Origin of the sequence: Streptomyces sp. NPDC006259 (assembly GCF_042870975.1) — a bacterium.
Lineage (GTDB): Bacteria > Actinomycetota > Actinomycetes > Streptomycetales > Streptomycetaceae > Streptomyces.
Window position 1 is genome coordinate 394,113 of sequence record NZ_JBIAHY010000002.1, and the last position, 43,420, is coordinate 437,532.

Here is a 43,420-nt window from a genome sequence, read left to right on the forward strand (position 1 = left end):
GGCGAGGCGGTGCTGGCCAGGGCGGTCGTCGGCGCCGACGGCAGCGCCAGCCGCATAGGGGCCCATGTCGGCGTCAAGCTCGACCAGGTGGACCTCGGCCTGGAGGCGGAGATTCCGGTGCCCGAGACGGTCGCCGAGGACTGGAAGGGCCGGGTCCTCATCGACTGGGGCCCGATGCCCGGCAGTTACGGCTGGGTGTTTCCCAAGGGGGACACGCTGACGGTCGGGGTGATCTCCGCGCGCGGGGAGGGCGCCGCCACCAAGCGGTACCTGGAGGACTTCATCGGCCGGCTCGGCCTCGCCGGCTTCGAACCGAGCATCTCCTCGGGCCACCTGACCCGCTGCCGCGCCGACGACTCGCCGCTCTCGCGCGGCCGGGTGCTGGTGTGCGGGGACGCGGCGGGGCTCCTGGAGCCGTGGACGCGGGAGGGGATCTCCTTCGCGCTGCGCTCGGGCCGGCTGGCCGGCGAGTGGGCGGTCCGCATCGCGGAGGCGCACGACGCGGTGGACGCCCGCCGTCAGGCCCTCAACTACGCCTTCGCGATCAAGGCGGGCCTCGGTGTGGAGATGAGCGTGGGCAAGCGGATGCTGGCCCTCTTCGAACGGCGTCCAGGCCTGTTCCACGCGGCCCTCACCGGTGTGCGCCCTGCCTGGCGGGCGTTCACGGACATCACCCGCGGCCGGACGACCCTCGGCGAACTCGTGCGCTCGCACCCCCTCGCCCAGCGCGCCCTGAACGCGGTGGACCGCAGGCAGGCGGCCGCGGGCACGGGCGGGGCCGACGAGGCAGGTTCCTGAGACGCCGTCCGGCGCCCGGGTGACCGGTGGGGCCGGGCCGGAGGGGCCGGGTCCCGTGGTGTCCGTCCCCATCCTGACCGGGGCCGAGGGTCACCGGCCGCGGGTCACCCCGCGGGCCGGGCCGGAGGAGCCGGGTTGTGCGGTGTCCGGCGCCGTGGTGACCGAGGCCGACGGCCGGCCCCGGGTCACCCCGCGGGCGCGGTCGGCAGAACCGGGTCCCGCGGTGTCCGGCCCCGTCGTGACCGGTGCCCGACGGGTCACCGGCTCTGGGTCACCGTGATCCGGAACACCGGGTGGTCCGGCGCGACACGACGCAGGTCGGCGGCGGGGGACTCGGGCCCGACGCCGTCGAAGAAGACCTCGACCTCCGCTCGTACTCCAGGGGGAGTACGACCGGTCACCTCGTCCGGCCGACGTCCGTCCCGGCCGGAGGCGTCTAGCGTGGCGGGCATGGACGACCAGTGGGTGCGCGAGCGTGGCGGGCCGGTGCGGTGGTGGCGGCACGGGCCGCCGTGGCCGGGACACCGCGAGGGCGGGGAACCGGGCGGACGGTGGCCCTGGCGGTCCACGGCCCTGCTCACCGCGTTCGTGCTCATCGGCTCGGACTTCGCCGCCCACGAACAACAGGGGGAACGTGCGGCGCTCGATCCGTTCGCGCGCGTGCTGCTGGCCGTGGCCGGGGGCCTGCTGCTGTGGCGGCACCGGCATCCCGTGCCCGTTGTGTTCGGCACGGCCGCCGTCACCGCCGTCTACCTGGGCGCCGGCTACCCCTACGGGCCGATCCTCCTGACCGTCGCCGTGGCCTGCTTCGCCGCCGTCGTCGCGGGCCACCGCCGGGCCGCCGGGACGGCGCTGGGTGTGCTCTGGGGCGTACACCTGCTGGTCGCGCACTGGCTGTACCGGTGGCTGCCCCCGGCCGGGGACCGGCCCGCCTCCTTCGCGCAGGAGGTGGTCGTCGCCACCTGGGTCGCGGTCATCGTCGCCGTCTCGGAGCTGGCCAGGGCCCGGCGCGAGCAGTGGGCCAGGGAGCGGGCCGAGCGGGCCCAGGCCGCCCGTCGGCGGGCCGACGAGGAGCGGCTGCGCATCGCCCGTGAGCTGCACGACGTCCTCGCCCACAGCCTCTCCGTCATCAACGTGCAGGCGGGCGTCGGCCTCGCGCTCCTCGACTCCGACCCGGAGCAGGCGCGCACCGCGCTGACCGCGATCAAGTCGGCCAGCAAGGAGGCGCTCGGCGACGTGCGCCAGGTGCTGAGCACCCTGCGCGCCCCCGGCGACGCCCCGCGGGCCCCCGCACCCGGCCTGGACCGGCTGCCCGAACTGGTGGAACAGGCGGCACGCGCGGGCCTCACCGTCGAGGTCGGGGGAGAAGCACCCCGGCTGCCGCCCGGCACGGACCTCGCCGCGTTCCGCATCGTCCAGGAGGCTCTCACCAACGTCGTACGGCACTCGGGTTCCCGGCACGCGCGCGTACACCTCGATCAGGCGGGCGGAGGGCTGCGGCTGACGATCGACGACGACGGGCCGGCGGCCGACGCGGAAGCGGGCGGCAGCGGCAACGGTCTGGCCGGGATGCGGGAGCGGGCCGCGGCGCTGGGTGGCAGCATCGAGGCAGGCCCCAGGGACGACGGCGGCTTCCGGGTGCTCGCCGTCCTGCCGTGCACGTCCGGAACCGAACGATGAGCCGCCCGTCGCGGTCCCGCACCCGAACCGAGGAGGTCCGGTGATCCGCGTACTGCTGGCCGACGACCAGGCACTGGTCCGGGCCGGGTTCCGCGCCCTGCTCGACGCCCAGCCGGACATCGAGGTGGCCGGGGAGGCCGCCGACGGCGAGGAGGCGGTGCGACTGGTGCGCGAACTCCGGCCGGACGTCGTCCTGATGGACATCCGCATGCCGCGCCTGGACGGACTGGCCGCGACCCGCCGGATCACCGAGGACACCGCGCTCGACGACGTCAAGGTGGTCATGCTCACCACCTTCGAACTCGACGAGTACGTCTTCGCGGCGATCCGCTCCGGCGCCTCCGGGTTCCTCGTCAAGGACACCGAGCCGGAGGAACTCCTGCGTGCCGTGCGGGCGGTGGTGGCGGGGGACGCCCTGTTGTCGCCGGGGGTGACGCGACGGCTCATCGCCGAGTTCGCCGCCCGTTCCAAGGAGCCCGCGACCGCCGTCGAGCTGGCCCGGCTCACCGAGCGGGAACGGGAGGTGATGGCGCTCGTCGGCATCGGTCTGACCAACGAGGAGATCGCCCGCCGCCTGGTGGTCAGCCCGCTCACCGCGAAGACCCACGTCAGTCGCACGATGGTGAAGCTGGGCGCCCGCGACCGGGCTCAACTGGTGGTGCTGGCCTACGAGTCGGGGCTGGTCAGGCCGGGCTGGCTGGGCTGAGCGCCGAGGGGGCCGGCCTCGCGGTCGGCGTGCCCGGACGGGGTGTCGGCGTGCCCGGCCGTGGCGTCGCCGTCCCCTGCTGTGGCGTCGGCGTGTCCGGACGGGGTGTCGGTGCGGCCGCCGGTGACTCCCGCACGGAACCGGAGGAGCACGCTCACCACCCGCGCCACGAACACCACGGGCGTGACCGTGAGTCCCACCCGCAGGAGCACCTTCTCGACGGTTTCCGGGAGTGCGAACAGCAGCGCCGGTCCGGCGACCACCCCGAACAGCAGGGCCGCGGCGAGGGCCGCGCTGAACAGCGCGTACCCGATCTCGACGGTGATCGCGTCCCGCTCCGCCTGTGTGCGGCGTCCCCCGTGGCCGGTCATGCCGGCAAGTCTCACAGGAGGGCGCCCGGCGAGGCAACAGCCCGCCGGGCGCCCTCAGGGAGGCGTCCCCCTAGTCGCGGACCGGAACCCGTTCCGCGCTCGCCTCCTCCACGGTGGACATGGCGACCACGACCGAGCCGCGGGCGCGGCGGGTGCGCAGGCCGGGCAGGGTGATCAGGAGGCCGAGGGCGGCGACACCCGTCACCACCATCAGGCCGGGACGGTAACTGTCCAGCACTGCCTGGGGAGTGGGGTCGGCCGGGGAGCCCGCGGTCACCACGGCCGTGACCACGGCCAGGAAGATCGCGCCGCCCACCTGGACCGAGGTGTTCAGCAGGCCGGAGACCATGCCCTGCTCGTGGTCCGCGACGCCGTTGGTGGCCTGGATGTTGAGCGAGGGGAAGACCAGCGCGCACGCCGCGCCGATCAGCAGCATGCTGGGCAGGATGACCGCCGCGTAGACCGGGTCGAGATCGACGCGCAGGAACAGGGCGTAGCCGACGAACATCAGGGCGAAGCCGGTCACGATCAGCCGTGGGGTGCCGAACCGGTCCACGACCGAGCCGACCTTCGTCGAGGACAGTGCCACCAGCGCACCCGCCGGCAGGAAGGCCAGCGCGGTGTGCAGCGCCGACCAGCCCAGCAGGGTCTGCATGTACAGCGTCGCCAGGAACTGGAAGCCCACGTACGAGCCGAAGAAGGCCATCGCCCCGAGCTGGGCGCGGATCTGGCTGCCCGAGCGCAGCACGCCGAGCCGGATCAGCGGGCCGGGCGAGCGGCGTTCGACCCGGACGAAGACGGTCAGCAGGGCGGCGACGGCGATGAAGGACACCAGCGTACGGACCGAGGTCCAGCCGGCCTCGGGTGCCTGCACGACGGTGAAGACCAGCAGCAGCATCGAGGCGGTGCCGAGAACGGCGCCGGGGACGTCGTACCCGCTGTGGTTCTTCTCCCGTTCGCTGCGCGGCAGCAGCTTCATGCCGATGACGAGGGCGACCAGGGCTATCGGCGCGGGGAGCAGCATGGTGAGGCGCCAACTGGCCTCGGTGAGCAGGCCGGAGAGGACCAGGCCCATGGAGAAACCGGTCGCGGCGCAGGTGGTGTAGATGGAGAGCGCGCGGTTGCGCAGCGGGCCCTCCGGGAACGTCGTGGTGATGATCGACAGGCCCGCCGGGGCGGTGAAGGCCGCGCTCAGTCCCTTGATGAACCGGCTGGCGATCAGCAGCGGACCGGAGTCGACCATGCCGCCGAGCACGGAGGCGACGGCGAAGACGCCGAGGGCGACGAGGAAGACCTGGCGGCGGCCGAGCAGGTCGGCGGTGCGGCCGCCCAGGAGCAGCAGGCCGCCGTAGCCCAGGATGTAGCCGCTGACGATCCATTGCAGGGTCGAGGTGGTCAGTCCGAGGTCGGAACCGATGGACGGCAGGGCGACGCCGACCATCGACACGTCGAGCGCGTCCAGGAACATCGCGGCGCAGAGCACCAGCAGGGTGCCCCACAGTCGAGGGGTCCAGCGGACCGCCGGGGACGGGTCCGCGGCGGAGGGGAGCGGAGAGGTCATGCCCGAGAGACTACATGCGCGTGCATGCGATGCAAGAGCATTTAATTCCGATGCAATAAAATCCGTTCTCTGCTACGGTGCCGCCATGGCGGCGGACAAGGTCGAACAGGCGCTCGTGCGACAGTGGCGGGAGATGCTCGCGCTGCACGCCCGCACCCAGTGCGAACTCGACCGCGCTCTGCACGGACACGGCCTGTGCGGCAGCGACTTCGAGGTGCTCGACGTCCTCACCGCGACCGCGTCGGACGACGCCTGCGCCTTCCGTGTCCAGGAGATCGCCGAGCGGGTCCATCTGAGTCAGAGCGCGCTGTCACGGCTGATCGCCCGGCTGGAGAAGGACGGTCTCGTCGAGCGCGCGATGTGCCCCGAGGACCGCCGGGGCGTCCGGGTCGCGCTCACCGAGAAGGGGCGCGCGTTGCACGGCGAGGTGCTCCCCGTGCAACGCTCGGTGCTCACCCGCATGCTGACGGACTGACCGCGGTCAGTTCCAGGTGACGGCCGACCTCTCCCGCCACAGCCGGGCCAGCGAGGCGTCCCCGCTGACGGTCGGGTAGGGCAGCCGGTTCCACAGCGACAGATAGAGCAGCGCCGCGGGTCCGGCCACCTCGCAGTCCGCGTCCCCCTCGCCGCCGCGCTCCGTCACCGGCGGCTCCGCGGACAGGCGTACGGTCCACACCGCGTCGTCCGCGTCCGTCGCCCGCACCCGCAGGACACGGGGCTCCTCGGTGCGCACCCTGCTCGTGGGGCGTGCGTGGAAGGCACGCAGCAACTCGTCGATGCCGTCCGCCGCGAAGGCGGGAGGAAGTTCGGCGGCGATCGCCTCGGGTGCGGTGCCGCGCGCCGCCTCCGCGTCCACGCGGTGCACGGCCGTCTCGTGCGCCTGTCGCCTGGCCCAGAACGTCAGTGGCGAGGCCGCGGGAAGGAAGTGCCAGCAGTCCAGGTCGGCGGGTGCGGAGGCGAGCGTGTCGACCAGTCGGCGGTGGCCTGTGCGGAACCAGTCCAGCAGTTCGCCGCCGTCGAGGTCCGGGAGGCCGTCTCCCTGGTGCGGCGCGGTGTGGCCCTCGGCGACGTACGACGTCGCCCACCGGTGCACCGTGCCCGTGTGCCGCAGCAGGTCCCGTACCTGCCAGGCCGGGCAGGTCGGAACCTTGGCGTCGGGCCCCGCCCCGCTCGCCGCGGCGGCGAGGGACTGGCCTTCCTGATCGAGGATGCGGATGAACTCGGCGATCTCCATACGGGTGAGTGTGCCCGACGGGGTGCGGTCGAGGGGAAGGGGCCGGGGCGCCGGTCCGTCTCGGGGCGTCGCGGCGGAGCGGGCGCCGCACCGGCTGTCCACCCGAACGGTCCCCGGGCGCCCGCTGAACCGGGCCGACTCGGGCGAGTTCGCGCCACCGTCCCTCAACCGCCCTCCGCCCGCGGCACGGTGAGCCCGATCAGGGCCGCGATCGCCGCGAGTGCCGCCACGCTGGTGAGGGCGGTGGGAAGGGAGAACCAGTCGGCCATGAAACCGATGGCGGGTGGGCCGAGGAGCATGCCGCTGTAGCCGAGCGTGGAGGCGACGGCCACGCCGGTGGGGCCGGCCAGGGCGCCGGCGCGTTCGACCGCCACCGGGAAGAGGTTGGCCAGACCGAGCCCGGCCACGGTGTAGCCGGCGAGCGCGGCCCACGGGGCCGGGGCGAGGGAGCCGAGCAGCATGCCGACGGCCGCGACGGTGCCGCCGGCGACCACCGTGCGGGTGCGGCCCAGTCGTTCCAGGAGGGTCGTGCCGGTGAGCCGGCCGACGGTCATCGCGAGGGCGAAGCAGGAGTAGCCGGCGGCGGCGAGGCCGGGGGAGGTGTCGAGGTCCTGCTGGAGGTGGAGGGCGCCCCAGTCGGCGAGCGCGCCTTCGCCGTAGGCCGTGCACAGGGCGATCAGGCCGAAGACGACGACCAGGCGGCGGGTGCGGGCGGTCAGGTGGGCGGGCTTCGGCGGCCGTGACTCCTCGCCGGGACGCGGGACCGCGCCGGCGGGTGCCTGACGCAGCAGCGCGGGTCCCGCCAGTGCCGTCACGAGCAGGCCGATGAGGCCGAGGCCCAGGAGATGGCGCGCGGGGGAGACGGACCCCGCGATCAGCCCGCCGAGCCCGGCGCCGATCATGCCGCCCAGGCTGAACGCCGCGTGGAAGGTGGGCATGATCGGCCTGCGCAGGGCCGCGACCAGGTCGACGGCGGCACTGTTGAAGGCGACGTTGATGCCGCCGTAGGCCGCGCCGAAGAGGAGCAGTACGGCGCCCAGCGCGACCGCGGAGTGGGTCAGCGGGGGCAGGGTGACGCTGAGGGAGAGCAGTACCGCGCAGACCACGGTGACCCGATGGCTGCCGTACCGCCGGCACAGACGGCCGGTGATCAGCATCGTCACCACGGCCCCGGCGGAGACGCCGAGGAGGGCGAGGCCGAGGCCGCTGGCGGAGGCGCCGGTCTGTTCCTTGATGGCGGGGATGCGTACGACCCAGCCGGCGAAGACGAAGCCGTCGAGGGCGAAGAAGACGGTGAGCAGGAGTCGGAGCCGGCTGAGGGAGTGGCCCCGCACGACGCTGTGCGAACGGGCTTTGTTTATGAGCGGCACAAAATCAGGCTAAGCGGAACGCCGTACCCGGGCAACGTGGTTGAACAGTCCATGCTCCCGGAACCCGCACGGGCGGGCGCGGGCCACCTCCTCCGGGGTGTGGACCCGGAGGGCTCCGACGGCGTATCCCTGTCGTGGACGCACCATCACCGTCGGGAAGGTGGCACATGACCCATGTCGAGGACGAGCTGACCGCCCAACCGGAGTGCTGGACCCGCGCCGCGGCCGAAGTCCCCCGATTCCGGACCCGGTTGCCGATCACGGGCGAGCGCGTCGCGTTCGTCGGGTGCGGCACCTCCTACTTCATGGCGAAGTCCGCCGCCGCCCTGCGCGAGGGCGCGGGCCACGGGGAGACCGACGCCCACCCCGCCTCCGAGTTCCCTCACCACCGGGCCTACGACCGGGTCGTCGCCCTCACCCGCTCCGGCACCACCACCGAGATCGTCGACCTGCTCGCCCGGCTCCGCGGACGCACCCGCACCACCGTCATCACCGCCGACCCCGAGACGCCCGTCATGACCGCGGCCGACCACACCGTGGTCCTCCCCTACGCCGACGAACGCTCGGTCGTGCAGACCCGGTTCGCCACCACCGCGCTCACCCTGCTCCGCGCCCACCTCGGCCTGCACAGCGAGGACGTCGTCGCCGACGCCCGCACCGCCCTGGCCGAGCCGCTCCCCGAAGGACTCGCGGAGTGCGGGCAGTTCACCTTCCTCGGGCGCGGCTGGACCGTCGGGCTGGCCGACGAGGCCGCCCTGAAGATGCGCGAGGCGGCCCTGGCCTGGAGCGAGGCGTACCCCGCGATGGAGTACCGCCACGGCCCCATCAGCGTCACCACCGCGTCCACCGCGACCTGGATGCTCGGCACGGCGCCCGACGGGCTCGCCGAACAGGTCCGCGCCACCGGCGCGTTGTGGGTGCGAGGCGCCCTGGACCCCCTCGCCGAACTCGTGCGCGCCCAACGCCTCGCCGTGGCCGTCGCCCAGGCCCGCGGCCTCGACCCCGACCGGCCGCGCCACCTCACCCGGTCGGTGATCCTGGCCCCCTGAGGGGCTCCGCAAGCGTCCCCGCACGCGCCGCCCGGCCGGACGAGGAGATTCCGTGCCCCTCACCACCACCGGTGACCTGGTCACCCGGGCCCGCGCGGCCCGCACCGCCGTCGCCGCCTTCAACATCATCACCCTCGAACACATCGAGGCCGTCATCACCGGCGCCGAGAGCGCCGGCGTACCGGTCGTCCTCCAGGTCAGCGAGAACGCCGTCAGGTTCCGGCAGGGACGCCTCCTCCCGCTCGCCCGCGCGGCCGTCGCGGCAGCCGAACGGGCCGCCGTACCGGTCGCGTTGCACCTCGACCACGTGCGGACCGACGCCCTGCTCCGGGAAGCGGCGGACGCCGGATTCAGCTCCGTGATGTACGACGCCTCCCACCTCCGCTACGCCGACAACCTCGCGGCGACCCGCGCCGCCGCCGACCGGGCGCACGCCCAGGGCCTCTGGATCGAGGCGGAGTTGGGGGAGATCGGCGGCAAGGACGGACGACCCCCGCGCGACGCCCACGCGCCCGGAGCCCGCACCGATCCCAGCGAGGCCCGTGCCTTCGTGACCGACGCGGGGGTGGACGCCCTGGCCGTCGCCGTCGGCAACGTCCACGCGATGACCACCCGCACCGCCACCCTCGACCACGGACTCCTCCGACGACTTCGGACCTGTGTGGACGTGCCGCTCGTCCTGCACGGCTCCTCCGGCGTGCCCGACGACGAACTGACGGCGGCCGTCGCGGGCGGCATCACCAAGGTCAACGTCGGCACCGCCCTCAACCAGGCCATGACCGGCGCGATCCGGGACTACCTCGCCACGCATCCCGACGCGGTCGACTCGCGCGGCTACCTCGCCGTCGGACGGGAGGCGATGGCGTGCGCCGTCCAGCGGATCAGCCGCCGGCTCAGCCCCGCTTGACGGCCTTCAGCACCACGAACCTGGGGTCACCGGCCACCAGCCGGCTGTTGCCGAACAGGCGCCGCAACTTCACGTGGTACCCGAGGTGCCGGTTGCCCACCACCCACAGTTCGCCGCCCGGCCGCAGCACGCGCCGCGCCCCGGTGAACATCCGCCAGGCCGTCGCGTCCGTCGTGGCCTGGTGGGAGTGGAAGGGCGGGTTGTTCAGCACGAGGTCCACGCTCTCGTCCGCCACCCCCGCGAGTCCGTCCCCGACCCGGAACTCCCCGTGTCCCGGCTGCCCGTTGGCCCGGTACGTCGCCTCGGCGGAGGCCACCGCCTGGAACGACTCGTCCGTGAACAGCACCTCGGCCCGCGGGTTGGCCAGCGCCACCGCCGTCCCCACCACGCCGTTGCCGCAGCCCAGGTCGACGACCCGCTGGACGCCCCGCGTCGACGGCAGATGGGCGAGGAGGAACCGGGTGCCGATGTCGAGCCGGTCGGCGCAGAACACCCCCGCGTGGTTGACGACCGGACGCCCGGACACCGGGCCGACGTCGGCGGGAAGGTCGTAGCCGTACGGCCACGGGTTGCCGGGACGTTTCAGCGCGGGGTCGGGAGCACAGAGGATCAGCCGGGCCTTCTGCCGGGCGAGGGAGGTGCGGGTGGGACCGAGGATCCGCTCGAACAGCCGCAGGGTCGAGGTGTGGATCTCCTTGACCATGCCGGTGCCGACCACGACCGTCCCCGCGTGCACCGAGGGCGCCAGCCGCAGCAACTGGTCCTCCAGCAGCGCCAGGCTCTTCGGCACCCGCACCAACAGCACGTCGACGCGCTCGGGCGGCGGGTCCTGGGTGGTCAGCAGCCGGACGGAGCCGGGCTCGACGCCGTTGCGGGCGAGGTTCGCCCGGGTCGCCTCCTGCCCCAGCCAGGAGTCGGTGATCTGCGTCGGCCGGTGCGCGGCCAGTGCCGTCACCAGCGCGCCCCAGCGGTCACCGAGCACGACGACCGCGCCGGACAGCGCGACGTCCTGCTCGGCGAGGTGGCGGAGCAGATACGCGTCGGAGGCGTCCCAGGCGCGCAGCGCGTCACGCGGGTCCTCGGGGTGGCGGGCCAGTGCGACCTCGCCCCACGGCGTCGTCATACGGTCGTTCATCGTGGGTCAAGGCTAGCCCAGCCGCAGATCGGACCACGTGGGGCAGGATGGTGCCATGGACTCCGAGCTGTTCGCCCGGGAACGCGCGGAGGTCGCGCCGGGCGCCGCGCACCTGCCGGACTGGCTGGACACCGGCGCTCAGCGGGAACTGCTGGCGGCCTGCCGGGAGTGGGCCCGACCGCCCGCCGGACTGCGCACCGTCCGCACGCCCGGCGGCGCCACCATGAGCGCCCGCCAGGTCTGCCTCGGCCGGCACTGGTACCCGTACGGCTACGCCCGCACGGTCGTCGACGGCGACGGCTCCCCCGTGAAGCCCTTCCCGTCGTGGCTGGGCGACCTGGGCCGGCGGGCGGTGACCGACGCGCTCGGCCCGGAGGCCGCCGAGCAGGCGGCGTACGACATCGCGCTGATCAACTTCTACGACGGCGACGCCCGCATGGGCATGCACCGCGACGCCGACGAGCGGTCGGACGCGCCCGTGGTGTCCCTCAGCCTCGGCGACACCTGCGTGTTCCGCTTCGGCAACACCGAGACCCGTACCCGCCCCTACACCGACGTCGAGCTGCGCGGCGGCGACCTGTTCGTGTTCGGAGGGCCCTCCCGGCTCGCGTACCACGGCGTGCCGCGGGTGCGTCCCGGTACGGCTCCCGCGGGGCTGGGGCTGACCGGCAGGCTGAACGTGACGCTGCGCGTCAGCGGCTTCCCCGCCACCGCCTGACGCACCCGGCTCCGGGCCGGGCCGATCCGAGGGGGACGGCCCGGCGGATCATGGGAGACTCGCCCTCATGAGCGGCAAGGCGGACCCCCGGCCGGCGGGGGCAGGGACCACCTCGAGGGCGCGGCTGGACCGGGGGCGCGGTGCGCTCGGTCCCGCGTTGGAGCTGGTGCACACCGGGCGGGCGCCGACCCGTGCGGTGCTCACCGCGGAACTCGGCGTCACCCGTGCCACGGCCGGCGCGGTCGCCTCGGAACTCGAGGCGCTGGGACTGATCCGGGTCGACGCGCGGCCCGGCGCCGCCGCCGGTTCGCAGGGCCGCCCCTCCCACCGGCTGGAGGTCGCCGCGGACGGCCCCGTCGTCCTGGCCGCCCAGGTGCACGCCGACGGCTTCCGGGCCGCGCTGGTCGGCCTCGGCGGGCGGATCGTCGCCACGACGCCCAGCTGCGAGGCCGTCGACGCCGACCCGGCCAAGGTGCTCGGTGCCGCCGTGGAAGCCGGAGCCGACCTGCTGCGCCGGACCGGCCGGCGCTGCGTGGGCGCCGGACTCGCCGTGCCGTCCGCGGTGACCGCGCCCGAGGGCCTGGCGCTGAACCCGCTGCACCTCGCCTGGCCGGTGGGGGCGCCGGTACGGGAGATCTTCGCCGAACGGGTCCGCGCCGCCGGCGTCGAAGGCCCGGCGTTCGCCGCCAACGACGTGAACGCCGCCGCCCTCGCCGAGCACCGGCACGGCGCCGGCCGCGGCGCCCGCGACCTGTTGTGCGTGGCCACCGGGCACCGCGGGGTCGGTGGCGCGCTGGTTCTCGACGGCCGCCTGCACACGGGCAGTTCGGGCCTGGCCCTCGAAGTCGGGCACCTCACCGTCAGTCCCGAGGGCCGCCCCTGTCACTGCGGCAGCCGTGGCTGCCTCGACGTCGAGGCCGACCCGCTGGCCCTGCTCATCACCGCCGGCCGCGAGCCGGGCCCCGAGGGCTCCCTGCTCCAGCAGGCCAACGAACTGATCCGCGAGGAGTACGCCGACCCGGTCGTCCGCGCGGCCGCGGAGACCCTGATCGACCGCCTCGGCCTGGGCCTGGCCGGTCTGGTGAACATCCTCAACCCCGACCGCATCATCCTGGGCGGCCTGCACCGCACCCTCCTGGACACCGACCCCCACCGGCTCCGCGCGGTCGTCGCCGACCGCAGCCTGTGGGGTCGCAGCGGCGGTGTCCCCATCCTCGCGTGCTCCCTCGACCACAACAGCCTGGTCGGAGCGGCGGAGCTGGCCTGGCAGCCGGTCCTGGACGACCCGCTGGCGGCGCTGAGCGGCAGATAGCGCAGGACGGGATCGCCAGGGCCTCGGAGGACAGGGTCGGCAGGGCCTCACATCCGGGGTTCCGCCGGGCGGCGGACCAGCGCTTCGATCACCAGCACTCCGCCCCCGCGATCCGCGGCCGGTCGCGCACCCGAACCCGTGCCCACGTCCGGATCGGCGTCGGCTACGGGCGCCGGACGACGAAGCGGGGTTGAGCGGCGCTCCCACGGTCACCAGGTAGAGACGGACGGGCCGGTGCGTGCCGCGTCGAGGTGACGTCCTACCGTCACGTACCGTCCGAAGTACCCCCGCTCGATGGATCAGGAAGTTGACGTCATGACCGACAAGCTGACCGTGGGTGTGCTGGGCACCGGCATCATGGGTGCCGCGATGGCCCGCAACCTCGCCCGCGCCGGACACACCGTCCGCGCCTGGAACCGCACACGTGCCAGGGCCGAGCCGCTGGCCGCCGACGGTGTCGCCGTCGCCGACAGCCCGGCCGAGGCCGTCCGTGACGCCGATGTCGTCCTGACCATGGTCCACGACGGCCCGGCGGCCCTGGAGGCCATGCGCGCGGCGGCTCCCGGACTGCGGGCCGACGCCGCCTGGGTGCAGTCGACGACCGTGGGTGTCGACTCGGTCGAGGACCTGGCCGCCTTCGCCCGCGAGCAGGGCCTAATCTTCTTCGACGCGCCCGTACTGGGCACCCGCCAGCCCGCCGAGGCCGGTCAGCTGACCGTGCTGGCGGCGGGACCGGAGGCCCACCGCGCCGCCGTCCGTCCCGTCCTGGACGCGGTGGGCGCCCGCACGGTGTGGACCGGCGAGGACGGTACGGGCGGCAGCGCCACCCGCCTGAAGCTGGTCGCCAACAGCTGGGTGCTGGCGGTCACCGCCGCGACCGGTGAGGTCCTGGCCCTGTCCAAGGCCCTCGAGGTCGATCCGCACGACTTCTTCGAGCTGATCGCCGGCGGGCCGCTGGACATGGGCTACCTCCGGGCCAAGGCCGCCCTGGTCCTCGAAGACCGCTTGACGCCCCCGCAGTTCGGCGTGGTGACGGCTGTCAAGGACGCCCGTCTGATCGTCGAGGCCGGAGCCCGGCGCGGTGTCCGCCTGGACGTGGCCGCCGCGAGCGCCGACCGCCTGGAACGCGCCGTCACACAGGGCCACGCCGACGAGGACATGGCCGCCGCCTACTTCGCCAGCTTCGACGAGCAGCAGCCCGCCTGACCGTCGCGCAGGGGCACTCGCGTGCGCCTGCTTGTCCTGTGGCCGGTGGCGGGCCGCGTATGTGCGTGTGCCCGTCCCTGATCGTGGCGGGCCGCGTACGCGCGCGTGCCCGCCCCCGACCTGTGACAGGCCGCGTACCCGTGCGTGCCCGGACATGATCCGTGACGGACAACGTACGCGCGTGTGCCTGCCCCCGACCGGTGACCCATCGCGTCGCCGCGCGTGATGGGGCCCGACCAGCGGGTACGTCGTACACACCTGCGGCAACACCGCCCCAGCCAGCCACACCCGCCCCAGCTCACCGAGGAGGAACCCGATGTCCAAGCCGCCGCTGCCGCCCGAGGCCGTCGACCTGCTGAGCCGCCCCAATCCCTGCGTGATGGCGACCCTGCGCGCCGACGGCACTCCGGTGTCCACGCCCACCTGGTACGTGTGGGACGACGGCCGGGTCCTGATCAGTCTCGACGAGGGCCGGGTCCGGTTGAAGCACCTGCGCCGAGACCCCCGCGTCACCCTGACCGTCCTGGACGGCGAGAGCTGGTACACCCACGTCACCCTCATCGGCCGAGTCACCGAACTGCGCGACGACGAGGGCCTGGCCGACATCGACCGCATCTCCTCGCACTACACCGGCGACGCCTACCCGGACCGCGTCCGGCCCCGCGTCAGCGCGTGGATCGAGGTCGACCGCTGGCACGGCTGGGGTGCGATGAAGGACAGCGACCAGCCGTCCACCTGACACCGGCCCGGCGGTATCCGTGACACCGGTCCGATCGCGCCGTCACGCCGGTACGGCGCGGCGCGGCCGGGCCGCCAGCTCGCCCCCGCAGGTGGGGCAGACACCGCTCATGGCCTCCGCGCACGGCACGCAGAAGGTGCACTCGTGGGAACAGATCCGGGCGGGTGCGTCGTACGGCAGCGCGGCCGTCGTACAGCGCTCGCAGTGGTCGCGCATCTCCAGGGCCATGGCGGGGTCCTCCTCGTGGTCGGTGTCCGTGGTCATGGCCATCCTCGGCCGACCCGCCTTCCACGGCAGCCGCACGGCGGGCCGGAGACCGACACGATCGGGCCACGACCGCGTCCGTCGTGCCACGACCGCAACAGCGGTCAGGTCCACGACACCCCGAAGGCCCGCCCGGCATTCTCCGTCAGTATCCGCCGCACGGCCTCCTCGCCCACGGCCACCGCCAGCCGCGGAGCCACCCGTCGCAGCAGGTACGGCATCCCGGGGCCACCCTCGACGGAGCGGGCGGCGGCGGTCGTGGTGTCGCCGCCCAGCAGCAGCCGGTCGCCGAACCCGGCCTCGACGAGCGCGCGAACGGCCTCCGGCATCCGCCAGTCGGTGGCGTGATGGGCACGGGACGGACCGTCGAAGGCCAGGTAGCAGCCCGAGGCGGCGGCCTGGCGGTGCACCACGCCGTCGGGGCAGCGGTTGAGGTGCCCGAGGATCACCCGGTGCGGCGGCACGCCCGACTCCCCGCACAGCAGGTCGATCACGTCCAGCGCGCCGGTGCCCGCTTCCAGATGGACGGCGATCGGCGCGCCCGTCGCGTGGTGCGCCTCGGCCGCCGCGGCCATGGTCCGCCGGGCGTGGGCGTCCAGACCGTGGAACCCGCCCGCGACCTTGACGAACCCGGCCCGTACGCCCGACGTGCCGATGCCCTCCGTCAGTTCGGCCACGAACACCTCGGCCGGCCGTCCCCGCAGCCCCGCGCGCGTGGCGTCGTCGTAGTGGGCGTCCTGGTGCAGCCCCGTCGCGGCCACGATGTGTACGCCCGTCTCCCGTGACAGCGGCGGCAGATCGGCCGCGCGCCGCCCGAGCCCGTACGGCGTCCACTGCACCACCGCGCCACCGCCCTCGGCGCGGAACGCCGCCAGTTCGGCACGGGCGGCCGGTACGCTCCGCAACTCCTGGCCGGGCAGCAGCGGACTGCCGAGGAAGAGGTGGTCGTGCGCGTCGCACACGCCCAGCCGCTCCGGCGCCACGTCCCCGAGGACGGTACGGACGGAGGTCACCACTGGCGGCCACCGGACAGGGCGGAGCGTCCCGGCGCCGACAGGTGGAGCACCTGGAACAGGTCCCCGTCGGCCTTCGGCGTCCAGTGCTCCCACAGCGAGAGGTGCACGATCTCCCACCGGCTGGTGTCGACGGCCGCCGCCGCGAGGACCGCCCCGTCCTGACGCGCCAGCCGCGCGGTCTCCGCCGCGGCCTCCACCGCCACCTCGGCGTGCACCGCCCCGTCCGGCACCGGAGTACGGCGTCGTACGGCGAACCGGGCCGGCGCGCCGGCGGCCCCCTCCTCGTACGCCAGGCCCGTCCACTGCCGGACCGCCGGGCGCCCGAAGTCGTCGCTCAGGCCCTGGAAGGGGCCACCCCATAGGAAGGCGTTCATGCCCTCCGTCGTGTGCCACAGGTAGAACGGCGCGTACTGGTTGACCGGGGAGCCGTGCGCGCCGCGCTCACGCAGCAGGTAGGCCTTGATCGCCAGGCCCTCCCAGTCGTCGAGGAGGTGTCCGACGCGCGCCACGCGCGCGCGGACGATCCCCGTGTCGTAGTCGGCGGGCAGGGTCAGCTCGTACTGCATGGCGTGCATCCGGGCTCCTCAGACGGTGGGGCGGTCGTGCGGGCACAGGACGGAGAGCAGGCCGCGCACGCCCGCGTCGAAGGCGGCCGGCGAGCCGGAGGCGCGCGCGAGGACGTACCCGCCCTGCACGGTCGCGAGGACGGCCGCCGCGATCTCCTCGCCGTCCAGCGCCGGCCCGAACTGACCCTGTTCCTTGCCCTCCTCGACGATCTGCGCGATGCGCTCGCGGATCGCGTCGAGGGTCTCGTCGACGGGTGCGCGCAGTTCGTCGCTCGCCATCACGTCCGGGTCCATCGTCAGCCGGCCGACCGGGCAGCCGCGCAGCACGTCCCGCTCGCGGCGCAGATAGGCCTCGATGCGCTCGTACGGGCTCCCGGGCCCGTCGAGCACTCCCTCGGCGGTGGCCCGCAGCTCCTGCGCCGTCCGCCGGATCGCCGCCAGGGCGAGATCCGGCTTCCCCTTGAAGTGGTGGTACATGCTGCCCTGTCCGGCGCCGGCCCGCTCCAGGATCGCCTTGGGGCTGGTGCCCACGTACCCGCGCTCCCAGAGCAGCTCCCGGGTGGACTCGATCAGTCGCTCCGCTGTGCTCACGGCTCCACTGTACATACTAGTAGTTACAGAAGTCGGGCGTGCGGTCGACCAGGTGGGGAGCAGCCCGTACGGAGGCGCGTACTCCCCGGGAGGTAGCCGTACTGCCGCTGTCCGTACGACGACCGGGCCCCCCTGCCGGCGGCAGTCTCGAAACACCACCGGAAGACCTACCTGGGAGATGACCCGAGATGCACGAGATGCAGACCCTGGCGAACGGGGACGGCGGCCCCGGCCCGTGGATCCTGTTCTTCCCGCTGATCTGGGCCGTCGTCGTGATCGGCGTCGTGAACCTCCTGCGCCGCACGGTGTGGCGCGGCCGCCGCGGCCCCTGGGCCGATGCCCCCCGCCCCACCGGCGACTCACCGCTCGCGGTCCTCGGCCGCCGTTTCGCCTCCGGCGAGATCGACGAGGACGAGTACTGGCGCCGACTGTCCGTCCTGGACGAGCAGTTCGGACGCAAGGGTGGTACGTGACGACGGCGGCCGTCGCCGCCCTGGCCGGGGTGAGCGACAGCGGGTTCGCGTCACGCGCTCCCACCCACGCGGCTCGCCGTGGGGGCCTGGCGGCCGGGGTGTGGGCCTCGCCGCAGACGCCCGGCCGGACGCGCGGCACGCCTGGGCGTGCTGCGGCAATCGCGGTATGGAACACCGCCCTGTGCGGCCTGTATGGCGGGGGCTCGGTGGCGAAGGTGCCACCGAGCGCCGAGCGCCGAGCGCCGAGCGCCGAGCGCCGAGCGCCGAGCGCCGAGCGCCGGGTGTGAGCGCCGAGCGCCCGCGCCGCGTGCGCGACCCGCGCCGCGTGCGCGACCCCGCCGTACGTGCGGATCACCACCGGGTGACTCCGCCGTACGGCGAAGGGATCACCGCCCGGTCAGCCGGCGACGGCCGACCGGGCGGGAGCGTGTGCGGGGCTGAGGTCGTCGACCGTGACCACCTCCGGGAACAGCCGGTCGGTGACCAGCCGGTCGGTGACCAGCCGGCGCGAAGGCCGCGCCGACCGCTCGGGCGCCGCGACCGGCGCGGGAAGCGTGAACCAGACGACCTTCCCGGACTCGCCGTCCGACCGGGCGCCCCAGTCCTCGCTGACCGCGGCCACCATGGCGAGTCCACGTCCGCAGGTGGCGAACGAGTCGACCGCCTCGATGTGGTCGACCACCGGAAGCCGGGGGTCGTGGTCGCGCACGGAGACCGTGAGCCGGTCGAGCAGCAGCTCCATCTCCACCCTGCACGTCTTGTCCGGCTGGGCGTGCAGATGGACGTTGGTCAACAGCTCGGTCACGCCGAGCGCCGCGCGGTCTATGAGGGGATCGAGATGCCAGTAGCGCAGTTGCGCCGATACGATTCTGCGGACCTGGCCGATCCGCGACGGCAGAGCCTGGAGCTCTACCGTGCAGTGCCTGCTTGGGTTGCTGATCACGGCTGCGACTCCCCGACGTGAGGTCCGGAAGAACACGGAGTTCGGATCGATCGGAGCAGTGCGTCTGCGCTAGGGCGGCCGCCTGCTGTCGTGGCCGGCGGGCTGGTTCGCAGCGTTATCGCCGGTAAACCCAGAGTGACGTGAGACCAGCGTGGCCCAGGGGGCGGGAGAGCGCAACTCGCCGTGGCCGTCCGGCCACCCGCGGTTCGCTCGACCGCTGGGTCCCGGGGCGTTCAACCCCTGCGTCCCGCCGCCCTGCGAACGGCCTCGATGAACCGGCGCGCCGCGGGCGGCCCCGGCTCACCGGGTGCCGGATCGTGGCCCCGCAGGGTCAGCAGGTACCGGTTGCCGTTGAGGTCGGCCAGCGCCCGGTCCGCGGCGGCGAACCAGGGCCGGGAGGCGCGGACCGCCTGCACCGGCGCGCTGTCGATCTCGCTGCCGTAGCTGGTGAGCAACTCCAGCCTGCCGTCGTTGATCCGGACCTGTCCGGCCCGGGTGAGCGAGCGCAGTCGCCTCCCGATCCGTACGCCCGTCGCCGTGAACTCCGGCTCAGCCATCCCCGCCCCCTTGCGCGTGGGTGTGCCGGCCCGTGCTTCCGAGTGGGCCGGAAACCTGCTCCTGTCGTGTCCAGTGTGCGTCCCCGTACGGGACCTCCGCCCCGCCGGGTGCAGTCTGCCCGCGCGGGGCGTCGAGCACCAGTGCGCACGGCGCGCGGTCCGGGGGCGCCCGAAGCACTCACGCGAATGCGCCCCCGTCGGCCGACCCGCCGTCCCCAGGGTCGCCTTTGAGGTCCTCAAAGAAGCGTTTATGCAGGTGAGGGGCGTGTGCAGAGTGTCTATGATCGAGGCGTCGGCCGCGTGGGCGCGGTCGGCGCCCCGCACGAAGGAGCCCGCCGTGACCACCCACCAGCAGACCCGGACCGGCGCGACTCTCGACGTCGACCGCAGCGACACCGCCTACCGCCGCTGGCTGAAAGAGGCCGTCCGCAAGGTCCAGGCCGACGCCAACCGCTCCGCCGACACCCACCTGCTGCGCTTCCCGCTGCCGGAGCGGTGGGGCATCGACCTCTACCTGAAGGACGAGTCGACCCACCCCACCGGCAGCCTCAAGCACCGGCTCGCCCGTTCCCTCTTCCTCTACGCCCTGTGCAATGGCTGGATCAGACCGGGCCACCCCGTGATCGAGGCGTCCAGCGGTTCGACGGCCGTCTCCGAGGCCTACTTCGCGAAGCTGATCGGCGTGCCCTTCGTCGCCGTCATGCCCCGCACGACCAGCGCCGAGAAGATCCGCCTGATCCAGTTCCACGGCGGGCAGTGCCATTTCGTGGACGACTCTCGGAAGATGTACGAGGAGTCCGCCCGCCTGGCGGCCGACACCGGCGGCCACTACATGGACCAGTTCACCTACGCCGAGCGGGCCACGGACTGGCGGGGCAACAACAACATCGCCGAATCCATCTTCCGCCAACTGGAGTTGGAGCGGTTCCCCGAACCGGCGTGGATCGTCGCCACGGCCGGCACCGGCGGCACCTCCGCGACCCTCGCCCGGTACGTCCACTACACCCAGCACGACACGCGCATCTGCGTCGCGGACCCCGAGAACTCCTGTTTCTTCGAGGGCTGGACCACCGGAGATCCGGACGTCACCTGCGACTGCGGCTCACGCATCGAGGGCATCGGGCGGCCCCGCATGGAGCCGAGCTTCGTGCCCGGCGCCGTCGACCGGATGATGAAGGTCCCCGATGCCGCCAGCGTCGCCGCCGTGCGCGCCCTGGAGCGCGCCATCGGCCGCAAGGCGGGCGGCTCGACGGGCACCGGCCTGTGGAGCGCGCTGAAGATCGTCGCCGAGATGGTGGCCGAGGGCCGGCAGGGGAGTGTGGTCACCCTGTTGTGCGATCCGGGCGACCGCTACCTCGACAAGTACTACTCCGACGCGTGGCTCGCCGAGCAGGGGCTGGACATCGGCCCGTACAGCGCCGCGATCGACTCCCTGCTGGCGACCGGCGTGTGGCGGGACTGAGAGACCCGTCCGCCGTCCGCCGTCCGCCGTCCGCCGCCCGCCGTCCGCCGCCCGTCGACCGGACGACGAAGGTTCCGGACGCCGCCCGTCCGCCGCTCACGCCCGCGCGGCGATCCGCCGGTCCAGCCGGGTCACCGCGCCCCGGAAGCTCCGGCCCATGCCCGGCCGGGCCAGCCGCAGCGCAGCCCGGAGGACCGCCGTCCCGTCCGCGGCGAACGTCCATCGCACCCGCGTCCCCGTACCGGCCGGCGCCAGCCGCCACTCCTCGACCAGGGCCCGTGTCCCCGGCACGTTGGTGACGTCGACCCGGTAGGCGTACACCTCGGGTTCCCGCGCCACGAGGACGGTCTCGCGGAACCGGGTCCCGCCCCTGAGCCGTACGTCGCGTCCCGCGCCGCCGTCGACCGGCCGCGCGGACGTCACCGCGGGGAACCAGGCGGCCCACCCGGCCACGTCCTCGGCCAGCGCGTGGAAGACCTGCTCCGGCGTCGCGGCGACCTCCTCGGCGAACACCAGCCGTACCGGCGCGGTCGCGAGGAAGCCGGGTTCTTCGGGACGCAGACGGTGAGCCATGCGGGCAACTCCTCAGCACCGAGGAACGGGGCGCCACCCTAACCGGCGCTCCGTCAGATGTCTGCCCTCTCGGCCGCCTCACCGGCGACCACCAGCCGCCGCAGATGCTCGGCGATCTCCGAGCGGGCCGGGCCCGGCAGCCCGGCGTCCGTCACCAGCGTGTCGACCTGCTCCAGCGCCGCGAAGGAACTCAGGCCGACCACACCCCACTTGGTGTGGTCGGCGACCACCACGACCCGGCGCGCCGACTGCACCAGGCGCCGGTTGGTCTCGGCCTCCGCCAGGTTCGGCGTCGACAGGCCCGCCTCGGCCGATATCCCGTGCACGCCGAGGAACAGCACGTCGAAGTGGAGCGCCGCGATGGCCTGGTCGGCGACCGGCCCCACCAGCGAGTCGGAGGGGGTGCGCACACCGCCGGTCAGCACGACGGTGGCCGCGCCCTGCCGGGGGCCCGAGGTGCGCTGCGCCATGTGGAAGACGTCGGCCACCCGCACCGAGTTGGTCACCACGGTCAGATCCGCCACGTCGATCAGCTGATGGGCGAGCGCGTACGTCGTCGTACCGCCGGACAGGGCGATCGCGCTGCCCGGCGCGACCAGCTCCGCGGCGGCCCGCGCGATGTCCTCCTTGGCGCTCAGCTCCAGGCCCGACTTGGCCTCGAAACCGGGCTCGTGCGTGCTCGCCTCCACGATCGGCACCGCACCGCCGTGCACCTTCTCCAGGACACCCTGACGCGACAGCGCGTCGAGGTCGCGGCGCACCGTCATGTCCGACACGCCGAGCTTGCGGGTCAGCTCGTTGACCCGGACACCACCCCGGCGCCGGACCTCGTCCAGGATCAGTGCGCGCCGCTGCTCCGCGAGGAGGTTCTGATTCTCACTCACGTACGCTCCGGTCCTCTCGACTCAAGCCGGTCCACTCCGTCCGACACGTCCCCCCCACCTGCCACGACAAGGACATTCTGCCGGTCGGCGGCGCGCGGGCGTCCCATCCTCGCACGGGCGGGTACCGGCCCTGCCACCACCCACCCGTCGCGCACATGTCACGTCGGCTCCACCGGACCGTCCCGTTCCCCACACGGAACGGGGGAGATTCGGTGACAACGGGTGTGCACACGTCACTCAGCGGCCATCCTTGTGCCGCACGCACACGGAGCGACATCGCGTCACGGGGGAAGTGCGAGAACAGTGGAACGCGCGCAGGAACGAGCCGCGACCGACCCGGCGGCCGCGGCCGCCCTGGAACTCCTGGTCCACGGGGTGGGCGGAGCCACGCCCGAGAAGATGCTCAACGATCCGCGCACGGTGCGGATCACCGGCGACGACACGGCCGCCGTGTACCGGCGCGTGGACGACGTGGACGCCGAGACCGCGGCGACCGGCGGACCGCGGGACCGGCCGGTCCCCGAGGCCTACGTGTGGTGCAACCTCACCTCCGGCAACGGCACCCGCGCCCTGTGGCTCCTGCTGCTGCCGTTCATGGTCGTCAACCTCGCCCACTGGATGCGCCCCGCCGCCCGGGAACGCACCCGCGCCGTCCGCCTGTACGGACTGCTGGTGCGGCTCATCGGTCTGACCCTGACGGTCCTGCTCGTCGCCGCCGCCTGCGAGGTCGCCCTGGATCTGACGGCCTGGCAGTGCGCGGGCACCCGCGCGTGCGCCGAACGGCACTCCTGGCTGGGCTTCCTGTCACCGGCGGTCTCCGACGGCGGCTGGTGGAGCCTGCCCGGCCGTCGCCTCGCCCTCGCGGCGGTCGTCCCCACCGCCCTCACCGTCCTGCTCTGGTATCTGTCCCACCGCAGCTGGCGGGCGTACGAGTCCCAGGAACCGCCGAACGACAGGACGGAGTCGGAGGACGCGCTCGGCCACACCGCCCTCGGCCGACCCGGTTTCTGGTACGGGCGGCGCCTGGTCGCCCGGCTGCGCGCGGCCCACACCGCGGCGGGCCTGCTCACGGTGGCCGCCGCCGTCGGCACCGCCGCCGCCCGCCAGGACCGCGCGCCCGGCGGTCCCGTCCTGCTCGACGCCCTCGGCCGGGTCCTGGAGGCCGCCCTGGCGGCCGGCACGCTCGCCACGGTCTGGGTGGTGTGCCGCCGGGGCCGCAGCGAGCACCGCCTGGACCGCCGCGTCGACGCCCACCTCGTACGGCGCCTGCCGCTGACCGCCCTCGCCCTGCTCCTCGTCACCCTCGTCTACGCCGGATGGGAGCGCCCGGACCGGCGGTCGGCCGGCCGGCTCCCGGGCGACGTGACCTTCGGCGGGATCGCCCTCCTACAGGGCGCGCTGGTGATCGCCCTCACCGTCGTCGCCGCGATCCTCTACCGCGGCTCCGGGAGCGATCCGCAACGGCGCGCCGCCCTGCGCGGTCTGGGCGGCCCCGCCGTCGCCATGCTCGCCTGCGCCCTCGGCGGGGTGATGTCCGGCGGAGTGTCCCAGCGCGTCTCGGACTGGCTGGACGGCACCGGCACCTCCCTCGCCGGACCGCCGGTGCTGCTGACCTGGCAGGCGTCGGTGATCCCCGCCCTGCTGATCGTGCTGCTCCTGCTGTGCGGTCTGCTCGCCCGGCAAGCCCTGCGGCTGGCCCGCGCGGAGCGGGTCGCGGTGGCCCGTGAGTACGGCGTCGACCCCGGCGACCAGGCCCGCACCCAGCGCATCGCCCGCGCCCGCGCCATGGCCACGCTCACCGACCGGGCCCCGCTCCTCGTCGCCGTCACCTCCGCGGCGACCCTGCTGCTCGGCGCCGGCGCGCTCGTCGGCGCCTTCGCCACCGGCAGCACCCCCGCCCGGGCCGCCGAGGACGCCCACCCCTTCGTCCACGGCGCGGCCCAGACCGGTCAGGCACTCGGCTCCTGGCTGATCGGGCTCGGCTTCATACTCTTCGTCACCTGGGGTCGGCGCGCCTACAAGGACGCCTCGGCGCGGCGCACCATCGGCATCCTCTGGGACGTCGGCACCTTCTGGCCGCGCGCCGCGCACCCCTTCTCCCCGCCCTGCTACGCCGAGCGCGCGGTGCCCGACCTGACCTGGCGCATGGCCACCTGGACGCGCGCCACCGGCGGACGCCTGGTCATCTCCGGCCACTCCCAGGGCAGCGTCCTCGCCGCGGCCGCCGCCTGGCAACTGAGCCCCGCGGACCGCGGCCGCGTCGCCCTCCTCACCTACGGCTCCCCGATCGAGCGCCTCTACGGCCGCTGGTTCCCGGCCCACTTCGGCCCGGCCGCGCTGCACGCCCTGCACGAGGACATCGACTGCTGGCGCAATCTGCACCGCCCCACCGACCCCATCGGCGGCCCGGTCCGGCTGTCCGGGGACGGCTGCGGCCCCCAGGTCGACCGCGCCGCCCTCGCCGACCCCCTGGCCTACGGCCGCACCGACGCCCACCCCCTGCCCTCGCCGATCCTGGGCCACTCCGACTACCAGGCGGACCCGGCCTTCGCGGAGGAACGCGAACGCCTGCTGTCCCGCCTGCACCGGGAGGTTCCGGCGCAGCGCGCGCAGGCCGACGGTTAGGCGGGCAGCTCCGGCAGGTCCTCCGCGTACAGCAGGGTCAGGTCGTCCGTGCTCGGGTCCGCGACGTGCGCGACGCGGCCCGCGTGCCGTTCCACCATCGCCTCGAAGGTCTGGCGGGCGGTGCGGCCGTTGCCGAAGGCGGCGCCCTTGGGGATCTCCGTGAAGTACTTCACGAGCGCCTCCGAGGTGCCCGGCGCCAGCCGGTACTCGTGCTCCTCGGCCTGCTGCTCGACGATCCGCAGCAGTTCCCCGGGGCCGTAGTCGCCGAAGGTGATGGTCCGGGAGAAGCGCGACGCCACGCCGGGGTTGACCGACAGGAACCGCTCCATCTCGGCCGTGTACCCGGCGACGATCACCACCACGGCGTCCCGGTGGTCCTCCATCAGCTTCACGAGCGTGTCGATGGCCTCCTTGCCGAAGTCGCGCCCGGCGTCCTCCGGGGAGAGCGCGTACGCCTCGTCGATGAACAGCACCCCACCGCGCGCCCGCTCGAAAGCCTCCTGGGTGCGGATCGCGGTGGAGCCGATGTGCTCACCGACCAGGTCGACGCGCGACACCTCGACGAGATGGCCCTTCTCCAGCACGTGCAGAGCGGCGAGGATCTCGCCGTAGAGCCGGGCCACCGTCGTCTTGCCGGTGCCGGGGGACCCGGTGAAGACCAGATGCCGCTTGACCGAGGCCGCCTTCAGGCCGGCCTGCTGCCGGCGCCGACCCACCTCGATCATGTCGGTCAGCGCCCGCACCTCGCGCTTGACGCTCTCCAGGCCCACCAGGGCGTCGAGTTCGCCCATCACGTCCTCGGAGGTCCGCACCCGCTGCTCGGGCACGGCGGCGACCGGTCGCTCCGGGGGCACGGTGGCACGCTGCTCGGGGAGCGCGCCGAGGAGTCCCGGCGAAGGGGACGCCGCCTCCACGACGGTCTCCCGCGCGCCCGGTGTCGGCACGCCGGCGCTCTCGTCGCTCGTGCAGTCCTCGACCACGGGGCCGGAACCGGCCGCGGCGTCCGCGCCGGCCTCCGCGAACTCGTACCCGCGCCGCGCGCAGCGCTCGGTGCGGCACTTGCGCAGCGTCGTACGGCAGCCGTCGATCACGTGGAAGCCGTAGCCGCCGCTGTTGGTGACCCGGCAGTTCAGGAAGGTGCCGCGGCCGCCGGCCGACACGTAGAAGCCCGCCTCGGCGGGGGAGTCGACGGTGCAGCGCTCCACCGTCGGGTCGGCGCCCTTGGTGACGATCACGCCGGTCTGGGTGGCGTCCACGGTGCAGTTGTCGAGGGTGCCGCCGCTGCCGTGGTCGCGGAACCAGGCGCCGGTCGCCGCGTCCCTGATCCGGCAGTCGGCGAGCTGGGCGGTCGCGCCGTCGCTCACCGACACGGCCGTGTTGCGCACCTGGAACAGGTCGCTGTCGACGACGTCCGCGCGCGAGCCGCGGTCGAGGACGAACAGGGCGTCCGGCACGTCGTGCACCCGGCAGGAGTCGAGGACCACGGTGGCGCCGTCGCTGACCCAGACGGCCGGGTAGTCGCCGGTGCTGTCGAAGATCTCGCACTGGTTGGCGTCGACCCGGGTGCCCGGGTCCCACACCGACAGGCCGTTGCGCCCGAACTGGCGCACCGTCGTCCGCGTCAGGGTCAGGACGGAGCGCGAGCGCAGGTCGACCGCGTTCTCCGGGATGTCGTGGATGCGGCAGTCGGCCAGCGTCAGCACGGCGTCCGTGTCGAGCGTGACTCCGTCGGCGGTGGTGCGGTGGACATCGCAGTCGGTGAGGTGCGCGGTGGCACGGGCGGTGATCTGCACGCCGCTGCCCCGTACCTCGTAGATCTCGCAACCCACCGCCTCCAGGGCGGAGTTGTCGCCGGTGACGCTCAGGCCGGCCCCGGAGGCGTGGTGCACCCGGCAGCGCTCCAACCGCGGGTGGCCGCCCCCGCGCACGGCGACGCCCGCCTGCCCGGCCGCGACGACCTCGCACTCCTCGAAGACACCGCCGCCGCCGTCGACCACGGCGATGCCGACGCCGGCCGGGTTGTCGACGGTGCACCGCCGGACCGTGGGACGCGCGCCCCCGCGCACCTCGACGCCGGCCGCGGACCGCGTCACGATCCGCAGGTCCAGCAGCTCGGGAGTGCCCTCCTCGACGAGCACCGCGGGCGCCGCCGCGTCCTGTCCCTCCACGTGCAGGTCCTGCACCACGGCCGAGGCCCGCACGGTCAACGGCACGCCGTCCAGGGGGGCGATGCGCACGGAACCGGGGGAGCCCTCGGGTCCGCGCAGGGTCACCGCCCGGTGCACGACGAGGTTCTCCCGGTAGGTGCCGGGAGCGATGGTGAGGACGTCGCCCTCGGCCGCGGCCTCCAGAGCGGCGGCGAGCGACGCGTACTCACCCGTGCGGCGCCGCCACCTCGATGTACCGGTGTGCGTCACCTGGACCGTGCCCTGTGCCATGGCGTTGCTGTGCCCCCACCTCGGTCTTGCTGATCACTCGGTCGTCTGCGGGGCGCTCCAGCCGTCGCACCCCTGCGGCTCCCTCGCGCGCGGGTCGATGCCGAATGCTCGGCCGGTCCACCGTAGCGTGCGCGCGGGCGGTGGGTTGACCAGAGACGGAAGGCCGTCAGCTGCCGGTGCCGGTGCGGCCCCAGTCCGGGCCCGCGCGGTCCCAGGCCTGGTCCCAACGGGCGTACCGGCGACGGACCATGCCCCGGACGACGAGTCTTCGGACGCCCTCGACGAGGCCCGCGGTGAGCAGTGTCGTGCCGAGTCCGGCGAGCACGGCGTGGGTGGTGGCGGTGGCGGAGTCCAGGGGGCGGTTCACCAGCCGGCCGTGGGTGTCCGTCCACAGCGGGAAGTGGTCGCCGCGGTGGGGCGACCTGAGGCCGGCGAGGACCGTGCCGTGGTGCGGGGTGCCGTCGGGAGCGGTCCAGTCGGCGACGACGCGGGTGCGGCTGCCCCGCCCGGAGACGCTCTCGGGGTCCGCCTCCAGCAGGGAACCCTGCGGCCTGCGCGCCACGGTCGCCGTGACCTCGTGGCGGGAGAGGCGCTGGGCGCGGACGGCCTCCTGCAACGTGTCCTGTGCGACGGCCCCGACGAGGCACCCGACGGCGGGGGCCACGAGCAGGAACACAAGCAGGGCCGTCAGCGCCACCCAGGCCTCGACCAGATCCGTCGTACGGCGCAGCGGATTGTGCCGCCAGCGCCAGAGTCCACCGATCGCTCGCACCACCCGCACCCCCTTCCCGCTCCGTGATAACCCCCGTGGAGCCGTTCACGCGCGGGTCCGGGCGAAGAGAGAGCCAGATCACCTGGGGCCGGGTCCTCTCATGAACGGTTCACGAAAGGCACAACGGCCGGAGGGCGGGCGGAGGTTCCCACGACCGCACGACCGCACGACCGCATGACCGCATGATGCACGGCCACGGGCCCGGGCCCCGGCCGAGGACTCCGGCGCGATCCGCGGACTAGCCGATGATCTCGACCCGGTCGCCGACCCGGACGGTGCCGCGGGAGAGGGGCACCAGGTTCTGTCCGAAGACCAGCTTGCCGCCCAGCCGCCGGTGCCGTCCCAGGGTGTGGAGGGGCTCCCTGCCGCGGCCCGCACCGGTCTGGTCGGTCGTGGTGACCACGCATCGGCCGCACGGCTTGGCGACCCGGAAGCCGACCTCGCCGATGGTGAGACGCGACCAGCCGTCCTCGGCCCATGGCGGTGTGCCGGCCACGACCAGGTTGGGCCGGAACCGGTTCATCGGCAGCGGCCCCTCCGCCGCGTGCTCGCCCCGGGCGATCAGCGCGTTCAGGGCGTCGAGCGAGGAGGCCGTGGTGACCAGCAGCGGATACCCGTCGGCGAACGAGACGGTCTCGCCCGGCAGCCCGTACTCGGGATCGACGGCGCGCCGCGTCGCCGGGTCGTCCATGTGCACCAGGCGCACGTCGGCGCCGAGGTGGGCGCTGCACCACAGGTGCGCGGCCTCGTCGGCGAGGACCCCTTCCACCTTGTCGCGGAAGATCTCCACCGACACCGTGCCCACCGGCTGGGGCACGGCGACGGTCAGCGGTCGCAGACCGGGCGCGGACAGACGGACGCCGCCGCCGGGCAGAAGCTCGGCGGCGGCTTGCGCGAGGCGCGGCTGCTGACGTTGCGTGACGACTTTCCCCCCGTCGTCGATCAGCGCCCAGCGTCGGTCTCCGGCCAGCCCCCAGGGCTCCACGGAGGCCTCCCGGGGCGCCTGGCCCCGGAACGCCTTGACCGGATGGACGTGGATCGACAGCAGTTCCGCATTCCCCATGGCCTCATCCTGCCAGGTGGCGGCGGGTTCCCCCGGGTCGGCTCAGTAGCCGCGGTACTGCTGGTTGTTGTACGGGTCCTGGTACTGGGGCGCGGCGGGCCGCGGAGCCGCGGGGCGCATCGCGTCGTACCCGGTGCCGGGTCCGGCGGGACGCGGCTGCTGCTGCATCTGCGGGCCGGGGTAGCCGCGCGGCGCGGTGGCCTGCGGCGGGATGTACGCGGCCGGCGCCTGCTGGAGCGGGGCGGGCTGCTGCCCCTGCGGGTAGCCGTAGGCGTACGGGGACGGGGCCGCCGGGAGGGCGGGCAGGGCCGACGGCAACGCGGGCAGGCTGCTGCCCGTGTCGTAGGCGGCGGGGACCCGGATCGGGGCGATCTGCGGGGTACCCCGCTCGGCCACGAGCGAGTCGTAGATCGGGGTGTCCGGGAAGGAGGCGGAGTAGTAGCCGCCGCCATAGGTGGAGCGGGGGGAGGTCATGGCACATAAGTTAAGCCCACGATGTGCTGGTTGGGGAGACCGATAAGAGGGTTGTTTTCCGTGTCGGCGGTGACTCCGGATACCCAATGCGAGCGAACTTGGCAAAAAGGGGCGGCAATCACGGCTTGGATCATGTAAAGGCAGAGTTCCCAGGGGGTTACCGGCGGTTGGGCAGGGATCTTCCCGCGCCATGGATGGGAGTTCCCGGTCCGGGCGAATAGGTTGACGCCTAGACAACCGAAGGACGCCGGAGCGTGCGGCCCGGCCGGTGACAGGTGATGGGGGCGTACATGTCCATGCCGAAGGGATCGAACGTCGCGGTGCCGACGACGGCACTGCGGGTCGAGGTGGGCCGCCGGTCGGGACCGGGCGTGCCCGACGCGGACGCCTCGGCCCTGCTGCTGATCGCCGGGAAGGTCCGTTCGGACGCCGACTTCGTCTTCTACAACCAGCCGGCGCACTCCTCCGGCGCGGTCCGGCACGAGGGCAAGCGGGAGACGGGCGGCAGGGTGACCGACACCCTGCTCGTCGACCTCGCGCGCGTGGAACCCGCCATCGAGACCGTCGTCCTGGCCGCCTCGGCGGACGGCGGCACCTTCGGGCAGGTGCCCGACCTCGCCGTCGAGGTGCGGGACGCGGGGCAGGACGCGGTGGTGGCCCGGTACGACGCCACCGGAGCGACCGTGGAGACGGCGTTCGTGCTGGGCGAGTTCTACCGCCGCCAGGGCGCCTGGAAGTTCCGCGCCGTCGGCCAGGGGTACGACAGCGGCCTGGCGGGCCTGGCCACGGACTACGGGATCACCGTCGACGAACCGCAGCACACCCCGCCGCACCCCGTCACGCCGCCGCCGTCCCCGCCCGCGCCGCCGGCCTTCCCGGCCACCGTGCCCCCGCCCGTCCACGCCGCCCCACCCCCGCCTCCCGCCCCGCCCGCGGCGCCGGTCCGCCTGACCAAGGTGACGCTCACCAAGGCCGCTCCGTCGGTGTCGCTGACCAAACAGGGCGGCACCTCGGGCACCATGCGCGTGAACCTCAACTGGGAGACGCGCAAGCAGTTCTCCGGGTGGGGCGGCAAACGAGGCCGGGCCGTCGCGCACCACAACGACCTCGACCTCGACCTGTGCGCCCTGTTCGAGCTGGCCGACGGACGCAAGGGGGTCGTACAGGCCCTCGGCAACGCCTTCGGAGCCCTGCACCAGCCGCCGTACATCCTCCTGGACGGGGACGACCGCACGGGCGCCGTGGCCGCCGGCGAGAACCTCACGATCAACCTCGACCACAAGAACGACTTCCGGCGCGTCCTGGTCTTCGTCACCGTCTACGAGGGCGCCCGCTCCTTCGCCGACCTGCACGCCACGGTGACCCTGCAGCCGCAGTTCGGCGCCGCGATCGACTTCTCCCTGGACGAGTGCACCGTGCCGTCGACCGTGTGCGCCCTCGCGCTGATCACCCGCACCGGCGACGACCTCGTCGTCCAGCGCGAGGCCCGCTACCTGGTGCCCGAGCGCGGAGTGAGCCCGCAGCGGACCGTCGACCACGCCTACGGCTGGGGCATGAACTGGACGCCGGGCCGCAAATAGACGCGGCACCGCGCCGGTTCAGCCCCCGTCGGCCACCGTGTCCGGACGGGCGTAGGTGCGGCCCTTCCAGGCCGCGCCCCGCCCCCGGTGGTGCTGCACCGCCGAGTCCACCGTCATCAGGAGATAGAGGAAGGCGGTGAACGGCAGCAGCGGGGCGAGCCACAGCGGCTGACGGTAGTAGCGGAGCATCGGGACGTACGTCCCCGTCATCACCGCCCACGCCAGACCACCCGGTACCGCGACGGCCGGGCTGCCGAGGGCGAGCCCGCCGAGCAGCGCGAGCGGCGGCACCAGGTAGACCAGGGCGAGGCCCAGCACCGTGCCGAGCAGCAGCAGCGGGTTGTGCCGCAGTTGCGCGTAGGCGCTGCGCGAGACCATCCGCCACAGGTCGTGCAGCCCCGGGTACGGGCGCACACTGTCCACCCGGTCGGCCAGCCCCAGCCAGATCCGGCCGCCCGACGCCTTCACCGCGCGCGCGAGCGCCACGTCGTCGATGACGGCGTGCCGGATGGCCTCCGGAACGCGGGCCCGCCCGGCGGTCTCCGCGCGCAGCAGGACGCAGCCGCCCGCCGCGGCCGCGGTCCGCGCACGGGGCCGGCCGATCCGCCGGAACGGGTACAACTGCGCGAAGAAATAGACGAAGGCCGGTACGACCAGCCGCTCCCACACGCTCTCCACCCGCAGCCGTGCCATCTGGGAGACGAGGTCGAACCCCCCGGCGCGGGCCGCCGCGACCAGCTCTCGCAGGCTGTCGGGCGCGTGCGCGATGTCGGCGTCGGTCAGGAGCAGGTACTCGGGTTCACGCGCGCGTGCCAGCGCGATGCCGTGCCCCACCGCCCACAGCTTCCCGGTCCAGCCGGCCGGCGGCTCTCCCGGCGAGTCCACGGTCAGCGGCAGTCCACCGTGGTGTCGGGCCAGCTCGCGCGCCAGCTCCCCGGTGCCGTCGGAGCTGCCGTCGTCGACGAGGAAGATCTCCGCCCGCCCCGGATAGTCCTGCGCGAGCAGCGACGGCAGACTGGCGGGCAGCACCGCGGCCTCGTCGCGTGCGGGGACGACCACGCAGACCGACGGCCACTCCCCGGGGTCCGCGCGCGGGGGCAGCCGGACGTCCGTGCGCCAGAAGAAGCCCTGGCAGAGCAGCAGCCACAGCCAGGCTGCGAGGGAAACGGCGGAGATCCACACGACGGCGCTCACGCGCGCAGTCTGCCCCACGCGAGCGGGCCGCCGGAGCACATCGTCTATCGTGGCCGGGTGAAGATCGCGCTCATGGACTCCGGAATCGGGCTGCTGGCGGCCACCGCCGCGGTACGGCGCCTGCGCCCCGACGTGGATCTCGTGCTCTCCCTGGACCCCGACGGCATGCCCTGGGGTCCGCGCACGCCCGAGGACGTCACCGCGCGCGCGGTCGCCGTCGCGGAGGCCGCCGCCGCCCACCGGCCCGACGCCCTGATCATCGGCTGCAACACCGCGACCGTGCACGCGCTGCCCACCCTGCGGGCCCGCCTCGAACCGGGCATCCCGGTGATCGGGACCGTTCCCGCCATCAAGCCGGCCGCGGCCGGCGGCGGTCCGGTCGCCATCTGGGCCACCCCCGCCACGACCGGCAGTCCCTACCAGCGTGCCCTCATCGACGACTTCGCCGGCGGCGTCACGGTGTGCGAGGTGCCCTGCTGGGGCCTGGCCGAGGCGGTGGAGCGGGCCGACGAGGCGGCGATCGACGCGGCGGTCGCCGCGGCGGCCGCGCTGACGCCCGACGAGGTGACGACCGTCGTCCTGGGGTGCACCCATTACGAACTGGTCGCCGAGCGCATCCGCGCCGCCGTCCAGGGCGCCGGCCGCCCGCCGCTCGTCCTGCACGGATCGGCCGGTGCGGTGGCCGCCCAGGCACTGCGCCGCATCGGCTCCCGCCCCGACCCGGGGGCATCGGCCCTCGGCGAGGTCACGGTCCTCCTCAGCGGCCGGGCGGGCGCGCTGCCGGCGCCCGCGCTCGCCTATGCCGAGGGCCGGCTGCTCCAGGAGACCAGCCCCGCGCGGTGACCGCGGACCACGGGGCGGACGGGCACGGTCGGCTCGTCGTCCGGCCGGCCCAGTCACCCTCGGCGACACGGTACCGGCGGAGCGAAACCTGAGTAACCTCGTGAATATGAGGGACCACCACTCCCACGAGGAGACCGCCCCGCATCCCGATGTGTGGCACGGGCGGGCCACCAACCGGTTCCAGTGGCTGCTCGCGCTCGGCGGAGCCGCCTGCCTGGCGCTCGGTATCGAACTGGCGGTCGAGTCCGCCTGGACGTCCTCCGTCGCGCCGCTCGCCATGTCCGTGGTCGGCTGCATCGCGGCGGGGATGCTGGTCCTCTTCGGCACCCTCGCCTTCGTCCATGTCGACCTGAAGCTGGACAAGGAGTCCCTCGAAGTGCGCTGCGGCCACATCGGCCTGCCGCGCCGCCGCATTCCCCTGTCCCACGTCGCCGGAGCCGACTTCGAGCCGCACGTGACCCCCCGCCACTGGGGCGGCTGGGGCTACCGCTGGCGCCCCGAGAAGGGCACCGCCGTCGTCGTACGGCGCGGGGAGGGCGTGGTGCTGCGGCTCTGGGACGGACACACGTTCACGATCACCGTGGACGACGCGGAGTCCGCCGTACGGGTCATCAGGGCCCGGCTGCGGCAGGACACGCCCGACGCCACGCACTGACCCGGGCGGCCGGGCGGGAGTCGCGGGGGCGAGGGTGTCGCCTCCGGTGCGGGCGGGACCCCGACCGCGGCCGGTGCGAGGGCGAGCGGGCGGGCCGGAGCCCGCCTCGCCGGCAGACCCGCTCCGACCCGGACCGCGGCGGCGTCGGTCGGCGGGAGCACCACAGGGCGGACAACCACCGCCGGCGGTGACGGACCGTGCTGTCGGCCCGAAGACGACCCGCCGTACACTCCCCGGGTGACCGTCACCGCAACTTCCGTGGACCGGCCGGACCAGCTGGAGCCCCCGACCGCGCCGTCGCGCGGCGCGCGGCTCCTGCGTCTGGTCCCGGCAGCCACCGCGGCGCTCTCCGGAGTGCTCCTCTACGTCAGCTTCCCGCCGCGCACCCTGTGGTGGCTGGCCCTGCCCGCCTTCGCCCTCCTCGGCTGGGTGCTGCGCGGCCGCGGCTGGAAGGCGGGGCTCGGCCTCGGATACCTCTTCGGTCTCGGCTTCCTGCTGCCGCTGCTGGTGTGGACGGGCGTCGAGGTGGGGCCCGGCCCCTGGATCGCCCTGGTGCTCATTGAGGCGGTCTTCGTCGCGCTGGTCGGCGCGGGAGTCGCCGCGGTGTCGAAGCTGCCCGCCTGGCCGGTGTGGGCGGCGGCGATCTGGATCGCGGGTGAGGCGGCACGCGCGCGCGTGCCCTTCCGCGGCTTCCCCTGGGGCAAGATCGCCTTCGGTCAGGCCGACGGCGTCTTCCTGCCGCTGGCCGCGCTGGGCGGCACCCCGGTTCTCGGCTTCGCGGTCGTGCTGTGCGGGTTCGGCCTCTGCGAGGCCGTTCGGACGGGGCTGGAGTGGCGCCGCACGCGTGAGGTGCGACGGTCGGCCGCCGCGGTGGCCCTGGTCGCCATGGCCGTCCCGGTCCTGGCCGCCGTCGCCGCCCGCCCGCTGGTCAGCGACAAGGCGGAGGACGGCACCGCGACCGTCGCGGTCATCCAGGGCAACGTGCCCCGCCTCGGACTGGACTTCAACTCCCAGCGCCGGGCCGTCCTGGACTACCACGCGCGGGAGACGGAGCGGCTGGCCGCCGAGGTCGCGGCGGGCAGGGCGCCCCGGCCCGACTTCGTGCTGTGGCCCGAGAACTCCTCCGACATCGACCCCTTCGCCAACCCGGACGCCGCCGGCGTCATCGAGCGGGCGGCCGAGGCGATCGACGCGCCCATCTCGGTCGGCGGCGTCGTCGAACGCGACGGCAGGCTCTACAACGAGCAGATCCTGTGGGACCCGGAGAAGGGCGCCACCCAGACCTACGACAAGCGGCAGGTCCAGCCCTTCGGCGAATACCTCCCGATGCGCTCGCTCATCGGCGCCGTCAACGACGACTGGACCTCGATGGTCCGCCAGGACTTCAGCCGGGGCGACAAGCCCGGCGTGTTCGACTTCGGCGACGCCAAGGTGGGCCTGGCCACCTGCTACGAGGCGGCCTTCGACTGGGCCGTGCGCGACACCGTCACCCACGGCGCGCAGATCATCTCCGTGCCCAGCAACAACGCCACCTTCGACCGCAGCGAGATGACCTACCAGCAGCTCGCCATGTCACGCGTGCGTGCCGTCGAGCACAGCCGGACCGTCACCGTGCCGGTGACCAGCGGGGTCAGCGCGATCATCATGCCCGACGGGAGGATCTCCCAAAAGACCGGCATGTTCGTCGCGGACTCCCTGGTCCAGAAGGTCCCGCTGCGCTCCTCCCGGACCCCCGCGACGACGCTGGGCATCGCGCCCGAGATGGTGCTCCTGCTCGTCGCCGCGGGCGGGCTGGGATGGGCGGTCGGAGCCGGGGTGCGCGGGCGGCGCGCCGGTGGCGTGTAGCCGTACGCCCACCGAGCGCGTGCCGGGAGCGCGCGGCGGCGCCGGACCGGCTCGTTAGGGTCGGTCCATGGCTACCCCAGACTTCATCCGCGAGCTACGGACCACCGCCGGCCACCAGCTGCTCTGGCTGCCCGGCGTCACCGCCCTCGTCTTCGACGACGAGGGCCGGGTACTGCTCGGCCGTCGCTCCGACACCCGCAAGTGGGCGGTGATCGGCGGCATCCCGGATCCCGGTGAGCAGCCGGCGGCCTGTGCCGTCCGGGAGGTCTTCGAGGAGACCGCGGTGCGGTGCGAGGTCGAACGGGTCGTCCTCGTCCAGGCGCTCGAACCGGTCAGGTACGACAACGGGGACGTCTGCCAGTACATGGACATCACGTTCCGCTGCCGCGCCGTGGGCGGCGAGGCCCGCGTCAACGACGACGAGTCGCTGGAGGTGGGCTGGTTCGCGGTGGACGCCCTGCCCGACCTCGGCGAATTCGCGCTGTTCCGGATCAAACAGGCGCTGTCGGACGAGCCCACATGGTTCGACGCCATGAGTTCCAGCTGAAGTATGGCGGCGGAGCACATGGGGAGAGGTTCTGGCGCTGCCTAAGGTCGGAGACATGACCACGCCCCACGCCGCCCCTGGTCCCTGCGCCCCCTCCCTCGACCTCCACGGTCGCACCGCTCTCGTCACCGGTGCCGCCGGCGGCATCGGCCGCGCCTGCGCGCTGCGGCTGGCGGCCGCCGGGGCCAAGGTGCGGGCGGTCGACCGTGACACGACAGGACTGGAGGCGCTCACCGAGAGCGCCGCGGGCCTGCCGGGCGTCGTCGAGGCGCACGTCCTGGACCTCACGGACCTCGACGCCGCCGAACTCGCGGCCGCCGGCACCGACGTCCTCGTCAACAACGCCGGCCTGCAACTCGTACGGCCCCTGGAGGAATTCCCGCCGGACGTCTTCCACACGGTGCTCACGGTGATGCTGGAGGCGCCGTTCCGGCTCATCCGCGGCGCCCTGCCCCACATGTACGGGCAGGGCTGGGGCCGCATCGTCAACGTCTCCTCCGTCCACGGACTGCGCGCCTCGCCCTACAAGTCGGCGTACGTGGCCGCCAAGCACGGGCTCGAGGGACTGTCCAAGACCGCCGCCCTCGAAGGCGCGCCGCACGGTGTCACCTCCAACTGCGTGAACCCCGCCTACGTGCGCACCCCGCTGGTGGAGAAGCAGCTCGCCGATCAGGCGCGGGCGCACGACCTGCCCGAGGAACGCGTACTGGCCGAGGTGCTGCTGCGGGACAGCGCGGTCAAGCGGCTCATCGAACCGGAGGAGGTCGCCGACGCCGTCGCCTATCTGTGCGGCCCCCACACGTCCTTCGTGACCGGCACCTCCCTGGTCCTGGACGGCGGCTGGACGGCGCACTGACCTGCCCGGCGAGGGTCGCGTCCGGAGTTTTCCACAGGCCTGACGGGCCGGCCCGGTCATGAGGAATCCTGTGAGCATGTCCCGCGATCACGTGGAGCCGATCGAGCGCTCCGGCAGCGAGGCCGAGGCCGCCGTGCAGGGCGCCGAGGCGGCCCCCGGCGTGCCCGATGGCGTGCCCGGCGGTGCCGAGGCGCCCTTCCTGGAGCTGCTCGCCCGAGGCGCGCCCGCCGAGGCCTACGAGCGGCCGGTGCCGCTCGCGCGCGCCGAAGGGCTGCCCGCCGAGCGGATCGCCGCGCTCGAACACGCCAAGCTGCTCGCCCTGCGGGTGCGCTCCGAACTGGAGGGCCGCCGCCGGCGGGAGGCGGAGCTGTCGGCACTCTTCGAGACGGCCCACGACCTGGCCGGCCTGCGCGACGTGGACGCCGTCCTCCAGGCGATCGTGCAGCGGGCCCGCTCCCTGCTCGGCACCGACGTCGCCTACCTCAGCCTGAACGACCCGGTCAGGGGCGACACCTACATGCGGGTGACCGAGGGCTCGGTGGCCGCCCGCTTCCAGCAGCTGCGCCTCGGGATGGGGGAGGGCCTCGGCGGCCTCGTCGCCCAGACGGCCCGTCCGTACGTCACCGACGACTACTTCCGCGACGACCGTTTCCGGCACACCACCACCATCGACGCGGGCGTGGACGACGAGGGCCTGGTGGCCATCCTCGGCGTCCCGCTGATGCTGGGCGCCAACGTCATCGGGGTGCTGTTCGCCGCCGACCGGCGCGCCCGTGTCTTCGAGCGCGAGCAGATCGCCCTGCTCGGCTCCTTCGCCGCGCTGGCCGCGGCAGCCATCGACACCGCCAACCTGCTCACCGAGACCCGCTCGGCGCTGGCGGACCTCGAGCGCGCCAACGAGATCATCCAGGACCGCAGCGCGGTCATCGAGCGGGCCTCCGACGTCCACGACCGGCTCGCCGAGCTGGTGCTGCGCGGTGGCGGGGTCCATGACGTGGCGGCGGCCGTCTCCCAGGTACTGGCCGGCACGGTCGAGTTCACCGAAGCGGTCGAGGCCCCCGCCGGAGCGCTGGAGACGTCCCGCGCCGAGGGACACGCCGTGCGGCACGACGACGACTGGATCGCCGCCGTCACCGCGGGCGGTGAACTGCTCGGTGCCCTCGTGCTGCGCGGCCACCCCGGCCTCGACCCCGTCGACCAGCGCACGCTGGAGCGCGCGGCGATGGTCACCTCCCTGCTGCTGCTGGCCAGGCGCTCCGCCGCGGAGGCCGAACAGCGCGTCCGCGGCGAGTTGCTGGACGACCTGCTCGACGCCCGCGACCGCGACCCGCGCGTGCTGCGCGAGCGCGCCTCCCGGCTGCGTGCCGACCTCGACGCCACCCACGTCGTGCTGGCCGCCCGGCTGGAGGCCGGCGCCGCCGACGCCGACCAGGAGGCGGCCGCGCGACGGCGGCTGTGGTCCGCCGCCTCCCATCTCGCCGCCACCCGGCACGGCCTGGCCGCCGCCCGTGACGGCGGCACGGTCCTGCTGCTGCCACTGGCACCGGGCGACACCGCGACGGAGCTGGCCCACCGCACCGCCCGCCATCTGGGCACCGCCGTCCACGAAGCGGTCACCGTCGGTGCCTCCGGCCCCGTCCAGGACCTCGCCGCCCGTCCGGACGCGGTGGTCGCCGCCTACGCGGAGGGCCGCCGGTGCGTGGAGGCCCTGCGCCTGCTCGGCCGCTGCGGTGACGGGGCCGCCGCCGACGACTTCGGCTTCCTGGGGCTGCTGCTCGCCGGGGACCGGGACGTGACGGGATTCGTGGAGCGCACCATCGGCGAGGTCGTCGCCTACGACGAACGGCGTGGCACCGATCTGGTGCGCACCCTCGACGCGTACTTCGCGTGCGGCATGAGTCCGGCCCGCACCAAGGACGACCTCCACGTCCACGTCAACACCGTGGCCCAGCGCCTGGAGCGCGTCGCCCGCCTCCTGGGCGAGGACTGGCAGAGCCCCGCCCGCGCCCTGGAGATCCAACTGGCCCTGCGACTGCACCGGTTGTCGGCCCGCATACCGGACTGACCCCCGCACTCCCTCAGGAGCCGCGGGGGCCGGGTCGGGCGTCGACGGACCGGCGATCAGGGGACGCGTGCGTCCGCCGGCGGGGCCGGAGCGTCCCGCGCCTCGGGGGCGCTGTTGTCGATGTCGGCCAGGTCGCGGTGGCGGGTCTCCTTGGCCAGGCCCACGGCGAGGACGGTCAGCAGGGACGCGGCGATCACGTACAGGGCGATCGGTGTGGAGCTGTCGTAGTCGGCCAGCAGCGCGGTGGCGATGAGCGGGGCCGGAGCGCCGGCCGCGACCGAGGCGAACTGGGCGCCGATGGAGGCACCCGAGTAGCGCATCCGGGTCGCGAACATCTCCGAGAAGAACGCGGCCTGGGGCGCGTACATCGCGCCGTGCAGCACCAGCCCGACGGTCACGGCGAGGATGAGGTTGCCGAAGCCCCCCGTGTCGATGAGCGAGAAGAAGGGGAACATCCACAGGCCGATACCGACCGCGCCCAGCAGGTAGACGGGACGCCGGCCGATCCGGTCGGAGAGCGCGCCCCAGGCCGGGATCACCGCGAAGTGCACGGCCGAGGCGATGAGTACGGCGTTGAGGGCGGTCTGCCGGGAGACACCGGCCGAGGTCGTCGCGTACACGAGGATGAAGGCGGTGATGACGTAGTAGGAGATGTTCTCCGCCATGCGCGCGCCCATCGCGACGAGCACGTCACGCCAGTGGTGCCGCAGCACCGCCACGAGCGGAAGCTTCTCGGCGGTGGCCGCCTCCGTCGCCTTCCGGGCCTCCGCCTGCGCCAACGCCTCCTTGAAGACGGGGGATTCATCGACGGAGAGACGGATCCACAGACCGACGATCACCAGCAGGCCGGAGAGCAGGAACGGTATCCGCCAGCCCCAGTCGCCGAAGGCGGCGTCCGACAGTACGGCGGTGAGGAAGGAGAGCACGCCGGTCGCGAGCAACTGACCCGCCGGCGCTCCGGTCTGCGGCCAGGAGGCCCAGAAACCGCGACGCCGCGCGTCCCCGTGTTCCGACACCAGCAGCACGGCCCCGCCCCACTCGCCGCCGAGCGCGAAGCCCTGCACCAGACGCAGCACGGTCAGCAGCACCGGAGCGGCGGACCCGACGGTCGCGTGCGTGGGCAGCAGCCCGATGGCGAAGGTCGCCCCGCCCATCAGCATCAGACTGAGCACCAGCAGCTTCTTGCGCCCGAGCCGGTCCCCGTAGTGCCCGAAGACCAGCGCCCCGATCGGCCGTGCCGCGAACCCGACGGCGTACGTCAGGAAGGACAACAGCGTGCCGACGAGCGGGTCGGAGTCCGGGAAGAACAGCTTGTTGAAGACGAGCGCGGCGGCGGAGCCGTACAGGAAGAAGTCGTACCACTCGATGGTGGTCCCGATGAGGCTGGCGGCGACGATGCGCTTCAGGCTGGCGGGGGGTGGGGGAGCGGTGGTCTCGGAGGCCATGTGCGCCACTTCCTCGTGTGCGGTGGGGACGGGTGGGTGTCCGGACACCGTAGGAACGCGCAGGTCACGAGCACATGTGGTGGGGCAACATACTTTGAGTGCAGAAGGTGCGCGTGGTCCCCATGACCGCCCTTCCCGGGGCCGGGCCTTTCGCCCTCGGCCGGCTTCGCGGAGCGGGCGATCCTCCCGTGGCGTTCCCGGTCTGCTCGTCGCGGGCTGCGGTGCTCGCTCCAGCACACCGGTGTGGCCTCCGTCGCCGCCTCAAGGCCCCACGGGGCGGGGCGCGTTCGGAGAAGGAGGCAGGGCCTCCGGCGAACTGGTTAGATCGTTCCGGGCGACGACGGGCGAGTCCGCGACGGTGGCCCGGGCGCGACAGTAGGGGAGACACGATGCCGCACATCGCCGACAGCCACGACATGATCCGCGTGCAAGGGGCGCGGGTGAACAACCTGAAGGACGTCAGCGTCGAGATTCCGAAGCGGCGGTTGACGGTGTTGACCGGCGTCTCCGGTTCCGGCAAGAGTTCCCTGGTGTTCGACACGATCGCCGCGGAGTCGCAGCGGCTGATCAACGAGACGTACAGCGCCTTCCTGCAGACCTTCATGCCGACGCCGGCGCGGCCGGAGGTCGACGTGATGGAGGGGCTGACCACGGCGATCGTCGTGGACCAGGAGCGCATGGGCGCCAACGTCCGCTCCACGGTCGGCACCGCGACCGACGCCCATGCGATGCTGCGGATCGTGTTCAGCCGGCTCGGCGAGCCGAGCGCCGGGCCGCCCTTCCACTACAGCTTCAATCAGCCCGCCGGCGCGTGCCCGCGGTGCGAGGGCACCGGCAACGTGACCGACCTCGATCTGACGCAGTTCTACGACGAGGGCAAGTCGCTCGCCGAGGGCGCGATCACCGTCCCCGGCTACAAGGCGGGCAGTTGGTTCGTGCGGATCTTCGCCGGGTCGGGCTTCGTCGACCCGGACAAGCCGATCCGCGACTACACGGAGACGGAACTGCACGACTTCCTCCACCGCGAGCCGACCAAGGTCGAGGTCGAGGGGATCAACGTCACCTACGAGGGGCTGGTCCCCAAGGTGCGCAGGTCGATTCTGTCCAGGGACCAGGACGGACTGCAGCCGCACGTACGGGCGTTCGTGGACCGGGCGGTCACCTTCGTCACCTGCCCCGAGTGCGACGGCACCCGGCTCGGCGAGGCGGCCCGGTCGTCGAGGATCGACGGGGTCAACATCGCCGACGCGTGCGGGATGGAGGTCCGGGATCTCGTCGAATGGGTCCGCGGACTGCACCAGCCCTCCGTAGCACCGCTGCTCGCCACGCTCCGGCAGACCCTGGAGTCGTTCGTGGAGATCGGGCTCGGCTATCTCTCGCTGGACCGGCCCGCGGGCACGCTGTCGGGCGGTGAGGCGCAGCGCGTGAAGATGGTGCGTCATCTCGGCTCCTCGCTCACCGATGTCACCTACGTGTTCGACGAGCCCAGTACGGGGCTGCACCCCCATGACATCGAGCGGATGAACGAGTTGCTGCTGCGGTTGCGGGACAAGGGCAACACCGTGCTCGTGGTCGAGCACAAGCCGGAAGTCATCGCCATCGCCGACCATGTGGTCGACCTGGGACCCGGTGCCGGTACGGCCGGTGGGGTCGTCTGTTTCGAGGGCGGTGTCGAAGGCCTGCGCCGCAGCGACACACTGACGGGCCGTCACCTCGACGACCGGGCCAGGCTGAAGGAGTCGGTGCGCGAGCCGACCGGCGCGCTGGAGATCCGCGGGGCGCGGGCGAACAACCTCCGGGACGTCGACGTCGACGTTCCGCTGGGGGTGCTGGTGGCCGTGACCGGTGTCGCCGGGTCCGGCAAGAGTTCGCTGCTGCGCGGGTCGATCCCGGCCGGGGCCGGTGTGGTGTCGGTCGATCAGGCGCCCATCCGCGGGTCGCGGCGCAGCAATCCGGCGACGTACACGGGCCTGCTGGATCCGATCCGCAAGGCGTTCGCCAAGGCCAACGGGGTGAAGGCCGCGCTGTTCAGCGCCAACTCCGAGGGCGCCTGCCCGGTCTGCAACGGCGCCGGAGTCGTCTACACGGATCTGGCGATGATGGCCGGGGTCGCGACGACCTGCGAGGAGTGCGGGGGCAAGCGGTTCCAGGCGTCGGTGCTGGAGTACCGGCTGGGCGGCCGGGACATCAGCGAGGTGCTGGCCATGTCCGTGACGGAGGCGGAGGAGTTCTTCCGTGCCGGTGAGGGGCGCGTCCCGGCGGCCCACGCCATCCTCGGCCGGCTCGCGGACGTGGGGCTCGGCTATCTCACCCTCGGCCAGCCACTGACCACGCTCTCGGGCGGTGAGCGGCAACGGCTGAAGCTGGCGACGCACATGGCGGAGAAGGGCGGGGTCTACGTCCTCGACGAGCCCACCACGGGTCTGCACCTCGCCGACGTCGAGCAGTTGCTCGGGCTGCTGGACCGGCTGGTCGACTCCGGCAAGTCGGTCATCGTCATCGAGCACCACCAGGCCGTGATGGCGCACGCCGACTGGATCATCGACCTCGGCCCCGGCGCCGGTCACGACGGCGGCCGGATCGTCTTCGAGGGCACCCCGGCGGAGCTGGTCGCCGCCCGCTCCACCCTCACCGGCGAGCACCTTGCCGCCTACGTAGGCGACTGATCGGCCGTTCCCCGCGGCGCTGAGCCGGTCCGCGGGCATCGGAGGCCCGCCGGTTCGGCGCACGCGACGGCAGGTGCTCACGGTAGTCGCGGCGCCGTGGTGTTCAGGGCGCCGCTGGTGCTTGCGGTGCCTGGTGCCTGCGGTGCCGGTGGTGCGAACGGCACCGGTGGTGCCAAACGGCGCGGTGGTGCGAACGGTGCTGGTGCTGCCGGTGCTGCCAACAGTGCCGGTGGTGGC

40 protein-coding genes and 1 pseudogene (1 of these 41 running past the window's edge) are annotated in these 43,420 nt (G+C 73.7%); 21 read left to right on the plus strand and 20 right to left on the minus strand.

All coding sequences use genetic code 11. The annotated features are described in order from the left end of the window. Positions 1–798, plus strand: the 3' portion of a protein-coding gene (locus tag ACFYO5_RS07885) for a geranylgeranyl reductase family protein (RefSeq protein WP_388705485.1). The gene continues 453 nt to the left of window position 1, outside the view; 798 of the gene's 1,251 nt are visible here — the last part of the coding sequence; its start codon lies beyond the left edge, outside the window; the stop codon is at positions 796–798. 257 nt (positions 799–1,055) lie between these two features. Here the strand turns inward: ACFYO5_RS07885 and ACFYO5_RS07890 are convergent. Continuing rightward, positions 1,056–1,172 (minus strand): annotated as a pseudogene (locus ACFYO5_RS07890) (deazaflavin-dependent nitroreductase); the annotation flags it as partial. A 76-nt stretch (positions 1,173–1,248) separates the two neighbouring features. On the opposite strand from ACFYO5_RS07890, the gene ACFYO5_RS07895 reads away from it, so the two are divergent. Next, entirely contained in the window at positions 1,249–2,478 is a 1,230-nt protein-coding gene (locus tag ACFYO5_RS07895) for a sensor histidine kinase (protein ID WP_388705487.1), read from the plus strand. Positions 2,479–2,518: 40 nt separating this feature from the next. Further along, positions 2,519–3,184: a response regulator transcription factor gene (locus ACFYO5_RS07900; RefSeq protein WP_356563787.1), complete on the plus strand. Its 666-nt coding sequence runs from the start codon at positions 2,519–2,521 to the stop codon at positions 3,182–3,184. On the opposite strand, the gene ACFYO5_RS07905 is transcribed toward ACFYO5_RS07900, so the two are convergent. Further along, positions 3,145–3,555, minus strand: coding sequence for a DUF6332 family protein (locus ACFYO5_RS07905; RefSeq protein ID WP_388705491.1), 411 nt, complete (start codon positions 3,553–3,555; stop codon positions 3,145–3,147). The two genes, ACFYO5_RS07900 and ACFYO5_RS07905, sit on opposite strands and share 40 nt — an antisense overlap. 70 nt (positions 3,556–3,625) lie before the next feature. After that, positions 3,626–5,116 (minus strand): MFS transporter, encoded by a 1,491-nt coding sequence (locus ACFYO5_RS07910; protein WP_388705494.1) that lies wholly within the window; start codon positions 5,114–5,116, stop codon positions 3,626–3,628. Positions 5,117–5,201: 85 nt separating this feature from the next. Here ACFYO5_RS07910 and ACFYO5_RS07915 point away from each other — a divergent pair, with 85 nt between their 5' ends. Continuing rightward, complete coding sequence (locus ACFYO5_RS07915) at positions 5,202–5,591, plus strand: MarR family winged helix-turn-helix transcriptional regulator (protein WP_388705497.1); 390 nt, start codon at positions 5,202–5,204, stop codon at positions 5,589–5,591. Positions 5,592–5,597: 6 nt separating this feature from the next. Here the strand turns inward: ACFYO5_RS07915 and ACFYO5_RS07920 are convergent, their stop codons facing one another. Both ACFYO5_RS07920 and ACFYO5_RS07925 read right to left on the minus strand, forming a co-directional pair. Continuing rightward, the gene (locus tag ACFYO5_RS07920; protein ID WP_388705500.1) at positions 5,598–6,350 is read right to left on the minus strand and encodes a maleylpyruvate isomerase family mycothiol-dependent enzyme; all 753 of its coding nucleotides are present in this window, start codon (positions 6,348–6,350) and stop codon (positions 5,598–5,600) included. A gap of 164 nt (positions 6,351–6,514) precedes the next feature. Next, positions 6,515–7,720: an MFS transporter gene (locus ACFYO5_RS07925; protein ID WP_388705502.1), complete on the minus strand. Its 1,206-nt coding sequence runs from the start codon at positions 7,718–7,720 to the stop codon at positions 6,515–6,517. Positions 7,721–7,887: 167 nt separating this feature from the next. Here ACFYO5_RS07925 and ACFYO5_RS07930 point away from each other — a divergent pair, with 167 nt between their 5' ends. Together ACFYO5_RS07930 and ACFYO5_RS07935 are read left to right on the plus strand one after the other, a co-directional pair. Beyond that, on the plus strand, positions 7,888–8,769 hold the full coding sequence (locus ACFYO5_RS07930) for an SIS domain-containing protein (protein WP_388705505.1): 882 nt from the start codon (positions 7,888–7,890) through the stop codon (positions 8,767–8,769). Positions 8,770–8,821: 52 nt separating this feature from the next. Beyond that, positions 8,822–9,676 carry a ketose-bisphosphate aldolase gene (locus ACFYO5_RS07935; protein WP_388705507.1) on the plus strand — a complete coding sequence of 285 codons (855 nt, stop codon included), beginning with the start codon at positions 8,822–8,824 and terminating at the stop codon, positions 9,674–9,676. On the opposite strand, the gene ACFYO5_RS07940 is transcribed toward ACFYO5_RS07935, so the two are convergent. Next, the gene (locus ACFYO5_RS07940; protein WP_388707125.1) at positions 9,663–10,799 is read right to left on the minus strand and encodes a methyltransferase; all 1,137 of its coding nucleotides are present in this window, start codon (positions 10,797–10,799) and stop codon (positions 9,663–9,665) included. The genes ACFYO5_RS07935 and ACFYO5_RS07940 overlap by 14 nt on opposite strands. Positions 10,800–10,866: 67 nt before the next feature. Here ACFYO5_RS07940 and ACFYO5_RS07945 point away from each other — a divergent pair, with 67 nt between their 5' ends. From ACFYO5_RS07945 to ACFYO5_RS07960, 4 genes are all read left to right on the plus strand, one after another. Further along, complete coding sequence (locus ACFYO5_RS07945; RefSeq protein ID WP_388705510.1) at positions 10,867–11,529, plus strand: alpha-ketoglutarate-dependent dioxygenase AlkB family protein; 663 nt, start codon at positions 10,867–10,869, stop codon at positions 11,527–11,529. Positions 11,530–11,596: 67 nt separating this feature from the next. Further along, complete coding sequence (locus ACFYO5_RS07950; protein ID WP_388705513.1) at positions 11,597–12,841, plus strand: ROK family protein; 1,245 nt, start codon at positions 11,597–11,599, stop codon at positions 12,839–12,841. A 315-nt stretch (positions 12,842–13,156) separates the two neighbouring features. Then, positions 13,157–14,047 (plus strand): NAD(P)-dependent oxidoreductase, encoded by an 891-nt coding sequence (locus ACFYO5_RS07955; RefSeq protein ID WP_388707127.1) that lies wholly within the window; start codon positions 13,157–13,159, stop codon positions 14,045–14,047. A 316-nt stretch (positions 14,048–14,363) separates the two neighbouring features. Continuing rightward, positions 14,364–14,786 (plus strand): PPOX class F420-dependent oxidoreductase, encoded by a 423-nt coding sequence (locus ACFYO5_RS07960; RefSeq protein WP_388705516.1) that lies wholly within the window; start codon positions 14,364–14,366, stop codon positions 14,784–14,786. A gap of 42 nt (positions 14,787–14,828) precedes the next feature. On the opposite strand, the gene ACFYO5_RS07965 is transcribed toward ACFYO5_RS07960, so the two are convergent. From ACFYO5_RS07965 to ACFYO5_RS07980, 4 genes are all read right to left on the minus strand, one after another. Further along, positions 14,829–15,014, minus strand: a complete 186-nt coding sequence (locus ACFYO5_RS07965) for a DUF1272 domain-containing protein (RefSeq protein WP_356564077.1) — start codon at positions 15,012–15,014, stop codon at positions 14,829–14,831. A 140-nt stretch (positions 15,015–15,154) separates the two neighbouring features. Next, on the minus strand, positions 15,155–16,063 hold the full coding sequence (locus ACFYO5_RS07970) for a phosphotriesterase (protein WP_388705519.1): 909 nt from the start codon (positions 16,061–16,063) through the stop codon (positions 15,155–15,157). Then, on the minus strand, positions 16,060–16,641 hold the full coding sequence (locus ACFYO5_RS07975) for a DUF4865 family protein (protein WP_388705522.1): 582 nt from the start codon (positions 16,639–16,641) through the stop codon (positions 16,060–16,062). The genes ACFYO5_RS07970 and ACFYO5_RS07975 overlap by 4 nt, the downstream gene beginning before the upstream one ends. Before the next feature lie 9 nt (positions 16,642–16,650). Continuing rightward, positions 16,651–17,238, minus strand: a complete 588-nt coding sequence (locus tag ACFYO5_RS07980) for a TetR/AcrR family transcriptional regulator (protein ID WP_388705525.1) — start codon at positions 17,236–17,238, stop codon at positions 16,651–16,653. Between the two features lie 182 nt (positions 17,239–17,420). Between ACFYO5_RS07980 and ACFYO5_RS07985 the strand changes: the two genes are divergently transcribed. Continuing rightward, on the plus strand, positions 17,421–17,696 hold the full coding sequence (locus ACFYO5_RS07985) for an SHOCT domain-containing protein (RefSeq protein ID WP_388707130.1): 276 nt from the start codon (positions 17,421–17,423) through the stop codon (positions 17,694–17,696). A gap of 397 nt (positions 17,697–18,093) precedes the next feature. Here the strand turns inward: ACFYO5_RS07985 and ACFYO5_RS07990 are convergent, their stop codons facing one another. Next, entirely contained in the window at positions 18,094–18,639 is a 546-nt protein-coding gene (locus ACFYO5_RS07990; protein WP_388705527.1) for an ATP-binding protein, read from the minus strand. A 233-nt stretch (positions 18,640–18,872) separates the two neighbouring features. Further along, positions 18,873–19,196, minus strand: a complete 324-nt coding sequence (locus ACFYO5_RS07995; protein ID WP_356563819.1) for a hypothetical protein — start codon at positions 19,194–19,196, stop codon at positions 18,873–18,875. A 337-nt stretch (positions 19,197–19,533) separates the two neighbouring features. Here ACFYO5_RS07995 and ACFYO5_RS08000 point away from each other — a divergent pair, with 337 nt between their 5' ends. Next, positions 19,534–20,658 (plus strand): PLP-dependent cysteine synthase family protein, encoded by a 1,125-nt coding sequence (locus ACFYO5_RS08000; RefSeq protein WP_388705530.1) that lies wholly within the window; start codon positions 19,534–19,536, stop codon positions 20,656–20,658. A gap of 96 nt (positions 20,659–20,754) precedes the next feature. Here ACFYO5_RS08000 and ACFYO5_RS08005 read toward each other — a convergent pair whose 3' ends face one another. Together ACFYO5_RS08005 and ACFYO5_RS08010 are read right to left on the minus strand one after the other, a co-directional pair. Then, complete coding sequence (locus tag ACFYO5_RS08005; RefSeq protein WP_388705533.1) at positions 20,755–21,231, minus strand: SRPBCC family protein; 477 nt, start codon at positions 21,229–21,231, stop codon at positions 20,755–20,757. 53 nt (positions 21,232–21,284) lie between these two features. After that, on the minus strand, positions 21,285–22,115 hold the full coding sequence (locus tag ACFYO5_RS08010) for a DeoR/GlpR family DNA-binding transcription regulator (protein ID WP_388705536.1): 831 nt from the start codon (positions 22,113–22,115) through the stop codon (positions 21,285–21,287). A gap of 303 nt (positions 22,116–22,418) precedes the next feature. Here ACFYO5_RS08010 and ACFYO5_RS08015 point away from each other — a divergent pair, with 303 nt between their 5' ends. Further along, positions 22,419–24,740 carry a hypothetical protein gene (locus tag ACFYO5_RS08015; RefSeq protein WP_388705539.1) on the plus strand — a complete coding sequence of 774 codons (2,322 nt, stop codon included), beginning with the start codon at positions 22,419–22,421 and terminating at the stop codon, positions 24,738–24,740. Here ACFYO5_RS08015 and ACFYO5_RS08020 read toward each other — a convergent pair. The 4 genes from ACFYO5_RS08020 to ACFYO5_RS08035 form a co-directional block, all read right to left on the minus strand. Then, complete coding sequence (locus ACFYO5_RS08020) at positions 24,737–27,178, minus strand: right-handed parallel beta-helix repeat-containing protein (protein WP_388705542.1); 2,442 nt, start codon at positions 27,176–27,178, stop codon at positions 24,737–24,739. The genes ACFYO5_RS08015 and ACFYO5_RS08020 overlap by 4 nt on opposite strands. A 166-nt stretch (positions 27,179–27,344) precedes the next feature. Further along, on the minus strand, positions 27,345–27,950 hold the full coding sequence (locus ACFYO5_RS08025; RefSeq protein WP_388707132.1) for a hypothetical protein: 606 nt from the start codon (positions 27,948–27,950) through the stop codon (positions 27,345–27,347). A gap of 238 nt (positions 27,951–28,188) precedes the next feature. Continuing rightward, positions 28,189–29,013, minus strand: coding sequence for an MOSC domain-containing protein (locus tag ACFYO5_RS08030; protein WP_388705545.1), 825 nt, complete (start codon positions 29,011–29,013; stop codon positions 28,189–28,191). A 42-nt stretch (positions 29,014–29,055) separates the two neighbouring features. Continuing rightward, positions 29,056–29,487: a DUF6643 family protein gene (locus ACFYO5_RS08035; protein WP_356563831.1), complete on the minus strand. Its 432-nt coding sequence runs from the start codon at positions 29,485–29,487 to the stop codon at positions 29,056–29,058. 296 nt (positions 29,488–29,783) lie between these two features. Here ACFYO5_RS08035 and ACFYO5_RS08040 point away from each other — a divergent pair, with 296 nt between their 5' ends. After that, the gene (locus tag ACFYO5_RS08040; protein WP_388707135.1) at positions 29,784–31,067 is read left to right on the plus strand and encodes a TerD family protein; all 1,284 of its coding nucleotides are present in this window, start codon (positions 29,784–29,786) and stop codon (positions 31,065–31,067) included. Positions 31,068–31,085: 18 nt separating this feature from the next. Here ACFYO5_RS08040 and ACFYO5_RS08045 read toward each other — a convergent pair whose 3' ends face one another. Continuing rightward, positions 31,086–32,279, minus strand: coding sequence for a glycosyltransferase (locus ACFYO5_RS08045; protein WP_388705548.1), 1,194 nt, complete (start codon positions 32,277–32,279; stop codon positions 31,086–31,088). Positions 32,280–32,318: 39 nt separating this feature from the next. Between ACFYO5_RS08045 and ACFYO5_RS08050 the strand changes: the two genes are divergently transcribed. The 6 genes from ACFYO5_RS08050 (at position 32,319) to ACFYO5_RS08075 (ending at position 39,072) form a co-directional block, all read left to right on the plus strand. Further along, a complete protein-coding gene (locus ACFYO5_RS08050; protein ID WP_388705551.1) occupies positions 32,319–33,104 on the plus strand; it encodes a glutamate racemase in 786 nt (261 codons plus the stop codon). A gap of 106 nt (positions 33,105–33,210) precedes the next feature. After that, entirely contained in the window at positions 33,211–33,759 is a 549-nt protein-coding gene (locus ACFYO5_RS08055) for a hypothetical protein (RefSeq protein ID WP_356563837.1), read from the plus strand. A 237-nt stretch (positions 33,760–33,996) separates the two neighbouring features. After that, positions 33,997–35,604: an apolipoprotein N-acyltransferase gene (lnt, locus tag ACFYO5_RS08060; RefSeq protein ID WP_388705554.1), complete on the plus strand. Its 1,608-nt coding sequence runs from the start codon at positions 33,997–33,999 to the stop codon at positions 35,602–35,604. Positions 35,605–35,671: 67 nt separating this feature from the next. Next, the gene (locus ACFYO5_RS08065) at positions 35,672–36,151 is read left to right on the plus strand and encodes an NUDIX domain-containing protein (RefSeq protein ID WP_356563841.1); all 480 of its coding nucleotides are present in this window, start codon (positions 35,672–35,674) and stop codon (positions 36,149–36,151) included. A gap of 55 nt (positions 36,152–36,206) precedes the next feature. Further along, positions 36,207–37,007, plus strand: coding sequence for a 3-hydroxybutyrate dehydrogenase (locus tag ACFYO5_RS08070; RefSeq protein ID WP_388705556.1), 801 nt, complete (start codon positions 36,207–36,209; stop codon positions 37,005–37,007). Between the two features lie 76 nt (positions 37,008–37,083). Then, entirely contained in the window at positions 37,084–39,072 is a 1,989-nt protein-coding gene (locus ACFYO5_RS08075) for a helix-turn-helix domain-containing protein (protein WP_388705560.1), read from the plus strand. A 56-nt stretch (positions 39,073–39,128) separates the two neighbouring features. Here ACFYO5_RS08075 and ACFYO5_RS08080 read toward each other — a convergent pair whose 3' ends face one another. Continuing rightward, complete coding sequence (locus ACFYO5_RS08080; protein ID WP_388705563.1) at positions 39,129–40,517, minus strand: MFS transporter; 1,389 nt, start codon at positions 40,515–40,517, stop codon at positions 39,129–39,131. Between the two features lie 389 nt (positions 40,518–40,906). On the opposite strand from ACFYO5_RS08080, the gene ACFYO5_RS08085 reads away from it, so the two are divergent. Continuing rightward, entirely contained in the window at positions 40,907–43,183 is a 2,277-nt protein-coding gene (locus ACFYO5_RS08085) for an ATP-binding cassette domain-containing protein (RefSeq protein ID WP_388705565.1), read from the plus strand. Positions 43,184–43,420 lie beyond the last annotated feature (237 nt).

Coding starts and splice junctions, on each gene's coding strand:
- ACFYO5_RS07950 (WP_388705513.1), top strand. CDS start 11,597: ATGAGCGGCAAGGCGGACCCCCGGCCGGCGGGGGCAGGGACCACCTCG.
- ACFYO5_RS08075 (WP_388705560.1), top strand. CDS start 37,084: ATGTCCCGCGATCACGTGGAGCCGATCGAGCGCTCCGGCAGCGAGGCC.
- ACFYO5_RS07915 (WP_388705497.1), top strand. CDS start 5,202: ATGGCGGCGGACAAGGTCGAACAGGCGCTCGTGCGACAGTGGCGGGAG.
- ACFYO5_RS07960 (WP_388705516.1), top strand. CDS start 14,364: ATGTCCAAGCCGCCGCTGCCGCCCGAGGCCGTCGACCTGCTGAGCCGC.
- ACFYO5_RS08035 (WP_356563831.1), bottom strand. CDS start 29,487: ATGACCTCCCCCCGCTCCACCTATGGCGGCGGCTACTACTCCGCCTCC.
- ACFYO5_RS08030 (WP_388705545.1), bottom strand. CDS start 29,013: ATGGGGAATGCGGAACTGCTGTCGATCCACGTCCATCCGGTCAAGGCG.
- ACFYO5_RS07910 (WP_388705494.1), bottom strand. CDS start 5,116: ATGACCTCTCCGCTCCCCTCCGCCGCGGACCCGTCCCCGGCGGTCCGC.
- ACFYO5_RS08070 (WP_388705556.1), top strand. CDS start 36,207: ATGACCACGCCCCACGCCGCCCCTGGTCCCTGCGCCCCCTCCCTCGAC.
- ACFYO5_RS07975 (WP_388705522.1), bottom strand. CDS start 16,641: ATGCACGCCATGCAGTACGAGCTGACCCTGCCCGCCGACTACGACACG.
- ACFYO5_RS07980 (WP_388705525.1), bottom strand. CDS start 17,238: ATGTACAGTGGAGCCGTGAGCACAGCGGAGCGACTGATCGAGTCCACC.
- ACFYO5_RS08080 (WP_388705563.1), bottom strand. CDS start 40,517: ATGGCCTCCGAGACCACCGCTCCCCCACCCCCCGCCAGCCTGAAGCGC.
- ACFYO5_RS07920 (WP_388705500.1), bottom strand. CDS start 6,350: ATGGAGATCGCCGAGTTCATCCGCATCCTCGATCAGGAAGGCCAGTCC.
- ACFYO5_RS08055 (WP_356563837.1), top strand. CDS start 33,211: ATGAGGGACCACCACTCCCACGAGGAGACCGCCCCGCATCCCGATGTG.
- ACFYO5_RS08040 (WP_388707135.1), top strand. CDS start 29,784: ATGCCGAAGGGATCGAACGTCGCGGTGCCGACGACGGCACTGCGGGTC.
- ACFYO5_RS07995 (WP_356563819.1), bottom strand. CDS start 19,196: ATGGCTGAGCCGGAGTTCACGGCGACGGGCGTACGGATCGGGAGGCGA.
- ACFYO5_RS07905 (WP_388705491.1), bottom strand. CDS start 3,555: ATGACCGGCCACGGGGGACGCCGCACACAGGCGGAGCGGGACGCGATC.
- ACFYO5_RS07895 (WP_388705487.1), top strand. CDS start 1,249: ATGGACGACCAGTGGGTGCGCGAGCGTGGCGGGCCGGTGCGGTGGTGG.
- ACFYO5_RS08065 (WP_356563841.1), top strand. CDS start 35,672: ATGGCTACCCCAGACTTCATCCGCGAGCTACGGACCACCGCCGGCCAC.
- ACFYO5_RS07985 (WP_388707130.1), top strand. CDS start 17,421: ATGCAGACCCTGGCGAACGGGGACGGCGGCCCCGGCCCGTGGATCCTG.
- ACFYO5_RS08005 (WP_388705533.1), bottom strand. CDS start 21,231: ATGGCTCACCGTCTGCGTCCCGAAGAACCCGGCTTCCTCGCGACCGCG.
- ACFYO5_RS07965 (WP_356564077.1), bottom strand. CDS start 15,014: ATGGCCCTGGAGATGCGCGACCACTGCGAGCGCTGTACGACGGCCGCG.
- ACFYO5_RS08020 (WP_388705542.1), bottom strand. CDS start 27,178: ATGGCACAGGGCACGGTCCAGGTGACGCACACCGGTACATCGAGGTGG.
- ACFYO5_RS07940 (WP_388707125.1), bottom strand. CDS start 10,799: ATGACGACGCCGTGGGGCGAGGTCGCACTGGCCCGCCACCCCGAGGAC.
- ACFYO5_RS07945 (WP_388705510.1), top strand. CDS start 10,867: ATGGACTCCGAGCTGTTCGCCCGGGAACGCGCGGAGGTCGCGCCGGGC.
- ACFYO5_RS07930 (WP_388705505.1), top strand. CDS start 7,888: ATGACCCATGTCGAGGACGAGCTGACCGCCCAACCGGAGTGCTGGACC.
- ACFYO5_RS08085 (WP_388705565.1), top strand. CDS start 40,907: ATGCCGCACATCGCCGACAGCCACGACATGATCCGCGTGCAAGGGGCG.
- ACFYO5_RS07955 (WP_388707127.1), top strand. CDS start 13,157: ATGACCGACAAGCTGACCGTGGGTGTGCTGGGCACCGGCATCATGGGT.